The organism is Paenibacillus vortex V453, assembly GCF_000193415.1.
Classification (GTDB): Bacteria; Bacillota; Bacilli; order Paenibacillales; family Paenibacillaceae; genus Paenibacillus_AQ; species Paenibacillus_AQ glucanolyticus.
Map to the genome: position 1 here is coordinate 1 of NZ_ADHJ01000054.1, position 55,020 is coordinate 55,020.

General features: G+C 47.2%; 74 protein-coding genes and 1 other annotated feature (1 of these 75 only partly in view). Of the genes, 3 read left to right on the forward strand and 71 right to left on the reverse strand.

Annotated elements, in window-relative coordinates:
- Positions 1-238: 238 nt before the first annotated feature.
- On the reverse strand, positions 239-469 hold the full coding sequence (locus PVOR_RS27705; protein ID WP_006212879.1) for a hypothetical protein: 231 nt from the start codon (positions 467-469) through the stop codon (positions 239-241).
- A gap of 209 nt (positions 470-678) precedes the next feature.
- Complete coding sequence (locus PVOR_RS27710; protein WP_006212880.1) at positions 679-1,296, reverse strand: stage II sporulation protein M; 618 nt, start codon at positions 1,294-1,296, stop codon at positions 679-681.
- Positions 1,297-1,390: 94 nt separating this feature from the next.
- On the opposite strand from PVOR_RS27710, the gene pdaB reads away from it, so the two are divergent.
- Complete coding sequence (gene pdaB / locus PVOR_RS27715; protein WP_006212881.1) at positions 1,391-2,194, forward strand: polysaccharide deacetylase family sporulation protein PdaB; 804 nt, start codon at positions 1,391-1,393, stop codon at positions 2,192-2,194.
- A gap of 60 nt (positions 2,195-2,254) precedes the next feature.
- Here pdaB and PVOR_RS27720 read toward each other — a convergent pair whose 3' ends face one another.
- The gene (locus tag PVOR_RS27720) at positions 2,255-2,848 is read right to left on the reverse strand and encodes a KinB-signaling pathway activation protein (RefSeq protein ID WP_036638446.1); all 594 of its coding nucleotides are present in this window, start codon (positions 2,846-2,848) and stop codon (positions 2,255-2,257) included.
- Positions 2,849-3,008: 160 nt separating this feature from the next.
- Between PVOR_RS27720 and gerD the strand changes: the two genes are divergently transcribed.
- A complete protein-coding gene (gene gerD, locus PVOR_RS27725) occupies positions 3,009-3,719 on the forward strand; it encodes a spore germination lipoprotein GerD (protein WP_006212883.1) in 711 nt (236 codons plus the stop codon).
- A 65-nt stretch (positions 3,720-3,784) separates the two neighbouring features.
- Here gerD and PVOR_RS27730 read toward each other — a convergent pair whose 3' ends face one another.
- From PVOR_RS27730 to cysE, 65 genes are all read right to left on the reverse strand, one after another.
- Positions 3,785-4,891 carry an Mrp/NBP35 family ATP-binding protein gene (locus tag PVOR_RS27730; RefSeq protein WP_006212885.1) on the reverse strand — a complete coding sequence of 369 codons (1,107 nt, stop codon included), beginning with the start codon at positions 4,889-4,891 and terminating at the stop codon, positions 3,785-3,787.
- A gap of 59 nt (positions 4,892-4,950) precedes the next feature.
- On the reverse strand, positions 4,951-5,724 hold the full coding sequence (cwlD, locus tag PVOR_RS27735) for an N-acetylmuramoyl-L-alanine amidase CwlD (RefSeq protein WP_006212886.1): 774 nt from the start codon (positions 5,722-5,724) through the stop codon (positions 4,951-4,953).
- 71 nt (positions 5,725-5,795) lie between these two features.
- Positions 5,796-6,965: a sulfate adenylyltransferase gene (gene sat, locus PVOR_RS27740; RefSeq protein WP_006212887.1), complete on the reverse strand. Its 1,170-nt coding sequence runs from the start codon at positions 6,963-6,965 to the stop codon at positions 5,796-5,798.
- A 51-nt stretch (positions 6,966-7,016) separates the two neighbouring features.
- Positions 7,017-7,709 (reverse strand): phosphoadenylyl-sulfate reductase, encoded by a 693-nt coding sequence (locus PVOR_RS27745; RefSeq protein ID WP_006212888.1) that lies wholly within the window; start codon positions 7,707-7,709, stop codon positions 7,017-7,019.
- Positions 7,710-7,898: 189 nt separating this feature from the next.
- Positions 7,899-9,548, reverse strand: coding sequence for an MDR family MFS transporter (locus PVOR_RS27750; protein WP_006212889.1), 1,650 nt, complete (start codon positions 9,546-9,548; stop codon positions 7,899-7,901).
- A gap of 9 nt (positions 9,549-9,557) precedes the next feature.
- Positions 9,558-10,001, reverse strand: a complete 444-nt coding sequence (locus tag PVOR_RS27755) for a MarR family winged helix-turn-helix transcriptional regulator (RefSeq protein WP_006212890.1) — start codon at positions 9,999-10,001, stop codon at positions 9,558-9,560.
- Positions 10,002-10,315: 314 nt separating this feature from the next.
- Entirely contained in the window at positions 10,316-10,708 is a 393-nt protein-coding gene (gene rpsI, locus PVOR_RS27760) for a 30S ribosomal protein S9 (protein ID WP_006212891.1), read from the reverse strand.
- A gap of 20 nt (positions 10,709-10,728) precedes the next feature.
- On the reverse strand, positions 10,729-11,166 hold the full coding sequence (rplM, locus tag PVOR_RS27765; RefSeq protein ID WP_006212892.1) for a 50S ribosomal protein L13: 438 nt from the start codon (positions 11,164-11,166) through the stop codon (positions 10,729-10,731).
- A gap of 231 nt (positions 11,167-11,397) precedes the next feature.
- Positions 11,398-12,198 (reverse strand): tRNA pseudouridine(38-40) synthase TruA, encoded by an 801-nt coding sequence (gene truA / locus PVOR_RS27770; protein ID WP_006212893.1) that lies wholly within the window; start codon positions 12,196-12,198, stop codon positions 11,398-11,400.
- A gap of 346 nt (positions 12,199-12,544) precedes the next feature.
- A complete protein-coding gene (rplQ, locus tag PVOR_RS27775) occupies positions 12,545-12,910 on the reverse strand; it encodes a 50S ribosomal protein L17 (protein WP_006212894.1) in 366 nt (121 codons plus the stop codon).
- Between the two features lie 39 nt (positions 12,911-12,949).
- Entirely contained in the window at positions 12,950-13,894 is a 945-nt protein-coding gene (locus PVOR_RS27780; protein ID WP_006212895.1) for a DNA-directed RNA polymerase subunit alpha, read from the reverse strand.
- Between the two features lie 134 nt (positions 13,895-14,028).
- A complete protein-coding gene (gene rpsK, locus PVOR_RS27785; protein ID WP_006212896.1) occupies positions 14,029-14,424 on the reverse strand; it encodes a 30S ribosomal protein S11 in 396 nt (131 codons plus the stop codon).
- Between the two features lie 19 nt (positions 14,425-14,443).
- On the reverse strand, positions 14,444-14,812 hold the full coding sequence (gene rpsM / locus PVOR_RS27790; protein WP_006212897.1) for a 30S ribosomal protein S13: 369 nt from the start codon (positions 14,810-14,812) through the stop codon (positions 14,444-14,446).
- Positions 14,813-14,832: 20 nt separating this feature from the next.
- A complete protein-coding gene (gene rpmJ / locus PVOR_RS27795; protein WP_003333770.1) occupies positions 14,833-14,946 on the reverse strand; it encodes a 50S ribosomal protein L36 in 114 nt (37 codons plus the stop codon).
- Positions 14,947-15,077: 131 nt separating this feature from the next.
- Positions 15,078-15,293: a translation initiation factor IF-1 gene (infA, locus tag PVOR_RS27800; protein WP_006212898.1), complete on the reverse strand. Its 216-nt coding sequence runs from the start codon at positions 15,291-15,293 to the stop codon at positions 15,078-15,080.
- Between the two features lie 2 nt (positions 15,294-15,295).
- Positions 15,296-15,607, reverse strand: a complete 312-nt coding sequence (locus PVOR_RS27805) for a KOW domain-containing RNA-binding protein (protein WP_006212899.1) — start codon at positions 15,605-15,607, stop codon at positions 15,296-15,298.
- A gap of 4 nt (positions 15,608-15,611) precedes the next feature.
- Complete coding sequence (gene map / locus PVOR_RS27810) at positions 15,612-16,364, reverse strand: type I methionyl aminopeptidase (RefSeq protein WP_006212900.1); 753 nt, start codon at positions 16,362-16,364, stop codon at positions 15,612-15,614.
- A 5-nt stretch (positions 16,365-16,369) separates the two neighbouring features.
- Entirely contained in the window at positions 16,370-17,014 is a 645-nt protein-coding gene (locus PVOR_RS27815) for an adenylate kinase (protein ID WP_006212901.1), read from the reverse strand.
- Between the two features lie 88 nt (positions 17,015-17,102).
- Positions 17,103-18,401 (reverse strand): preprotein translocase subunit SecY, encoded by a 1,299-nt coding sequence (gene secY / locus PVOR_RS27820; protein WP_006212902.1) that lies wholly within the window; start codon positions 18,399-18,401, stop codon positions 17,103-17,105.
- Positions 18,401-18,841: a 50S ribosomal protein L15 gene (gene rplO / locus PVOR_RS27825; RefSeq protein ID WP_006212903.1), complete on the reverse strand. Its 441-nt coding sequence runs from the start codon at positions 18,839-18,841 to the stop codon at positions 18,401-18,403. The genes secY and rplO overlap by 1 nt, the downstream gene beginning before the upstream one ends.
- A gap of 45 nt (positions 18,842-18,886) precedes the next feature.
- A complete protein-coding gene (gene rpmD / locus PVOR_RS27830; RefSeq protein ID WP_006212904.1) occupies positions 18,887-19,072 on the reverse strand; it encodes a 50S ribosomal protein L30 in 186 nt (61 codons plus the stop codon).
- A gap of 12 nt (positions 19,073-19,084) precedes the next feature.
- A complete protein-coding gene (rpsE, locus tag PVOR_RS27835; protein ID WP_006212905.1) occupies positions 19,085-19,582 on the reverse strand; it encodes a 30S ribosomal protein S5 in 498 nt (165 codons plus the stop codon).
- 26 nt (positions 19,583-19,608) lie between these two features.
- Entirely contained in the window at positions 19,609-19,977 is a 369-nt protein-coding gene (rplR, locus tag PVOR_RS27840; protein ID WP_006212906.1) for a 50S ribosomal protein L18, read from the reverse strand.
- A 112-nt stretch (positions 19,978-20,089) separates the two neighbouring features.
- A complete protein-coding gene (rplF, locus tag PVOR_RS27845; RefSeq protein WP_006212907.1) occupies positions 20,090-20,632 on the reverse strand; it encodes a 50S ribosomal protein L6 in 543 nt (180 codons plus the stop codon).
- Between the two features lie 29 nt (positions 20,633-20,661).
- Positions 20,662-21,060, reverse strand: a complete 399-nt coding sequence (gene rpsH / locus PVOR_RS27850) for a 30S ribosomal protein S8 (RefSeq protein WP_006212908.1) — start codon at positions 21,058-21,060, stop codon at positions 20,662-20,664.
- A 33-nt stretch (positions 21,061-21,093) separates the two neighbouring features.
- On the reverse strand, positions 21,094-21,279 hold the full coding sequence (locus PVOR_RS29970) for a type Z 30S ribosomal protein S14 (RefSeq protein ID WP_006037933.1): 186 nt from the start codon (positions 21,277-21,279) through the stop codon (positions 21,094-21,096).
- Positions 21,280-21,325: 46 nt separating this feature from the next.
- Complete coding sequence (gene rplE, locus PVOR_RS27855; RefSeq protein WP_006212909.1) at positions 21,326-21,868, reverse strand: 50S ribosomal protein L5; 543 nt, start codon at positions 21,866-21,868, stop codon at positions 21,326-21,328.
- Positions 21,869-21,896: 28 nt separating this feature from the next.
- Positions 21,897-22,253 carry a 50S ribosomal protein L24 gene (gene rplX / locus PVOR_RS27860; RefSeq protein WP_006212910.1) on the reverse strand — a complete coding sequence of 119 codons (357 nt, stop codon included), beginning with the start codon at positions 22,251-22,253 and terminating at the stop codon, positions 21,897-21,899.
- A gap of 79 nt (positions 22,254-22,332) precedes the next feature.
- Positions 22,333-22,701: a 50S ribosomal protein L14 gene (gene rplN / locus PVOR_RS27865; protein ID WP_006212911.1), complete on the reverse strand. Its 369-nt coding sequence runs from the start codon at positions 22,699-22,701 to the stop codon at positions 22,333-22,335.
- Positions 22,702-22,737: 36 nt separating this feature from the next.
- On the reverse strand, positions 22,738-23,004 hold the full coding sequence (rpsQ, locus tag PVOR_RS27870) for a 30S ribosomal protein S17 (RefSeq protein WP_006212912.1): 267 nt from the start codon (positions 23,002-23,004) through the stop codon (positions 22,738-22,740).
- A 44-nt stretch (positions 23,005-23,048) separates the two neighbouring features.
- Positions 23,049-23,246 carry a 50S ribosomal protein L29 gene (gene rpmC, locus PVOR_RS27875; RefSeq protein ID WP_006212913.1) on the reverse strand — a complete coding sequence of 66 codons (198 nt, stop codon included), beginning with the start codon at positions 23,244-23,246 and terminating at the stop codon, positions 23,049-23,051.
- Positions 23,236-23,670, reverse strand: coding sequence for a 50S ribosomal protein L16 (rplP, locus tag PVOR_RS27880; RefSeq protein WP_006212914.1), 435 nt, complete (start codon positions 23,668-23,670; stop codon positions 23,236-23,238). Before rplP ends, rpmC begins: the two co-directional genes overlap by 11 nt.
- Positions 23,671-23,672: 2 nt before the next feature.
- Positions 23,673-24,338, reverse strand: a complete 666-nt coding sequence (rpsC, locus tag PVOR_RS27885; RefSeq protein ID WP_006212915.1) for a 30S ribosomal protein S3 — start codon at positions 24,336-24,338, stop codon at positions 23,673-23,675.
- Positions 24,339-24,351: 13 nt separating this feature from the next.
- The gene (gene rplV / locus PVOR_RS27890; RefSeq protein ID WP_006212916.1) at positions 24,352-24,684 is read right to left on the reverse strand and encodes a 50S ribosomal protein L22; all 333 of its coding nucleotides are present in this window, start codon (positions 24,682-24,684) and stop codon (positions 24,352-24,354) included.
- 36 nt (positions 24,685-24,720) lie between these two features.
- Positions 24,721-24,996: a 30S ribosomal protein S19 gene (gene rpsS, locus PVOR_RS27895; RefSeq protein WP_006212917.1), complete on the reverse strand. Its 276-nt coding sequence runs from the start codon at positions 24,994-24,996 to the stop codon at positions 24,721-24,723.
- 73 nt (positions 24,997-25,069) lie between these two features.
- Positions 25,070-25,900, reverse strand: a complete 831-nt coding sequence (gene rplB / locus PVOR_RS27900) for a 50S ribosomal protein L2 (protein ID WP_006212918.1) — start codon at positions 25,898-25,900, stop codon at positions 25,070-25,072.
- Positions 25,901-25,929: 29 nt separating this feature from the next.
- Positions 25,930-26,223, reverse strand: coding sequence for a 50S ribosomal protein L23 (gene rplW, locus PVOR_RS27905; protein WP_006212919.1), 294 nt, complete (start codon positions 26,221-26,223; stop codon positions 25,930-25,932).
- A complete protein-coding gene (gene rplD / locus PVOR_RS27910; protein ID WP_006212920.1) occupies positions 26,223-26,846 on the reverse strand; it encodes a 50S ribosomal protein L4 in 624 nt (207 codons plus the stop codon). The genes rplW and rplD overlap by 1 nt, the downstream gene beginning before the upstream one ends.
- Before the next feature lie 26 nt (positions 26,847-26,872).
- Positions 26,873-27,496: a 50S ribosomal protein L3 gene (gene rplC, locus PVOR_RS27915; protein WP_006212921.1), complete on the reverse strand. Its 624-nt coding sequence runs from the start codon at positions 27,494-27,496 to the stop codon at positions 26,873-26,875.
- A gap of 41 nt (positions 27,497-27,537) precedes the next feature.
- Positions 27,538-27,846: a 30S ribosomal protein S10 gene (rpsJ, locus tag PVOR_RS27920; RefSeq protein WP_006212922.1), complete on the reverse strand. Its 309-nt coding sequence runs from the start codon at positions 27,844-27,846 to the stop codon at positions 27,538-27,540.
- Positions 27,847-28,173: 327 nt separating this feature from the next.
- Positions 28,174-28,917 (reverse strand): methyl-accepting chemotaxis protein, encoded by a 744-nt coding sequence (locus PVOR_RS29405; protein ID WP_006212924.1) that lies wholly within the window; start codon positions 28,915-28,917, stop codon positions 28,174-28,176.
- Positions 28,895-29,005 (reverse strand): protoglobin domain-containing protein, encoded by a 111-nt coding sequence (locus PVOR_RS33135; protein WP_160164041.1) that lies wholly within the window; start codon positions 29,003-29,005, stop codon positions 28,895-28,897. The genes PVOR_RS29405 and PVOR_RS33135 overlap by 23 nt, the downstream gene beginning before the upstream one ends.
- Positions 28,963-29,196, reverse strand: coding sequence for a protoglobin domain-containing protein (locus PVOR_RS29410; protein WP_268741818.1), 234 nt, complete (start codon positions 29,194-29,196; stop codon positions 28,963-28,965). The genes PVOR_RS33135 and PVOR_RS29410 overlap by 43 nt, the downstream gene beginning before the upstream one ends.
- Entirely contained in the window at positions 29,197-29,319 is a 123-nt protein-coding gene (locus PVOR_RS32710) for a hypothetical protein (RefSeq protein WP_006212926.1), read from the reverse strand. It lies immediately after the preceding gene.
- A 353-nt stretch (positions 29,320-29,672) separates the two neighbouring features.
- On the reverse strand, positions 29,673-30,863 hold the full coding sequence (gene tuf, locus PVOR_RS27930; protein WP_006212927.1) for an elongation factor Tu: 1,191 nt from the start codon (positions 30,861-30,863) through the stop codon (positions 29,673-29,675).
- A gap of 95 nt (positions 30,864-30,958) precedes the next feature.
- On the reverse strand, positions 30,959-33,040 hold the full coding sequence (gene fusA / locus PVOR_RS27935; protein ID WP_006212928.1) for an elongation factor G: 2,082 nt from the start codon (positions 33,038-33,040) through the stop codon (positions 30,959-30,961).
- A 48-nt stretch (positions 33,041-33,088) separates the two neighbouring features.
- Entirely contained in the window at positions 33,089-33,559 is a 471-nt protein-coding gene (rpsG, locus tag PVOR_RS27940; protein WP_006212929.1) for a 30S ribosomal protein S7, read from the reverse strand.
- A gap of 52 nt (positions 33,560-33,611) precedes the next feature.
- Positions 33,612-34,031, reverse strand: coding sequence for a 30S ribosomal protein S12 (gene rpsL / locus PVOR_RS27945; RefSeq protein ID WP_006212930.1), 420 nt, complete (start codon positions 34,029-34,031; stop codon positions 33,612-33,614).
- 139 nt (positions 34,032-34,170) lie between these two features.
- On the reverse strand, positions 34,171-34,422 hold the full coding sequence (locus PVOR_RS27950; protein ID WP_006212931.1) for a ribosomal L7Ae/L30e/S12e/Gadd45 family protein: 252 nt from the start codon (positions 34,420-34,422) through the stop codon (positions 34,171-34,173).
- A 169-nt stretch (positions 34,423-34,591) separates the two neighbouring features.
- Positions 34,592-38,206: a DNA-directed RNA polymerase subunit beta' gene (gene rpoC / locus PVOR_RS27955; protein ID WP_006212932.1), complete on the reverse strand. Its 3,615-nt coding sequence runs from the start codon at positions 38,204-38,206 to the stop codon at positions 34,592-34,594.
- 94 nt (positions 38,207-38,300) lie between these two features.
- The gene (gene rpoB / locus PVOR_RS27960; RefSeq protein WP_006212933.1) at positions 38,301-41,846 is read right to left on the reverse strand and encodes a DNA-directed RNA polymerase subunit beta; all 3,546 of its coding nucleotides are present in this window, start codon (positions 41,844-41,846) and stop codon (positions 38,301-38,303) included.
- Positions 41,847-42,195: 349 nt separating this feature from the next.
- Positions 42,196-42,801 (reverse strand): class I SAM-dependent methyltransferase, encoded by a 606-nt coding sequence (locus tag PVOR_RS27965; RefSeq protein WP_006212934.1) that lies wholly within the window; start codon positions 42,799-42,801, stop codon positions 42,196-42,198.
- 183 nt (positions 42,802-42,984) lie between these two features.
- Positions 42,985-43,347 (reverse strand): 50S ribosomal protein L7/L12, encoded by a 363-nt coding sequence (gene rplL, locus PVOR_RS27970; protein ID WP_006212935.1) that lies wholly within the window; start codon positions 43,345-43,347, stop codon positions 42,985-42,987.
- Positions 43,348-43,415: 68 nt separating this feature from the next.
- Entirely contained in the window at positions 43,416-43,919 is a 504-nt protein-coding gene (gene rplJ / locus PVOR_RS27975; RefSeq protein WP_006212936.1) for a 50S ribosomal protein L10, read from the reverse strand.
- A 58-nt stretch (positions 43,920-43,977) separates the two neighbouring features.
- Positions 43,978-44,135: a sequence feature (ribosomal protein L10 leader region), on the reverse strand.
- A 69-nt stretch (positions 44,136-44,204) separates the two neighbouring features.
- Complete coding sequence (gene rplA, locus PVOR_RS27980; RefSeq protein ID WP_006212937.1) at positions 44,205-44,897, reverse strand: 50S ribosomal protein L1; 693 nt, start codon at positions 44,895-44,897, stop codon at positions 44,205-44,207.
- Positions 44,898-44,977: 80 nt separating this feature from the next.
- A complete protein-coding gene (rplK, locus tag PVOR_RS27985) occupies positions 44,978-45,403 on the reverse strand; it encodes a 50S ribosomal protein L11 (protein ID WP_006212938.1) in 426 nt (141 codons plus the stop codon).
- Positions 45,404-45,474: 71 nt separating this feature from the next.
- Positions 45,475-46,008, reverse strand: a complete 534-nt coding sequence (gene nusG / locus PVOR_RS27990) for a transcription termination/antitermination protein NusG (protein ID WP_006212939.1) — start codon at positions 46,006-46,008, stop codon at positions 45,475-45,477.
- A 21-nt stretch (positions 46,009-46,029) separates the two neighbouring features.
- Entirely contained in the window at positions 46,030-46,221 is a 192-nt protein-coding gene (secE, locus tag PVOR_RS27995; protein WP_006212940.1) for a preprotein translocase subunit SecE, read from the reverse strand.
- A 24-nt stretch (positions 46,222-46,245) separates the two neighbouring features.
- Positions 46,246-46,395 carry a 50S ribosomal protein L33 gene (gene rpmG, locus PVOR_RS29980; protein WP_006212941.1) on the reverse strand — a complete coding sequence of 50 codons (150 nt, stop codon included), beginning with the start codon at positions 46,393-46,395 and terminating at the stop codon, positions 46,246-46,248.
- Positions 46,396-46,955: 560 nt separating this feature from the next.
- The gene (sigH, locus tag PVOR_RS28000; RefSeq protein ID WP_006212942.1) at positions 46,956-47,600 is read right to left on the reverse strand and encodes an RNA polymerase sporulation sigma factor SigH; all 645 of its coding nucleotides are present in this window, start codon (positions 47,598-47,600) and stop codon (positions 46,956-46,958) included.
- Positions 47,601-47,805: 205 nt separating this feature from the next.
- On the reverse strand, positions 47,806-48,324 hold the full coding sequence (locus PVOR_RS28005) for an NYN domain-containing protein (RefSeq protein WP_006212943.1): 519 nt from the start codon (positions 48,322-48,324) through the stop codon (positions 47,806-47,808).
- A gap of 5 nt (positions 48,325-48,329) precedes the next feature.
- Positions 48,330-49,082 (reverse strand): 23S rRNA (guanosine(2251)-2'-O)-methyltransferase RlmB, encoded by a 753-nt coding sequence (gene rlmB / locus PVOR_RS28010; RefSeq protein ID WP_006212944.1) that lies wholly within the window; start codon positions 49,080-49,082, stop codon positions 48,330-48,332.
- Between the two features lie 89 nt (positions 49,083-49,171).
- Positions 49,172-49,615: a Mini-ribonuclease 3 gene (locus PVOR_RS28015; RefSeq protein ID WP_006212945.1), complete on the reverse strand. Its 444-nt coding sequence runs from the start codon at positions 49,613-49,615 to the stop codon at positions 49,172-49,174.
- The gene (cysS, locus tag PVOR_RS28020; RefSeq protein ID WP_006212946.1) at positions 49,612-51,018 is read right to left on the reverse strand and encodes a cysteine--tRNA ligase; all 1,407 of its coding nucleotides are present in this window, start codon (positions 51,016-51,018) and stop codon (positions 49,612-49,614) included. The genes PVOR_RS28015 and cysS overlap by 4 nt, the downstream gene beginning before the upstream one ends.
- A 74-nt stretch (positions 51,019-51,092) precedes the next feature.
- On the reverse strand, positions 51,093-51,782 hold the full coding sequence (cysE, locus tag PVOR_RS28025; protein WP_036638418.1) for a serine O-acetyltransferase: 690 nt from the start codon (positions 51,780-51,782) through the stop codon (positions 51,093-51,095).
- 181 nt (positions 51,783-51,963) lie between these two features.
- Between cysE and PVOR_RS30880 the strand changes: the two genes are divergently transcribed.
- Complete coding sequence (locus tag PVOR_RS30880) at positions 51,964-52,188, forward strand: hypothetical protein (RefSeq protein WP_148246398.1); 225 nt, start codon at positions 51,964-51,966, stop codon at positions 52,186-52,188.
- 286 nt (positions 52,189-52,474) lie between these two features.
- On the opposite strand, the gene gltX is transcribed toward PVOR_RS30880, so the two are convergent.
- From gltX to ispD, 3 genes are all read right to left on the reverse strand, one after another.
- Positions 52,475-53,938 (reverse strand): glutamate--tRNA ligase, encoded by a 1,464-nt coding sequence (gene gltX / locus PVOR_RS28030; RefSeq protein ID WP_006212948.1) that lies wholly within the window; start codon positions 53,936-53,938, stop codon positions 52,475-52,477.
- Between the two features lie 81 nt (positions 53,939-54,019).
- Positions 54,020-54,508 carry a 2-C-methyl-D-erythritol 2,4-cyclodiphosphate synthase gene (gene ispF, locus PVOR_RS28035; RefSeq protein WP_006212949.1) on the reverse strand — a complete coding sequence of 163 codons (489 nt, stop codon included), beginning with the start codon at positions 54,506-54,508 and terminating at the stop codon, positions 54,020-54,022.
- Positions 54,505-55,020 carry the 3' portion of a 2-C-methyl-D-erythritol 4-phosphate cytidylyltransferase gene (ispD, locus tag PVOR_RS28040; RefSeq protein WP_006212950.1) on the reverse strand. 183 nt of this gene lie beyond the right edge of the window, so only the last 516 of its 699 coding nucleotides appear in the window; the start codon falls outside the window, past its right edge; it ends in the stop codon at positions 54,505-54,507. The genes ispF and ispD overlap by 4 nt, the downstream gene beginning before the upstream one ends.

A 55,020-nucleotide genomic window follows, 5' to 3' on the forward strand; every position in this document is an offset into this window, starting at 1 on the left:
CACTCGTTGTTCAGTTTTCAAAGATCAATCTGTGTTTCTTTTTCGTCATCCGCATCTCAGCGGCGACTTTTATAATGTATCACACTTCCTATCAACTTTGCAAGCACTTTTTTTAAAAAAAGTTTTTGAAGTTTGTTTTGAAGTTTGATGGCCGCCGGTTGGCGGCATCACCTTCGAAAAGGAAGCGAAAATTAATTTACCATATACTGAGCAGTTTAGTCAACACTTTTTCTCAATATTAATGTTTGATTTGCGGAAACTTCCCGTTACGTGCATATTTGGAGAGTTCTTTCTGTGGGGCGAATCGGGCATACATGCGGAATACCGTTTTATATCGGTTAGCGATGGCTTGCCTGATGTTGTGGTCCAATCGTTGGTCGCTCAAATCCAGCAGCATTTCATCCAGTTCTTTTCGCAGTACGTAATCAAGCTCTTTGCACTCTTTTTCGTTGAATAGCATTCCCAGCATGATAGGACCTCCTTATATAGTTAGGTGAACAAGTAACGTCTCACTCGGAATAAAGCTGCTCTTGCCTATGTAAAGGTGATTCACCGTTTGGGGCGGAATCTTTAAACCGAATATACGCTGTCTGCACCTGATGAACGTCTTTTGCTCACGCAGCTGATCTCTTCACTCTGTTAAGCTGCTTTATTAGGTATGCACACTTTCCGGGAAAATTATGACATGAGCCACAACGTAATTGTACTTTCTATAATCGCAGCAGCAAGCAGCAATAGAACCACCCACAGAGATGCAGTACCCAGCTTGCGCCAAAAGCCGCGCCACTCCGCGCCTATCCCGCTTCTGCGTTCACTTCCTGCAAAGATGCCACCAAGACTTCTAAGCACCAGCCCGCCAAAAGCAAGACCATATCCGCAAGCGATGACAATGACCGGTATCTCGATAATTCCATGCGGAAGCAGCCCTTTCACGATCAAATCAAACAAACTCTCTCCGCTGGCCTCCACTACTTTAAGTAAAAATCCAATAACCATCCCATTGATGATCAGGAAGAAAAATGGAATAACACCCAGCAGCAGTCCCGAGAACATGACCAGCACGCTCTTAATGCTGTTGTTCAGAAAGATAAAAACAAAAAAGTTCCATTCCGGATTATCGGAAGCGCCCAGTTGCTGGCTGATCTCACCCAATCCTTGCAGCTGGCTTTTGAGGAATTGTTCGAATCCTTCCGAACTCCATCCCGCCGCAATTCCAGCTACAAATAAGACGGTCGATAGCAGCAGCGCCTTCCTGATTGACTTTAAGTCCTTAAGAAAAATGCTAAATCGTAACATTCGCAACCTCCTAAATTGGTATAACTCACAAGTACGAGCATATGTTGAAAGTAAACAAGCTATTGCACACTGAAGGGAGAGGGGCGCACGTATTATGAATTCTTTTTATGTATTCAACGGCAGGAAGATTAAGCGGTTTTTCTTCGTTCTTGCCGCGGCCGTCTTTGCAATCGGCGTTATCTATGTGGAGAGCGATAACATCTCGGTCTTCTCCGAGAACAACCCGTCAGCGATTTACAGCGTGTCTACGGACAAGAAACAAATTGCCTTAACCTTTGACATCAGTTGGGGTGAAAAACGCGCAGAACCCATTTTACAGGCCTTAAAAGACAATGGTGTTCAGAAAGCAACCTTCTTCCTGTCTGCACCATGGAGCAAAACACATCCCGATATTGTTAATACCATTAAGGAAAACGGATATGAAATCGGGAGTCACGGCTTCAAGCACGACAACTACAGCACCCTCACTGATGAGGAGATCCGCAAGCAGATTACCTCGGCACATACTATTTTAACCGCAATGACGGGACAAGAACCCAAATTAATACGAATGCCGAATGGAGATTTTGACAAGAGAGTTCTCAGCATCGCGCAAAGCCTGAACTATACGGTTATTCAATGGGATACGGATTCCAGAGACTGGAAGAACATCGGCGTAGATAAAATTGTGGAGCGCGTGACCTCCAAAGCACATCCGGGCGATATTGTGCTGATGCATGCCAGCGACTCCGTAAAGCAGACGCATGAGGCACTGCCTCTGATCATTAAAGAGCTCCGCAACCAGGGGTATGAGTTCGTTACAGTAACGGACTTGCTTCAACAAGGAAGCACCCAAGGCACGGAGGTTCGAGATCAGGCTTCATTGCAGAAGAGCATTGAAGATGCTGGCGGACTATAAGATTAATGCTTCGTATCCCCCTGTAACCTCATATTGATTAACAAAAAAAGAGCTATGGCATTAGCTCTTTTTTTCGTCTTGTGTAACTTTATGAAGCGTCAGAATCTGGTATGCATTACAGATCAGCAAGGGTACCACCATAAATATGGTCGCGTTGCTTACTCCGATCTGGAGTACCCCGATAATCTCAACAATGGAAATCGCCATCATAAAGAAGAGAGTTGGAATCCACGCATTAGCATTCGTGCTCTTCACTTTTAGATAAGCAACCATAACTGCGATAATCAGAATTGCGATTCCCAAAATCAAATCCTGCTGTAAGCTTGTTGAACCCCCGACGAAAGTACGGAAGAACATCAGCTCCAGTAATGCAAGAACAGCGAGCACAATCTGAATGTATTGCCAGGTCTTCCTGCGGAATATGCCTATCCCCATATAATTCAGAGTCAGGTATGCAAAAAAGCCCATCTGGGAATACACACTCACGAGCGCCCCCGAGCCTAACAAAATCAACGGGTATATTAATACATCGGCCCATCCTGTGAATTCGATCGCACCATTAAACAGCTGCAGTATCAGACCTACAATTAATGCAGCAACTGCTCCAACGAGCAGCGTTTTCAAAAATAATTTAGACCACTTTCGTAAGCTCAAGTAACTTCCACCCCCACAGATCATTATTTTACCAACGTTCACAATAAAAAACCATTCTGAATCCGACATATTTCCGCAAAACCATCGCATACTATCCGTAGAACCGTAAGAAAACATGTATCGATGTACTTATACAGAAGACAAAAGGAGGACAACGGTAATGAAGTGGCCGTTATTTCGTTTATGTTTTATCGTCTTCGTTGCTGCCATGGTGCTTACCGCTTGTGGTGCAGAACAAAGCTCGTCCCCGCAGCTTGGATATAAAGAAATCAAATCCATGGTGGTCGACATTCTGAAAACTGACGAAGGAAAAAAGGCAGTCGAAGAGGCGCTTGGCAGTGGATCTGGAGGTACCTCCAGCAGTGGGTCGATGGGAATGCGGATGATTTCCGCTCAATCGGGTGAACAGATTCGTACGGCTGTTAAGGATACACTAGTGTCGGACGAGTATAAAAAAGAAATCGAAAAGATTATGACCGACCCTAAATTTGCCGGTGATTTTGCCAAAGCGATCAATTCCGAAAGCAAACAGCTCCATATGCAGCTGATTAAAGATCCAACGTATCAAAAGGCCATTCAGGATATGCTGAAATCGCCGGATGTCATGAAATCGTTTCTTGAACTGACCAATACGCCGGACTATCGCAAACAGTCCATGACCGTAATGCAGGAAGCCATGCAAAATCCGCTCTTCCGTATGGAGGTTCTGGAGCTGCTCAAGTCGGTGGTGAAGGAAGAGCTTCAGCCTAAGGTAGAGAAAAAGAAACAGGGTGAAGGTCAAGCGCAGGGCGAGCAGGGCAGCGGTGGCGGAAGCAGTGAGAATGGCGGCGAAGGTGGAGAAGAGAGCGGTGAAAGCGGTGGCGGAGGTTAGACACATAGCTTCAAACAACAACAAGCTCCCTGTATGGGAGCTTGTTGTTTATATACATTAGTAATTTAATTACGTTCGTTGTTGTCTTCAAGCTTGGACGTAATTCTTCTGGCTACTTCATCATAAATGACTGCACTCTCTGTTCCCGATTTATAAACGGATGGAGAGAAATCCGGCTCGGAAGGGTGATTGTCCGGTCCTCCTAACGGAAGCTGCGCGAGCAGTTCGGTATGAAGTGTCTCGGCCAGCTTTCCGCCGCCTCCACGGCCAAATACATAATCCTTCTCCCCACCGTGCGCGCATACATAGTATGACATATTCTCCACAACACCCAGTATTTCATGATCAGTCTGCAATGCCATTGCGCCTGCTCTGGCTGCAACAAAAGCGGCGGTTGCATGCGGAGTCGTTACGATAATCTCTTTACTCTGTGGAATCATCTGATGCACATCAAGAGCGACATCACCTGTGCCTGGAGGGAGATCCAGCAGCATGTAATCCAATTCGCCCCACGCGACATCACTGAAGAACTGACGAAGCATTTTGCCAAGCATCGGTCCACGCCAAATCACAGGACTGTTCTCGCGGATGAAGAAACCCATCGACATGACTTTGACACCAAAACGCTCAACCGGAATAATCACGCCGTCTTCGGTCACGGTTGGCCCTTCTTCAATCCCCATCATGTCTGGCACGCTGAACCCATAAATATCAGCATCAATCAATCCTACCTTCTTGCCTTGACGAGCCAAGGCAGCAGCCAAATTCACAGTAACGGTGGATTTGCCTACCCCGCCTTTACCGCTGGCTACCGCAATAAAATGGATCCCTGACTGCTCGCTCAGGAGAGTGTTATCCTCCATGCCGGCAGCATGTCCCTTCGTCAACTTGTCCTCATTGCTTGGCTCTTTAGCACGCGCAGGTCCACCTGCATTACTGTCAAGAGGGCGCATTCGGATATGAATATCTTCCGCCCCCATGGCTTCAAGGATTTCTCGGATCTGCGCTTCCAGGGAAGCGCGTACATCTTCGCTGCTGTAAATCACAGATAACCGCACCGTGCTTTCCTTTACAACAATATCACGAATACGCTGGAGCTCCATCAAGCTCTTCCCAGTTTCGGGATCACGTAAAGGCTGGAGTATCTCCTGTACCGTTTCTCTAGTCAGCATATAAGCACCTCTGCTCTATGTAATGGAATAGATGTTTCAATATCGCGTCTATTATACCATTACTCTGCAGCTTGTGACGACTCGCTGATGGAATCGCCGGAGGAATAACGCAAAATTCCTTTGTAGACGGAAGCTGCGACCATTCTCTGATATTTCTCATCCCTGAGCAGTTCGGATTCCTGTGGATGGGACAAGAAACCTACCTCCACCAGTGCAGACGGCATGCGCAGAGCTTGCAGCAAAAATATTTTATCGTCCGTTTTTGCCAGACGCTGCGTGTTCTCCAGATTGTTCCTGATCTCATCCTGGATTAATTCAGCCAGCTTTTTGCTGTCCCCATTATTCGGAGGAAAAAACGTCTGTGCCCCTCTCCAGCGATTGGACGGAATGCTGTTCAGATGCATGCTGATAAACATATCCGCCTTGCTGTCTTCAATCTTCCGCACACGCTGCTTGAGATCCTCTGTTTTCCGTTTGGAATACCCCTTCGTGCTTTCTGCAGCGAGGTCGTAGTCTCCTTCTCTTGTCAGGATGACAAGAGCTCCGGCTTGCTGCAAGTAATCACGTAAATAGAGGGTTATGGCCAAGTTCACATCCTTCTCGATGACACCCTGCCGGCTTACCGCCCCACCATCAGGCCCACCATGTCCTGCATCGAGTGCGATGACTTTGCCGGAAAGCGGCAAACTCCAGGTATTGGACGTTTTGGCAGTTGGGATTTCGTACGTCACCACGATAATGAGCAGTGCCAGCAGCGCGATCCCTATTATGGTTTGCTTGATTCTCTTCAACGATATCCACACCGTAACCTTGTCCGATCTCCGCCTGGACATAACAAAACCACCTCGTCCCATGAGTTGTTCTACTCCATCATATGGGACAAGGTGGCTATTTATACCTTCTGTTATACCGTGATCTGTTCTTTCATACCCTCTATCAGCACTTGAGCAACTTCCGGACGTGTGAATTCCGGCGGCGGACAGAGACCTTCCCGGAGCAAACCACGCACCTTGGTTCCGGACAAGGTCAGATGGTTCTCTTTTGGATGCGGGCATGTTTTGCTTGAGGCCATGTTTCCACAGGTTGTGCAGAAGAAGCTGTGTTCGAAGAAAAGAGGTGTAATATCAAGCTCTTCCGCCGTGAAGTTTCTGAAAATTTCCTGCGCTTCATAGGTACCGTAATAATCGCCAACCCCCGCGTGATCCCGGCCGACGATAAAGTGGGTACATCCATAGTTTTTCCGAACGATCGCATGAAAAATAGCTTCTCTAGGCCCTGCGTAACGCATCGCAGCCGGGAATACACCCAAAAAGGTACGATCCTCAGGATAGTAATTCTCCAGCAATGTCAGATAACTCTTCATTCGTACATTAGCAGGGACATCATCTGATTTGGTTTCCCCCACAAGCGGGTTTAAAAAAAGTGCATCCACAATTTCCATTGCACTCTTCTGGATGTACTCATGTGCACGATGAACCGGGTTACGTGTTTGAAAACCGACAACCGTATTCCAGCCCTTGGCTCTGAATTGTTCACGGGTTTCTGCCGGATCAAAATAAAATTCCCCAAACCTTGCCGGCTGCGGGCGGTTCAAAACTTGAATGGGGCCTCCTACGTAGATTGCCGATCGTTCAAAAAGTTTCTTTACACCAGGGTGCTCCGGATCGTCTGTCTTAAATACTTGAACAGCCTCGACTTGCTGATCTACCTGATAGATGCTCTCTACATCGATAACGCCGTAGATCACACCGTCCTCTTCTCCTACCAGCGCAGCTTTCTCGCCTACAACGAGGCTAGCCGCTGTATCCTCATCAACAGCCAGTGTGACTGGAATGCTCCACACCGTGCCATTAGATAAACGCATCGTGGATATGACTGACTTATAGTCCAACTCGTTAAGAAACCCTTGCAATGGCGAAAATGCCCCGACTCCAATGAGATCCAGGTCCGATATGCTCCAGGCGTTAACAGATATCTTAGACAAAGTGTCTGCCTGCTTCAATATAACGTCACGCTCTTCTCCGTGGGCTACCCGCTGTACCAGCGTACCTCCATGAGGGAGTATGGCTGTCATGAATGATTCCTCCTCTGTTGCTATGAATGAATTAACATCATTAATGGATTCTTATTTATGAAGTCCGCATTCCGTCTTCTCATGTCCTGACCAGCGTCCTGCACGCGGATCTTCCCCAGGAAAGACCTGCCGAGTGCAATACTCACAGCCAATGCTCGGATAATTCTGATCATGAAGCGGATTGTAGATAATATCGTTAGCACGGATATAATTCCACACGTCTTCACTTGTCCAAGCTGCAATGGGGTTGAATTTGACCAAACCAAACTTCGTATCGTATTCGATCTTCTTCGAATTGGCACGAGTCGGAGCTTGATCCCTGCGGATTCCTGTAATCCACGCTTCATACTGGGACAGAATCCGAGTGAGCGGCTCTACCTTACGAATGTTACAGCACTCGTTCGGGCTAACCCTCCACAGTTCTTCCCCAAACTGAGCTGCCTGTTCTTCCGGCGTAATGAGAGGAGATACCTTTACAAACTCCAAGCTGTAGTGCTCTGCCATCCGGTCCCGAGTTTCATAGGTCTCCTTAAAATGAAAATCGGTATCCAGATAGAAAATATCTGTTGATGGGCTGATCTTCTGAATCATATCCACCAATACCACATCTTCTGCTCCAAAGCTGCAAGCAAACGTTATATTGGGAAATGTCTTGATCGCAAATGCTATGACTTCCTCAGCCGTTGCATGCTCAAGCTCTTCTGCCTGCACTCTGATTAAATCTTCTTTCTCCAGCAAATTCATGATTATGCCTCCCCCGTTATTAATCCCGATAATCCTACTGAAATAATATGAATTAAATACAGTATAAAACAATCCTAATAAATGTCAACCATCAAATCGACACCTTTAAAAACGAAAAAACCTTTCCTGCACTAGCAGGAAAGGTCTTCATGTTACCCCAATTTCCAAACATTTTGACAAATAGCAAACTTAGTCTACTGCCACGGTTGCCTCTGCAGCTTTGGCGGCAACAGGACTGGAACCTTTTCCATCCGTGTCCTCGGATTTTGGAGCAGGTGCCTGATTTGTCGTTCGCAGCGGAATTTCCTTCAAGAAGAAGACAAGCAGCAGTGCTACTGCCAGAACTACCGTACCTGTCAGGAACACCATGGACAATGTATTCCCAAGCGCATCACGGATCGTGTCGATCATTTGTACGAATAAAGGCTGTACATCAGCAGGAAGATTTGCCTGTGTCTGCTCGATGAGCGGCTTATTCATCAGTGTCTGCGGATTGGCGAAGGACAGCAACTGCTGCGCTAGCTGCGGATCCACAGAGCTAAAATCCGGCGCATTAGCCGATTGAAGTGATTCCTTCAGGTTCTTCGTCAGATTATTCGACATAACTGTACCCATAACCGCGATACCAATTGTACCTCCAAGATTACGGAACAATTGAGACGAAGCCGTTGCCACGCCAAGCTCCTGGTGAGATACCGCATTCTGAGTTGCTAAAGAGAAGACCGGCATGCCCAGACCCAAACCGATACCGAAAATCACGGTACTGATCACAGTAAGCCAGATATTGTCCATGAACACCATAATGCCCATGCCCACCATCATAATTGGAACTCCAATAAGTGCATAACGTTTATACTTACCGCTCTTAGCAATAAGCTGGCCTGCTATCGCACTCATACCCATCATGAAAATCGACATAGGTATGGTTACATAACCCGCATATGTTGGTGAGATACCAAGTACGCCCTGAACATAGAAGGATATATAAATCATGGCACCCATCAAACCAAAGTTCATAAAGAATCCAATCAGATTGGATACCGTAACTACGCTGTTCTTAAACAAACTGAGGGGCAGAATCGGCTCTTTGGCTTTCATCTCGATAAAAATAAAGATGAGGGCCGATACAACCGAGCCTGCTATAAGACCGATAATTTCCGGTGACCCCCAAGGGTACTCCGTGCCCGCCCAAGAGAAAGCAAGCAGCAAGGGAACGATGGAAGTTGTAAGAAACAAGGAGCCCAGATAGTCAACGGACTGTCCTGTCTTGCGCTCAACCTTCGGAAATAACGACCAGATCATGATAAAGGCTACCACGCCCAGCGGCAGGAAGATCCAGAATAACCAGCGCCACTCAATGTTATCTACCAGGTATCCGCCAAGAGTTGGTCCAAGGACACTGGAGAAGCCGAATACGGCTGTCATGAGTCCCATCCACTTACCACGTTCTCGAGGTGGGAATAAGTCACCGACAGACATAAATGCTGTCGATTGGATTATACCGGCACCAATACCCTGAATACCGCGGTATATGATGAATTGGTACACATCTGTTGATGTACCCGTTAGAAAGGCCCCCAACATAAAAAATAATATACCTATTAAGATGAACGGTTTACGTCCAAACATATCAGACAGCTTACCAACCAGTATGGTTGCTATGGTTGATGTCAGCAAATAAATGTTGATGGTCCATGTATAATAATCCATGCCATCGAGAATAGCGATAATTCGCGGCATTGCCGTGCTTGTTATCGTCTGGTTAATGGCCGCGAAGAACATTGCGGCCATAATGGCTACCATAATTGAAACTTTACGTTTAAGCGTTAAATGCTCCATGCTCCACCTCTACCCATTTTGATTATCTATGTTTGACAGCATCAAGGAAAAAATCCGATTTAGATGCTCTATGTCTTCTTCAGAGAGATTGTCAAAGAACCCCTGAATCACTTCTTTTTGATCTCTTTTCACACTTCTAATGATCTCAAGCCCGGACTCCATAATCGTGATATTCACGACTCTGCGGTCATCCTCAGCACGCTCTTTCTGCAGATATCCTTCTGCGACCAATTTATCCGTCAGCCCCGTAATTGCCGGTGGGGTCAAGGACAAGGCCTCTGCAAGATCAGATACCTTTTGCGGCCCCCGCAATTTTAAAACATACAACACTTGAAATTGTGGGTATGTGACATTGTACTTTCCGGCACCGGATTTCTTCCATTCCTGCGATATGTTCTTTAGCAGGGCACGAAACATAGATGATACTTTGAAAATCTGTTCACTTTTATCCAACAATATCCCCCTTACCACATTCAAAATCATTTAACCAATTAATGATTAAATATTAATTATTTAAGTACTTAATTAATTTGCATTTATTAATATATCTCTATTTACATATCAAGTCAAGTGGTGATCGATGTCATTTTCAGCGGGATGGAGGTGCAATCGGTTCCTATATCCTCAGGTTGTGCACATCATGTGCACAACCTGCTTTATTTGATGTGATATCACATGTTTCACCTGCGGTTATGTGCATATCATTGTGGACAAACATAAAAAAGCTCTTGACCATAATTGGCCAAGAGCTTGGTAGATCGAGAATATTAACGTTTCGAGAACTGAGGTGCGCGACGAGCTGCTTTAAGACCGTATTTTTTACGTTCTTTCATACGTGGGTCGCGAGTCAGGAATCCAGCTCTTTTCAGAGAAGGACGGAATTCAGGATCTGCTTTCAGAAGAGCACGGGAGATACCGTGACGGATTGCTCCAGCTTGACCGGAGATGCCGCCACCGTGTGCGATGACAAGCACGTCATATTTGCCCAGTGTTTCTGTCAGATTCAAAGGTTGTTTAACGATCAGTTTGAGTGTTTCCAAACCGAAGTACTCATTAATATCACGTTTATTGATGACAATTCGTCCTTCACCCGGTACGAGGCGTACACGTGCTACCGAATGTTTACGACGACCTGTCCCATAGTATTGTACTTGTGCCATGAAACTGTCCTCCTTTTTAATTAACCGCGAAGTTCGTAAGCTTCTGGTTTTTGTGCTTCATGTGGATGCGCTGCGCCTGCATATGCTTTCAGTCTCAGCTTCATTTTTTCGCCCATGCGAGTTTTAGGAAGCATGCCGTGAACCGCACTTTCGATTACACGCTCTGGGTATTTAGCAATCAGGTCTTGAGCAACAGTTACTTTCAATCCACCTGGGTGCAGGGAGTGACGATAGTATTTCTTGTTCTCCATCTTTTTGCCAGTGAGGTGGATCTTCTCGGAATTGATAACAACCACGAAATCCCCTGTGTCAACATGTGGAGTGAATTGAGGCTTATGTTTGCCGCGGATCAAAGCCGCAACTTCACTTGCTAAACGGCCAAGCGTCTTGCCTTCGGCATCAACGATGTACCATTTGCGCTCAACTTCATTTGGCTTCGCCATATAGGTGGTACGCATGTATAGTTCCTCCTTGTATTCGTCCGAAAATCATCATTAATTTTCATCATTTATCTTCGTTCATGTGTAAAGCATTGTCATGGTGTTGCAGTCTTGCAATCGGCATTTTCTTAACCGGGGCTGTGGGAGAGCCGTTAAGAAAACACAACTTATATAATACAGGATTACGCCCACTTACGCAAGTGTTTTTTAGGTTTACTACCTGAAACCTTGCGCATTACCGCCGGAACATCAGAATTCCTGAAGCGGATTCTCATTCCCGGTGATATCGTATTCCACTTCCCACAACATCAGGCCCTTGCCCATGGCTGTAGGCCCGGCTGCTGCCCGGTTCTTGGCCTCCAGTATGATCTTCATATCATCCGGATGACGCTTGCCTTCCCCGACCTCAATCAGCGTGCCCATGATAATTCGAACCATATGCTGCAGAAACCCATTCCCGGATAAGTACGTATGAATGACCCCCTGATCTCTAGTGCCGGGGCGGCACATCGAGGTATCCCTCTCAAACCAGGCATCAAATATAGTTCGTACATGGGACGATTTCGTCGACTTCCGCGACGCAAACGTTGTATAGTCATACGTTCCGATCAGATGACGAAGTCCCTGCTCCATCGCTGGGATATCTAGTTGTCCATAATGATGGATCTGATAGCGGCGATTGAATAAGTCCGGATGCTGATTCGCATTGATCGTATAGCGGTAGGTTTTGCGTTTGGCTGCATGGCGGGAATGAAATTCCATAGGTACCTCCATCGCATCCGAAACTACGATATCTTCCGGCAACCAGGTGTTTAATGCCATACACCAACGCTCCAAGGGAATTGGAGAAGCTGTGTAGAAATTGAATACTTGGGCGCGTGCATGCACCCCAGCATCCGTCCGGCCAGAAGCAATAATCTTGAGCTGTTCTCCGGACAAGCGATGAATTGCGTCCTCCAAATAATCCTGAATCGTGTGGCCACCGGGCTGGGTCTGAAAGCCGTTATAATCGGTACCGTCGTAACTGACCCTCATCAGAAGATTACGCATTGCTGGCCTCCTGAGTGCTTTTTAGCTCAGTATTTCCAAGGCTCGTTCTACTGAGGCGTTTTGACGCCTTCACTTATTCGGAGCTATTGGGATACCAGCCTAAAGCCAATACACATTATCAAAAAAAGAGCCCCATAGGAGCTCCTTTTCATCATGTTAAGCCGAACCCTTCGAGTCAGCCACATGACTAGAAGGTCCCCGTTATTACTGCCCATGGAGTAGTCGAGACGAGTCGAACCAGATGATCGACTATATCTCGCACCACTTCCCGTTCATGGCTCTAAGAATAAACCTCTACAGAGCCGGGCATACATAACTACAGTCACTTCAATGGAACAAAGCTAAATTACGCGCGATCCACCAGTTCCAAGAAAACCATTGGAGCTGCGTCACCACGACGAGGACCCAGCTTCAGGATACGAGTGTATCCGCCTGGACGCTCGGAGTAACGTGGAGCGATTTCGGAGAACAATTTTTGAATTGCATCTTGTTCGCCATCTACTGTTTCACGACGCACGAATGCAGCTACTTGACGACGAGCGTGCAGATCACCTTTTTTTGCTTTTGTGATCAGTTTCTCAGCGATCGAACGAACTTCTTTCGCTTTGGCTTCTGTCGTTTGAATGCGTTCATATAAGAAAAGGTCGGTTACCAGGTCACGGAACAACGCTTTACGCGCACTGGAATCGCGGCCCAACTTTTGGTATGCCATGTGTTTTTCCCTCCTTTGCTAAGCTAAGCCGAATCTATGCTATTCTTCCGTACGAAGTCCCAGGCCCAACTCTTCAAGCTTCTCTTGAACTTCCTCCAGGGATTTGCGTCCGAGGTTCCGGACTTTCATCATATCCTCTTCGGTTTTCGTAGTCAGCTCTTGTACCGTATTAATGCCGGCACGTTTCAAGCAGTTGTAGGAACGAACGGAAAGATCCAGCTCTTCGATCGTCATTTCAAGCACTTTTTCTTTCTTGTCTTCTTCTTTCTCAACCATGATCTCTGCATCCTTGGCTTCGTCGGTCAGACCCACGAAGAGGAACAGATGCTCGGTCAAGATTTTCGCGCCGAGACTAACGGCTTCTTCTGGGCGAATGCTGCCATCCGTCCAAATTTCAAGCGTCAGTTTGTCGTAGTTAGTCACTTGACCAACACGCGTATTTTCCACGCCGTAGTTCACACGGCTAATCGGAGTGTAGATCGAATCGACGGGAATGACGCCGATAGGCTGGTCATCGCGTTTGTTCCGATCCGCCTGGACATAGCCACGACCGCGACTGGCAAAAATACGCATATGAAGTCTTGCACCAGGGCCGAGCGTTGCAATATGAAGATCTGGATTCAGAATCTCCACATCACTATCCGCACGGATATCACCAGCAGTAACAACCCCTTCACCTTCCGCATCAATCTCGAACACTTTCTCTTCATCGGAATGAATTTTCAGAGACAAAGCTTTCAGGTTCAGGATGACTTCGGTCACGTCTTCCATGACACCCGGAATCGTGGAAAATTCATGAAGTACGCCATCGATTTGAATCGATGTAACTGCAGCGCCCGGGAGTGAGGACAGCAGGATGCGGCGAAGCGAGTTCCCCAGCGTCGTGCCGTATCCTCTCTCTAGAGGCTCAACAACGAATTTCCCATAGGTTCCTTCTTCATTGACATCAACGGTCTCAATTTTCGGCTTTTCGATTTCAATCACGCAAGTACCCCTCCTTCAAACGTCGCTCCTATATGAAACTGTCATCTTATCCAGTAATCCATGTAGTAGTATGCCTAAACAACCATTATTAGCAGATTGCAACGGATTTATACCACATTAACAGGATGACTTCATTATACGCGACGACGTTTTGGTGGGCGGCATCCGTTATGTGGAATTGGTGTAACGTCTTTGATCAGGTTTACTTCGAGACCTGCTGCTTGCAGAGAACGAATTGCTGCTTCACGACCAGCACCAGGACCTTTAACCATTACTTCCACCGCTTTCATACCGTGTTCCATAGCCGCTTTGGCAGCTGATTCAGCAGCCATTTGCGCAGCGAACGGGGTCGACTTACGGGAACCTTTAAATCCAAGGCCGCCGGAGCTTGCCCAAGAAATCGCGTTTCCGTGAGGATCCGTAATCGTTACGATTGTATTGTTGAATGTGGAGCGAATATGAGCCACGCCACTTTCAATATTTTTGCGGTCACGACGTTTAGTACGTACGACTTTTTTTGGTTTAGCCATTGTCTATTATCCCCCTTTCTTATTTCTTCTTGTTCGCTACGGTACGACGAGGACCTTTACGTGTACGAGCATTCGTTTTAGTACGTTGACCACGAACAGGCAATCCACGACGGTGACGAATACCGCGGTAGCAGCCGATCTCCGTGAGACGTTTAATATTCAAGGAAATTTCACGACGCAGGTCACCTTCAACCTTAACCATACCGTCGATCGTTTCGCGCAATTTGCTGACTTCATCTTCTGTCAAATCACGGACACGAGTGTCCGCATTGATTCCAGTTTCTTTCAATACTTTCTGGGAAGTCGTTTTACCGATTCCGAAAATGTAAGTCAAGGCGATCTCAACGCGTTTGTCACGTGGCAAATCCACACCAGCTATACGAGCCATTTTACGCTACACCCCCTTCTTTAACCTTGTTTTTGTTTGTGTTTCGGATTTTCACAGATAACCATTACGTTCCCTTTGCGGCGAATGACTTTGCATTTTTCGCAAATAGGCTTTACAGAAGGTCTTACCTTCATGCTAATTACCTCCTCGTAGTTTTACGTTGTAAAACCAGCTTCGAAACTAAAGTAGTTTGTAACCGCTGCTGAGTTTTACGTCAGTAAAACCGCTTCGCAGCTTTCCTTGATTCCCCAGGGGAACCTTGAATCTATTTACGGTACGTGATACGACCTTTGGTTAAATCATACGGCGAGAGTTGAACAACCACTTTGTCTCCTGTAAGGATACGGATAAAGTGCATCCGCAGCTTCCCGGATACATGAGCGAGAATCTGATGACCATTCTCCAGCTCGACTTTAAAGGTAGCATTCGGCAACGGCTCAATAACCGTCCCTTCGACTTCAATGACATCTTCTTTAGCCACAGTTAGTCTCCTTTCTGATTTGCCTTGGATTTATCGGATACAAACCGGCTCAGTGCAAAACGCAGCTTACCGTTTGTGACCCGACCGCTTTCTTGCAAACTGTTTACCACTTCACTGCTGATGATGGATAGGGGCTCCAGATGAAGAACATTCTTCTTCTTCGCTCCGTCAAACTTGCGTTTGTCTCCATCCGCGATCCACACGAACCTGCTGTCCTCAATTGAGACGATAACGGCATACTGACCGGCATCTCTGCCTTTCAGTATCTTAACGATCTGTCCGGTCTGAAACGTGATTTCGTTATTCAAGTCCATCACCCTATTCCGGCAGCTTCGTCAAAATTTCCATGCCATCCGGAGTGACTGCCACCGTGTGCTCGAAGTGAGCACATAGCGAGCCGTCTACCGTTACAACCGTCCAGTTGTCTTCCAGCGTCTTCACATTCCGTTTACCCGCGTTGACCATCGGCTCAATCGCGAGCACCATGCCCGGTTTGAGTCTTGGACCGCGGTCAGGTATGCCATAGTTCGGAATTTGCGGATCCTCATGCAGATCGGTACCCACACCATGACCAACGTATTCCCGGACAACAGAGAAACCTGCATCCTCGATATGACGCTGTATGGCATGAGAAATCGTAAACAAGCGGACATCAGGTTTGATTAGCGCAAGTCCAGCATAGAGCGATCCTTCCGTTACGTCCAGCAGACGCTGGGCTTCTTCGGAAATCTCTCCTACAGCGTAGGTCCATGCCGAGTCACCGTGGTAACCCTGGTACTGTGCACCGATATCAAACGTAACGATATCGCCCTCGATTAATTTGCGTTTGCCTGGAAATCCATGCACCAATTCTTCGTTGACTGATGCGCAAATGCTGGAAGGAAATCCGTTGTAGCCTTTAAAAGATGGCACAGCGCCTTGGCTTCGAATGAACTTGTCGGCCATTAGGTCCAGTTCCCCGGTTGTAATGCCCGGTTCAACATGAGCGGCAAGGAGTTTGTGGCATTCCGCCACGATCCTTCCTGCTTCTCTCATCAAGCTCAGTTCCGTTTCGGATTTACAAATGATCATTATGCTTAACCTCTCAGTATAGACGCAATTTGTGCGGAAACCGCGTCGATTTCCTGATCACCGTCGATTTGACGCAAAAGACCTTTGTTCTCATAAAACGTGAGGAGTGGTGCTGTTTTGTTGATATATTCGTCTAAACGAATGCCGACGCTCTCTTCGTTATCATCGGAGCGTTGGTACAATTCGCCGCCGCATTTATCACAAATGCCTTCCTGTTTAGGAGGATTAAAGATCACATGATAAGTCGAACCGCAGTTTTTGCAAATCCGGCGACCAGTAAGGCGAGCCAGAAGCTTTTCACGATCAACTTTCAGGTTGATGACGTGATTGAGACCTGTATTCAAGCGGGCGAGAATGTCATCCAGCGCTTCCGCTTGCGAAAGGGTTCTTGGAAAACCGTCCAATAAAAAACCTTTTTCGCAATCGGACTGCTGCAGACGTTCTTCCACAATACCGATCGTTACGTCATCCGGTACCAGCAGACCCTGATCCATGAATTCCTTCGCTTTAATCCCGATGGGAGTTCCTTGTTTAATCGCCAGACGAAATGCATCGCCTGTTGAGATATGAGGAATTCCGAATTCATTCACGATGTTTTCTGCTTGTGTTCCTTTTCCTGCCCCAGGAGGACCCATGAATAAGATGTTCACCTTACGTCACTCCCTCCCCTTGATTGACTAGCAAGAACAACACAATAGGCGCCGGGAAGCAGACTGACCACTCGCCGGAACCTATCGCCTATTTATTGATAAAACCTTTGTAATGACGTTTGATCAATTGGCTTTCGATCTGCTTCATCGTGTCCAGTGCAACACCAACAACGATCAAGAGTGATGTACCGCCGATCTGAACCGTACGTGGAAGACCTGCAAGTGATCCGAAGAATACCGGAAGTACAGAGATCACGGCCAGGAACAGGGCTCCTGTCATGGTCAAACGGGTCATAACCCGAGTCAGGTACTTCTCGGTAGCTTTACCAGGACGAATGCCTGGAACATAGCCGCCGTTCTTCTTCATATTGTCAGCCATTTGGTTAGGGTTCATCTGCACGAAGGTGTAGAAGAACGTGAAACCAATGATCATGAGCACATACAGCACCATTCCAAGCGGACTGTCATAAGCCAGGTTCGCCGTAATCCATTTCGCCCAACTCATGTGTCCCCAGAAGCTGGCGAGAATGACCGGGAACTGCAGCAGTGACATCGCAAAGATTACCGGAATAACGCCTGCTCCGTTAATCTTAAGTGGAATGTGAGTATTCTGTCCGCCGTACATTTTGTTTCCTACAACACGCTTGGCGTATTGAACCGGAATTTTACGGATACCTTGCTGAATGAATACAACACCGGTAATGATCAGAATCAAAATCAGAAGGATAATAAGACCTTTCAAAGTGTTCATGAACACTTGACCATCCTGAATGAAGTTCGATTCAATCGTTGTCCGAATGTGCATCGGAATACCAGCAGCGATACCAGCAAAGATAATGATCGAAATACCGTTACCGATTCCGCGTTCCGTTATCTGTTCACCGAGCCACATCAAGAATGATGTACCTGCGGTAAGCACGACCGCAATTACAACGTAGTCGATAAACGTTGCTCCAGGAACCATTTCTGCGCCGTACATACGGTTAAAACCGACGGACATTGCGAAGGCCTGAATCAATCCCAATATTACCGTACCATAACGAGTAATTTGAGCCAACTGCTTCTTCCCGTGTTCCCCTTGTTTGTTCCATTCCGCAAACTTTGGAATGACGTCCATCGACAGCAACTGTACGATAATGGACGAAGTAATATATGGAAATATCGAAAGGGCGAAAATCGAAAACTGCGATAGCGCGCCCCCCGAGAACGTGTTAAGAAGACCAAACAACTCGTTACCTGCCTGATTCGTCTGTGTAAAGACATCTTTGTTAACACCGGGAACCGGAACAAAGGATCCAATACGGAAAATAATCAGAACGAACAAGGTGAATATAATCCGTTTGCGAAGCTCCTCGACACGCCATATATTTTTCAGGGTCTTAAACATTAGATCACCTCGGTTTTACCGCCGGCAGCCTCGATCTTCTCTACCGCAGATTGAGAAAACTTATTAGCTTTTACAGTCAAAGAAACGGTAACTTCACCGTTGCCAAGAATTTTGATTCCGCTCTTTGTATTGTTAACAATACCGCTCTCAACCAAAACTTCTGGAGTCACTTCAGTACCTGCTGCAAAGCTGTTAAGTTCTTCGATGTTCACAATCGCGTACTCTTTCCGAGTTGGGTTTACGAAACCGCGCTTCGGAAGACGACGATACAATGGGTTCTGTCCACCTTCGAAGCCTGGACGCACACCACCGCCGGAACGAGAGTTTTGTCCTTTGTGACCGCGACCCGACGTTTTGCCCGTACCACTACTAGTACCGCGTCCAACGCGCTTGCGTTCTTTGCGGGATCCAGGTGCTGGGCTCAGCTCATGTAACTTCATCGTTCGTTGCACCTCCTTAATATGTCCGGGAAAAACAACCCGGGATTAACCTTCGATTTCTTTAACAGAAACCAGGTGATTTACTTTCTTGATCATTCCGCGAATTGCAGCGTTGTCGCTTTGAACAACGGAATGGTTGATTTTGCGAAGACCAAGTGTTTTCACGGTTGCACGCTGATCTTCTGGACGACCAATCACGCTGCGTACGAGGGTGATTTCAAGTTTAGCCATGAGATTCCCTCCTTAACCCAACAGCTCTTCGACGGATTTGCCGCGAAGCTTGGCAACATCTTCAGCACGCTTCAGGCGGGATAACCCTTCCAAAGTCGCATTGACCATGTTCATGGAGTTCGAAGAACCTAGAGATTTTGTCAAAATGTCGCCTACACCAGCCAGTTCGAGTACTGCACGAACAGGACCGCCAGCGATAACTCCAGTACCTTCAGATGCTGGCTTCAATAATACTCGGCCTGCTCCGAAGTGACCTGTTACGAGGTGAGGAATAGTGGTTCCAACAAGTGGAATGTGAATCAGGTTTTTCTTAGCATCTTCAATACCTTTGCGGATTGCATCTGGTACTTCGCCTGCTTTACCGATACCTGCTCCTACCCAACCTTTGCCATCACCGACAACTACCAGTGCACTAAAGCTAAAGCGACGTCCGCCTTTTACAACTTTAGCAACGCGGTTAATGTTTACTACTCTTTCAGTCAGTTCTAAAGTGTTAGGATCTACACGCAAGTCGTTTACCTCCTTTTGAAAATATCTTAGAATTCAAGGCCTGCCTCGCGAGCTGCCTCTGCAAGAGCTTGAATACGTCCATGGTACAAATATCCACCACGATCGAATACGATCGATTTATGACCTTTGTCTGCAGCACGTTTTGCAACGAGTTCGCCGACTTTACGTGCGGATTCAACGCTTCCGCCGTTCTTAATGTCGCCAGCCAATTCTTTATCAAGCGTAGAAGCTGATGCCAAAGTCACGCCAGCCACGTCGTCAATCAGTTGAGCATAGATGTGTTTCGAAGAACGGAACACGTTCAGACGTGGACGTTCAGCTGTGCCCTGGATTTTCTTACGGACACGCAGGTGTCTTTTCAAGCGAGCTTTGTTCTTGTCTTGTTTCGTAATCATGCTTCCATTTCCTCCCTTCAGTTTTGCCTTAAGAGCTTCACTTTTAGACGCATCGGGTAAGTATGGGAGAAGAGGCTAGTTACCCACCAGGCGAATCCCCGGTTAGCTAACCTTACTTCTTCTTACCAGCTTTACCTTCCTTACGGATAATGCGTTCACCTTCGTATTTAATCCCTTTACCTTTATAAGGCTCAGGCTCGCGTACGGAACGGATCTTAGCAGCGTAAGCACCTACGCGCTCTTTATCGATACCGCGAACAGTGATTTTTGTATTTACCGGCACATCAAATTCGATACCAGCTTCCGGTGTGATTTCAACTGGGTGGGAGTAGCCCACGTTCAGAACGATTTTATCTCCGGATTTGCTTGCACGGTATCCAACACCGACCAACTCAAGGTTTTTCGAGAATCCTTCAGTTACACCGTTGACCATGTTTGAGACAACGCTGCGGGTCGTGCCGTGAAGAGAGCGATGTGTTTTGTTGTCGGAAGGACGAACAACATTGATCTCGTTGTTTTCTACTGTAATTTGCATGTCTTTATGCAGTTCACGAGTCAAGGTTCCTTTAGGCCCCTTAACAGTAATTACAGTGTTATCCAGTGTGACTTCCACACCATTTGGAATAGCAATTGGTTTACGACCAATACGGGACATTCATTACACCTCCTATCTTGTGACGTTGATTACCATACGTAGCAGAGAACTTCTCCGCCAGCTTTGGATTGACGAGCTTCTTTGTCGGTCATAACTCCCTTAGACGTGGAGATGATCGCAATACCCAAACCACCAAGTACACGAGGTACTTCGTTGCTCTTCGTGTAAACGCGAAGACCTGGTTTGCTAATTCTTTTCAGACCTGTGATTACGCGTTCGTTGTTAGAACCATATTTCAGGAATACACGAATGATCCCTTGTTTATTGTCTTCTACAAACTCCGCATCACGGATGAAGCCTTCACGCTTCAAAATGTCAGCGATTTGTTTCTTAATTGTCGAAGCAGGCATTTCTACCGTTTCGTGGCGAACCGTGTTCGCGTTACGAATACGAGTTAGCATATCTGCAATTGGATCGGACATAGTCATGTAGGATAAACCTCCTTCCCGTTTATAAACTTCTTACCAGCTTGCTTTTTTCACGCCAGGAATCTGGCCTTTATAAGCTAATTCACGGAAACAAATTCTGCAAACTTTAAACTTCTGCAGTACCGAATGTGGGCGACCACAACGTTCACAACGGGTATATGCCCGTACTTTGAATTTCGGTGTACGTTGTTGTTTAACTTTCATCGAAGTTTTTGCCACTTAGCCTGACACCTCCTAAATAGTTTCGGAGAAAAGGACAACCGTCTTATTTTGCGAAAGGCATGCCCAGTTGAGCAAGCAGTTCACGGGATTCTTCGTCGGTTTTAGCAGTCGTTACGATAACGATATCCATACCGCGAACCTTATCCACTTTGTCATACTCAATTTCAGGGAAAATGAGTTGCTCTTTCAGACCGAGCGTATAGTTACCGCGTCCGTCAAATGCTTTGGTGGACACGCCTTGAAAGTCACGTACACGTGGAAGTGTAACGTTGAACAGCTTGTCGAGGAAGTAGTACATACGCTCACCGCGCAGTGTTACTTTCACACCGATTGGCATGTTCTCACGGAGTTTGAATCCCGCGATGGATTTCTTCGCACGGGTGATAACCGGTTTTTGACCAGCAATCAGCTGCATGTCGTTCACAGCGGAATCAAGTACTTTCGAGTTAGATACTGCGTCACCAACACCCATGTTGACAACCACTTTCTCGATTTTTGGTACTTGCATTACTGTCTTATAGCTAAACTTCTGCATCAGAGCAGGAGTTACTTCGTTCAAAAAACGTTCTTTCATTCTTGCTGCCATGATTCAAGGACCTCCTTTCTCAACCGTCTTATTTATCAATAACTTCTCCGGATCTTTTTGCTACGCGAACTTTTTTGCCGTTGTCCAGTACTTTGTAACCGATACGGGTTACTTTTCCGCTCTTCGGATCAACGTGCATAACGTTCGATACATGGATCGGAGCTTCCTTCTCGATGATACCGCCTTGTGGGTTCATTTGGTTTGGCTTTTGGTGTTTTTTGATCATGTTCACACCTTCAACCAAAACGCGATTTTCACGAGGGTACGCTGCGATGACACGGCCTTTTTTGCCTTTGTCTTTACCGCTGATGACGATAACTGTATCATCTTTTTTCACGTGCAGTTTGTTGCTATGGGATTCCAGAACTTTTTTCACTTTAGGCATTCGTTACACCTCCTATGACTAGCCAGTTCAACTATTTATCGGGTTCCCGAAAAGTTACGTCACTTTTTGGGGTGTTATATTAGATTACTTCCGGAGCCAAGGAAACGATTTTCATGTAGTCTCTTTCGCGAAGTTCGCGAGCAACTGGTCCGAAAATACGAGTTCCGCGTGGGCTTCTGTCGTCTTTAACAACAACAGCTGCATTCTCGTCAAATGAGATGTAAGATCCGTCTTTACGACGAACAGAACGTTTCGTACGAACGACTACCGCTCTTACTACATCACCCTTTTTGACAACGCCGCCTGGTGTTGCTTGTTTGACGGAACATACGATCAAATCACCGATTTGAGCTGTACGACGACCAGTACCACCCAATACGCGGATACACATCAGTTCCTTCGCACCGGAGTTGTCAGCAACAGCTAAACGTGTAAATGGTTGAATCATTTAAATTTCCTCCTTCCATCGAAAACTGATCATATCTTAGATGATAACCGCTTTTTCAACCACTTCTACCAGTCTCCAACGTTTGTCTTTGGATAGAGGGCGAGTTTCCATGATTTTAACGGTATCTCCGATTTGAGCTTCATTGTTTTCATCATGCGCTTTAAATTTCTTCGTGTATTTAATGCGCTTGTGATACAAGTCATGCTTCTTATAAGTTTCAACAGCTACAACAACGGTTTTATCCATTTTATCGCTGACAACCTTACCGATTTGCACTTTACGAGCATTACGTTCTTCGCTCATTTGTTAGCCTCCTTCCTGAATACAGAACAATCGTTTCTGTTTCATTAACTAATCCCAAGTTCTCTTTCATGGATAACGGTTTTAGCACGAGCTATTTCTTTGCGAACATCACGAATCCGAGTTGGGTTATCAAGTTGGCCAGTAGCCAACTGAAAACGGAGGTTAAAGAGTTCCTCTTTAAATCCGGAGATTTTTTGCTCGATTTCTGCAGTGGTTAAGTTGCGCAGTTCATTAGCTTTCATTTGCTTCACCACCCACTTCTTCACGTTTCACAAACTTCGTTTTAACAGGCAGCTTGTGAGCGGCGAGACGCATCGCTTCGCGGGCGATCTCCTCAGACACGCCTCCAAGTTCAAACATGATTTTGCCTGGTTTTACAACGGCAACCCATTTCTCAACGTTACCTTTACCGCTACCCATCCGCACCTCGAGAGGCTTTTGAGTAATCGGCTTATCTGGGAAAATCTTAATCCATACTTTACCGCCACGGCGAATATAACGAGTCATCGCGATACGCGCAGCTTCGATCTGACGGTTAGTAATCCAACCTGGTTCAGTAGCTTGCAAGCCAAATTCGCCGAAGCTTACTTCCGTACCGCCTTTAGCTTGGCCTCTCATATGGCCGCGCTGTTGTTTGCGGTGTTTTACACGTTTTGGTACCAACATGATTAGTTGCCTCCTTCCTGAGCAGCTTGTTTCTTAGCCGTAGGAAGAACCTCTCCACGATAGATCCATACTTTCACGCCGATACGGCCGTAAGTCGTATGCGCTTCTGCTGTACCGTAGTCGATGTCTGCACGAAGCGTATGAAGTGGAACAGTTCCTTCACTGTAGCCTTCCGTACGAGCAATCTCGGCTCCGCCAAGACGTCCGCTGACTGATGTTTTAATCCCTTTTGCTCCAGAGCGCATCGTTCTTTGGATTGCTTGCTTCAGCGCACGACGGAAAGATACACGACGTTCCAGCTGTTGTGCAATGCTTTCAGCAACAAGAATTGCGTCCAGTTCAGGGTTTTTGATTTCAGAAATGTTGATATGAACTTTTTTACCGCCGGCAATTTTAGTCACTTGTCCGCGCAGTACTTCTACTTCGGAACCACCTTTACCGATAACCATACCTGGTTTCGCAGTGTGGATCGTCACGTTCACACGATTTGCCGCTCTCTCGATTTCAATACGGGATACAGCGGAGTCTTTCAATTTATTTTTCAGGTATTCACGGATTTTCACGTCTTCCAGCAAAAGATCACCGAAGTCTTTGCCTGCATACCATTTGGATTCCCAATCACGGATAATACCGATACGGAGTCCTACTGGATTTACCTTTTGGCCCACACGTTTTCCCTCCTTATTTTTCAGCTACCACCAAAGTAATGTGGCTGGTGCGTTTATTGATCCGGCTTGCACGTCCCATTGCACGCGGGCGGAAACGTTTCATAGTCGGTCCCTGGTTGACATAAGCTTGCGTCACAACCAATTTAGTTACATCCAGTGAGTAGTTATGCTCAGCGTTTGCGATAGCCGAGTTCAAAAGCTTCTCAAGAACTGGAGATGCAGCTTTAGGAGTGTGACGAAGAATTGCGATCGCTTCGCCGACTTGCTTACCGCGAATCAAGTCAACAACGAGTTGAGCTTTACGAGGAGCAATACGAATCGATCTTGCATGTGCTTTTGCTTCCATATGTTTAACCTCCTCTCAAACAAAGAGCTTCATTAATTATCTTCTCGTTTTCTTGTCGTCTTCATGACCTTTGTAAGTACGAGTTGGAGCAAACTCACCCAACTTATGTCCTACCATATCTTCTGTTACATATACAGGTACATGTTTACGGCCATCATATACACCGAACGTGTGACCGATAAATTGCGGGAAAATAGTGGAACGGCGGGACCACGTTTTGATTACAGCTTTTTTGCTTGCTGCGTTCATGTCCTCCACTTTTTTGAGCAGATATCCGTCAATAAAAGGTCCTTTTTTCAAACTACGGCTCATATTGAAATCCTCCCTTCACCAAATTGTCTCGTTACCTTCGAGCCTGTCACGAAGTTATGCACTTAAACGCGCATTACTTCGTGCGGCGGCGAACGATATATTTGTCAGAAGCTTTTCCTTTTTTACGTGTTTTGTAACCAAGGGTTGGTTTGCCCCATGGAGACATAGGCGATTTACGTCCGATTGGAGCGCGGCCTTCACCACCACCGTGAGGGTGATCGTTAGGGTTCATTACCACACCACGTACTTCAGGACGTTGTCCAAGCCAACGGCTACGACCAGCTTTACCGATTTTGATCAACTCATGGTCTTGGTTACCCACAGAACCGATGGTTGCACGGCAAACTTTCAGGATGCGGCGAACTTCACCGGAAGAAAGACGAACAGTTACGTACTTATCTTCTTTACCGAGAAGTTGAGCTTCTGTACCAGCAGCACGAACCAATTGTCCGCCTTTGCCTGGTTTCAATTCGATGTTGTGGATAACTGTACCTACTGGAATGTTTTCCAGTGGAAGTGCGTTACCGATCTTGATGTCAGCACCTACTCCAGATACTACTTGGTCTCCAACTTTCAGACCTTTAGGAGCGATGATATAACGCTTCTCACCATCTACATAGTGAATCAGAGCGATGTTGGAAGTACGGTTCGGGTCGTATTCGATTGTAGCAACGCGACCTGGAATGCCGTCTTTGTTCCGTTTGAAGTCGATAATACGGTATTTACGCTTGTGTCCGCCGCCATGGTGACGAACCGTAATTTTACCTTGGTTGTTGCGGCCAGCTGTTTTGCTCAGTGGAGCCAGCAACGATTTTTCCGGCTGATTCGTGGTGATTTCTTCAAAAGTCGACACGGACATGTTGCGTCGAGCCGGGGATGTCGGTTTATACTTTTTAATAGGCACTGAGTTTTCCCTCCTTACTTAAGAAATTCTTATTCAACCGATTCAAAGAACTCGAGCGGTTTGCTGTCTGGAGCCAAAGTTACGATTGCCTTTTTCCACTCGGTTGTGTAACCGGAATAACGGCCGTAACGCTTTGGTTTCGCAGGAACACGCATCGTATTCACGTTCGATACTTTAACTTTAAAAATAGATTCGACAGCTTGCTTGATCTCGGTCTTGTTAGCACGGATATCCACTTCAAAAGCGTATTTCAGCTCTGCCATGTAGTCAGCCGTACGTTCCGTGATCACCGGGCGCTTGATTATATCGCGTGGGTCTTTCATTACGCGAGCACCTCCTCTACCTTCTGAACTGCTTCCTTCGTAATGATCAGTTGATCGTACGACAGTACGTCAAGAACATTAATGCCGTCAGCCGCTACGAATTTCACACCAGGAATATTACGTGCGGAAAGGGCTACATTATCATCATAGCTTGGAGCAACAATCAGAGCTTTACGGCCTACTTTCAGGTTGCTAAGAATGTTAGCAAACTCTTTTGTTTTCGGCGTATTCAGCGTCAGTTGATCCAATACGATAATTGCGTTGTCAATCACTTTGGAAGACAATGCGGATTTAATAGCCAAACGACGGACTTTCTTAGGAAGTTTAAATGTGTAGCTGCGCGGAGTTGGTCCAAATACCACACCGCCGCCTTTCCATTGTGGTGAACGGATCGATCCTTGACGAGCACGGCCAGTACCTTTTTGTTTCCAAGGCTTACGTCCGCCGCCGCGTACTTCAGAACGTCCTTTTACTTTGTGGGTACCACGACGAAGGGAAGCGCGCTGCAACAATACTGCGCTGTGCAGTACGTGCGTGTTCGGCTCGATGCCGAATACAGCTTCATTCAATTCTACTTCGCCAACTTGGCTACCGCTGACATTATAAAGTGCTACTTTAGGCATTGTTTGTTCCTCCTTTCTTTAGGCGATTATTTCTTCACCGTTTCTTTAATTTGAACGAAACCTTTTTTAGGTCCTGGAATGGATCCTTTAACAAGGATTACGTTACGCTCTGCATCGACTCTAACAACTTCGAGCTTTTGGATCGTAACTGTTTCATTGCCCATGTGACCTGGCAGACGTTTTCCTTTAGGAACACGGTTTGCCTGGATCGAACCCATGGAACCCGGTCTACGGTGATAACGGGAACCGTGAGACATTGGTCCGCGGCTTTGTCCCCAACGCTTGATTACACCTTGGAAACCTTTACCCTTGGAAATACCCGTTACGTCAACAAATTCGCCTTCTGCGAAGACATCAGCCTTCAGCTCTTGTCCAACCTCGACACTCGCGAGGTCAACACCGCGAATTTCGCGAACGTAGCGCTTAGGCGCAGTGTTTGCTTTTTTCGCATGGCCTGCTTCTGGTTTGTTAGATCTGTTCTCTTTCTTGTCAGAGAAACCGACTTGAATCGCTTCGTATCCGTCGTTTTCCAGATCTTTCTTTTGAAGAACAACACAAGGACCTGCTTCGATAACCGTTACAGGAATTACAATACCTTCAGGGGTAAATACTTGAGTCATTCCGAGCTTTCTACCTAAGATACCTTTCATGTTGACACCTCTTTTCTCTTCTCTAATTCGTTATGCTGGTCTTACAGTTTGATTTCGATATCTACACCGGACGGCAGGTCCAAGCGCATCAAGGCATCCACAGTTTGTGGAGTCGGGTTCACGATGTCGATCAAGCGTTTATGAGTACGCATTTCGAACTGTTCCCGAGAATCCTTATACTTGTGCACCGCACGGAGAATGGTAATTATTTGTTTCTCAGTTGGAAGCGGAATCGGACCGGATACACCAGCACCCGAACGTTTTGCTGTCTCAACAATTTTCTCAGCGGATTGATCAAGAACTCTGTGGTCGTATGCTTTCAAGCGAATACGAATTTTTTGCTTTGCCATTTTATTCCCTCCTTCTATCGCCCAATTTGGTATCGGACATACTCCGTGAAAATTTTCCAACCACCTGCCTCATGGCAAAGGGGCCGGGTGTGTCGGTAACCTCTCACATCATCGCAACGTCGCAGAACAACATTTACTATTATATATAAAAGATAGGCGCATTGCAAGCACTAATTCATATTTCATGCGTTTTTACATTTGCTCCGTGTTTTTCTTGAAATTTTCAGCTGAAATCGCTGCTTCTGATGTAGCTTCCCGTATGCTGCCAATCGTCATGGACAGCAATTTCATTTGCTTTTCTGCTGTGATCATCTGATCCGCACTGGATTATACAGATAACAGAATATCGGTGAACAATTGGCTAGTCTCTTCTGATTGGTTCTTCCCTTTCCCCGTAAGCAGCTGTACATGGTTAATAGATTCTAACACTTCGGATGTGATGGATCTGGATTTCGTTACGATATCAGTTATACGGTTCACTGTCGTTCTTGTATCCTCGGAGAGACGACTGACCTCCTGAGCCACAACAGCAAAGCCTTTTCCATGTTCCCCAGCACGCGCCGCTTCTATAGTAGCATTGAGCGAGAGCAGTTTGATCTGTGCCGCTATTTCCTGCACGCTTACCGCTATCAGGGCAATCTGTCTGGAGGAATCATGAAGTTCTTGTACAGCATGCTGCATATCCGAGGTGCTCTCATCTATTGCATTCATCTGTACTGCCAAATCCGCTATCTTAGCCTCTCCAGCCAGAGCATAAGAAATAGATCCTTGGGTAGTGGCCGAAGTCGTCTGAAACGCAGTAGTCACCTCGCCGCTGCTTGACATCAAGCGTTCTACAGCTTCATTTATGTCCAGTGTCAGATCGGATATCTCACCGACAAAAGCAGCAATGCTCTGCTTTAATTCTTTTCGGACTATTTCATATTGCAGTTGTTTCTCGTTCATGTTCTCCTTCTCGTAAGCTTCCAGTACAAGCTGTTGCTCCAAGCTGAGCAGCTTGGTGATCGTCGACACGATCCGAATTTGCTGTTCCTCTTCTTTCACTTCTTTATATAATCTTGAAGAATTCATTCTGCAGATTCTGAAAAGCCGATAAGTACCATTTAGGCTCCAGTCCTACCCGTTTGTGGTCTTCGGCAATACGGAATCTTTTCCCCACGTAGGCTTCATTGTGATCTCGCCGTTTAATATTTGAAAAAGATGATCCCTTAAGGTCTGTTTCAACCTTTCAATTGTACTATGCTGCACAATGATATTCCTCAACTTATCCACATCCACAACAGATTGGTAAAAAGCATCGGTGATCGCTTCCAACTTCTGCTCCATCTGCGGGCGTAACTGCTTTAGCAGTTACAAATCTCCCACTGTCAGACCGATCATTCTCATCTGTTCATTCAGTTCACCCAACTTCTCCTGGTATATTGTAACTCTCTTCGAGGGGATCACGCTGTACTTCTGCAGACGAAACGACATGGGCCATATTCTTCTTCATAAAAGCAAACGGGCACTTCATAATGAACTGTGCTCTCCATTCTATATATTAGGTAGTTTCTTATCTGTGAAGCAGACTTCAAACAGAGATTGTAATCATGTTAGGCGCAAATATAGAATGAATCCTTCAATATATGGCATATTCTGTGTAGTAAGCTTGACTTTTTTTCTACAAATATTCGAAATAATGCAGTTCCCTTGTTTTACGCTGCTCAAGCTTTTGTACAACAGAAAAAGAGCCCAATCCCAAGGGATCGGACTCTTTTATCAGGACATCACATTGTTGCTTGTTACAATACACTGTTGCTATATGCAAGGCTGTTTGTAGGCCTTAATTATTTAATGATGGTAGCAACGGAACCAGCACCTACGGTACGGCCGCCTTCACGAATGGAGAACTTAGTTCCTTCTTCAATCGCGATTGGGTTGATCAGGTTAACCGTAACGGTGATGTTATCACCAGGCATAACCATTTCAGAACCTTCTGGCAGGTTGATCACACCAGTTACATCCGTAGTACGGAAGTAGAACTGTGGACGGTAGCCAGTGAAGAAAGGCTTATGACGTCCGCCTTCTTCTTTGCTCAGTACGTATACTTGAGCAGTGAACTCTGTGTGTGGTTTAACGGAAGCAGGCTTAGCAAGTACTTGACCACGCTCGATTTGAGTACGGTCTACACCACGAAGCAATGCGCCGATGTTGTCACCAGCTTGAGCGGAATCCAGCAATTTACGGAACATTTCAACGCCCGTAACAACGGATTTCTTAGTTTCTTCAGCGATACCAACGATTTCGATTTCTTCACCAACTTTGATCGTACCACGCTCTACACGACCTGTAGCAACGGTACCACGACCAGTGATGGAGAATACGTCCTCGACAGGCATCAAGAAAGGCTTGTCAGTGTCGCGCTCTGGCAATGGGATGTACTCGTCGATTGTTTTGAACATTTCAACGATTTTTTGTGCCCATTCGCCATCTGGGTTTTGCAGAGCTTCACGAGCGGAACCACGAGTAATCGGAGTGTCGTCGCCTGGGAAGTCATACTCGCTCAGAAGGTCGCGAACTTCCATTTCAACCAATTCCAAGAGCTCTTCGTCATCAACCATGTCGCATTTGTTCAAGAATACAACGATGTAAGGTACGCCTACTTGGCGGGACAACAGGATGTGCTCGCGAGTTTGCGGCATTGGGCCGTCAGCTGCGGATACAACCAGGATCGCTCCGTCCATTTGAGCTGCGCCAGTGATCATGTTTTTAACATAGTCAGCGTGACCTGGGCAGTCAACGTGTGCATAGTGACGAGCGTCAGTTTCGTACTCTACGTGGGAAGTAGAGATTGTGATACCGCGTTCGCGCTCTTCTGGAGCTTTGTCGATTTGATCGAAAGACATTGCTGCGCCACCATAAGTTTTGGACAATACACTTGTGATTGCAGCAGTCAGAGTAGTTTTACCATGGTCAACGTGACCGATAGTACCGATGTTAACATGGGGTTTCGTACGTTCGTATTTAGCCTTTGCCATTTGAACAATTCCTCCTTAAGGGGATATATATGTTGGGCCGGAAGCGGAGTTAACGGGATATACGTCCCGCCTCCTATCCAGCAGGTAAAACGTTATTACTCTCCGCCTTTGATCTTGGACACAATTTCATCGGAGATACTCTTAGGAACTTCTTCATAATGGGAGAGTTCCATGGAGAACACACCGCGTCCTTGTGTACCGGAGCGAAGGGTAGTGGAGTAACCGAACATTTCGGAAAGAGGTACTTTCGCACGGATAATTTGAGTACCACCACGGGAGTCCATACCTTCGATACGTCCACGGCGGGAGTTCAGCATACCCATTACGTCGCCCATGTATTCCTCAGGCACGGTAACTTCTACTTTCATGATTGGCTCAAGCAGGACAGGCTTACACTTTTCTTTTGCTGCTTTCAGAGCCATGGAGCCGGCGATTTTAAACGCCATTTCATTGGAGTCAACATCATGGTATGAACCGTCAACGATGGTTGCTTTAACGTCAACAAGCGGGAAGCCGGCAAGTACACCGTTCTTCATTTGCTCTTCAATACCTTGTTGTGCAGGACCAATATATTCTCTTGGTACGGAACCACCGACAACCTTGCTCTCGAACTGGTTACCGCTACCTGCTTCCAATGGTTCGAACTCAACCCAAACGTGACCGTATTGACCACGACCACCGGACTGACGAACGAATTTACCTTCAACACGTGCAGGTGCACGGAAGGTTTCACGGTAAGCTACCTGTGGTTTACCCACATTGGTTTCTACTTTGAACTCACGACGCATACGGTCGATGATGATGTCCAAATGAAGCTCACCCATACCAGCCAAGATCGTTTGGCCTGTTTCTTCATCAGTATGCGCACGAAGAGTTGGATCCTCTTCAGTCAACTTACCGAGAGCAACACCCATTTTATCTTGGTCAGCTTTTGTTTTAGGCTCAACTGCGATTTCGATAACCGGATCAGGGAAGTTCATGGACTCCAGGATAACCGGGTTTTTCTCATCACATAGTGTATCACCTGTGCCCGTATCTTTCAAACCTACAGCAGCTGCGATATCTCCGGCAAATACTTCGGAAATTTCTTGGCGGCTGTTCGCATGCATTTGAAGGATACGACCAATGCGCTCACGCTTGCCTTTAGTTGCATTCAGTACGTAAGAGCCGGATTGCAGAACACCGGAATATACGCGGAAGAATGTCAGCTTACCAACATAAGGGTCCGTAGCGATTTTGAATGCCAAAGCCGAGAACGGCTCTTCATCAGAAGAATGCCGAATTGCTTCAGTTCCGTCTTCAAGGGAACCCTTGATATCTGGAACGTCAGTTGGAGCCGGCAAATAATCGATTACGGCATCAAGCATCAACTGAACGCCTTTGTTACGGTAAGAAGATCCACAGATAACAGGGAAGATCTTAACTTCGACAACACCTTTACGCAGAGCGGCTTTCAACTCAGCAATGGTGATTTCTTCACCTTCAAGGTATTTCATTGTCAAGTCTTCGTCAAGTTCTGCTACCTTCTCAACTAACTCGTTGCGAAGCTCTTCCACTTGATCCTTGAACTCTGCTGGAATTTCGGTTTCTTCGATATTTTGACCAAGGTCATCTTTATACATGAAAGCTTTTTCCTCGACAATATCGATGATGCCAATGAAATCGTTCTCTGCACCGATCGGAAGCTGAATCGCTACCGCGTTCGCTTGCAGACGCTCTCTCATGTCTTTAACTACGTTCAAGTAGTCGGCACCGATAATATCCATTTTGTTTACGTATGCGATCCGCGGAACTCCGTAACGGTCTGCTTGTCTCCAAACAGTCTCCGACTGAGGTTCAACGCCCTCTTTCGCACTGAATACACCTACTGCCCCATCCAATACACGAAGGGAACGTTCAACTTCTACTGTGAAGTCAACGTGCCCCGGGGTGTCGATAATATTAACGCGATGACCCTTCCAAGAAGCGGTAGTCGCAGCGGATGTAATCGTGATCCCGCGCTCCTGTTCCTGCTCCATCCAGTCCATTGTAGCAGCACCTTCGTGAACTTCCCCGATTTTGTGCGTACGGCCTGTATAGAACAAAATCCGCTCTGTAGTGGTCGTTTTACCAGCGTCAATATGCGCCATGATCCCGATATTACGTGTATTTTTCAAGGAGAACTCTCTTGTCGCCATGCGAATAGTCTCCCTTCAAAATTTGAAGTATAAAATAGTTGCCGAATCCTACCAGCGGTAGTGAGCAAACGCTTTGTTCGCTTCAGCCATTTTGTGTGTATCTTCGCGTTTCTTAACAGAAGCACCTGTGTTGTTGGAAGCATCGATGATCTCTGCCGCCAAACGCTCTTCCATTGTTTTCTCACCGCGGTTGCGGGAGTAGTTTACGAGCCAACGTAATCCAAGGGATGTACGTCTCTCTGGTTTAACTTCGATAGGAACCTGGTAGTTAGCACCGCCGACACGACGAGCTTTAACTTCCAATACTGGCATGATATTTTTGATAGCTGCTTCAAACACTTCCATCGGATCATTACCAGTACGTTCCTTGATGATGTTGAATGAATTGTAAAGGATGCTTTGAGCAACACCTCTTTTACCATCCAACATGATGCGGTTGATCAGACGAGTTACCAGCTTGCTGTTGTACACTGGATCTGGAAGCACGTCTCTTTTGGTTACTGGACCTTTGCGTGGCATGGATATCCCCCTTTCTTCAGTCGTGAGTCATGTTAGAAAACATGAACATCAATTAGCTTTTTGCTTTAGGACGCTTCGTGCCGTATTTGGAACGAGCTTGCATCCGGTTGTTTACACCAGCGGTATCAAGTGCGCCGCGAACGATATGGTAACGTACACCCGGAAGGTCTTTTACCCGTCCACCGCGAACCAATACAACACTGTGCTCTTGCAAGTTGTGTCCGATACCCGGAATGTAAGCTGTCACCTCAATGCGGTTCGTCAAGCGAACACGAGCATATTTACGAAGTGCGGAGTTCGGTTTTTTCGGCGTCATTGTGCCTACACGAGTGCATACACCGCGTTTTTGCGGAGCGCTCAAGTCGGTCTCCTCACGTTTCAAAGCGTTAAAACCTTTTTGAAGAGCTGGAGATTTCGATTTGTAAACTTTGGCTTGACGGCCCTTGCGAACCAGTTGGTTAATTGTTGGCATGCTAGCCACCCCCTTCCCGTATTTATCATCCTATTACAAACCCGTTTAAGTCCACAGACCCAGGCGGTTCATAAAAGAACAAATGAAAAGTTTTTGCCGAGAGAAGTAACGCCTTCTCCAACAAAAACGATTTCTCAAATCATGATTTCAAGACAGCTACCATAGCTGCACCGACTTCAATACCGCATGCTTCTCCAAGCTCTATCATCGTGGGCACATAATTTATATGTACTCCATTCTTATCACACTCGGATACGACTTTTGAAATCAAACGCTGGTCGCAATCTTCAGCTACATAAACCTCTGCAGCCAGACCGGATTCAACGGCCTTCATCGTTTGTTTGGTGCCAATCTTGATGTGTGCATCCTGTAATCCTTTATCATTAGACACAGTCATTCCTCCAAAAGAACAGGGAACAAAGAAACTATTCACGCACCTTTGCTATATTAGCATCTGCCCTAAGCGATGTCAAGCTATTAAATCAGAAAAAAAGAAACTTAGGGACGGGAGAGAGTTCAGCATTCAACATGCCGTTTCCTCCCGTCACCCGACTTTCTTCTTAATCTATAGAAGCCGTTTCGAGCTCCTGACTTTCGTCATTCACGTCGTTCTGTCCCGCAAACTTCACACTGCGATAACGGTTCATACCCGTTCCCGCAGGGATCAGCTTACCAATGATAACATTCTCTTTCAGGCCAAGGAGTTGATCGACTTTACCTTTAATGGCAGCATCAGTCAACACGCGAGTCGTCTCCTGGAAGGAGGCCGCTGACAAGAACGAATCTGTTTCAAGGGAAGCTTTCGTAATCCCGAGAAGAACCGGTTTAGCAACTGCTGGTTCTTTTCCAGACAGAATAGCGTCTTTATTGGCTGTCTCGTATTCATGCATATCCACGAAGGAGCCTGGCAGCAGATTGGTATCGCCCGCATCAACGATACGGAATTTACGCAGCATCTGTCTGATCATTACTTCAACGTGTTTATCGTTAATTTCTACACCCTGGTTACGGTATACGCGTTGTACTTCCTGAAGGATGTAGTTCTGCACACCACGGATACCTTTGATGCGAAGCATTTCCTTCGGATCAATGGAACCATCCGTCAGTTCATCCCCGGCTTCGATGTGCTTGCCTTCGCTTACGCGCAGACGGGAGCCATAGGTAACCGCGTAAACTTTCGTTTCGGCTTCACCTTGAATTTCAATTTCACGACGGTCTTTCGTTTCGCGGATCTCTTTAACCACACCGTCGATCTCACTAATGGTCGCTTGACCTTTAGGATTACGGGCTTCAAAGAGCTCTTGGATACGCGGAAGACCTTGCGTGATATCGTCTCCGGCAACACCGCCTGTGTGGAATGTACGCATCGTAAGCTGTGTTCCCGGCTCACCGATGGATTGAGCTGCGATGATACCAACCGCTTCACCAATCTCAACATGCTTACCAGTAGCCAGGTTACGACCATAACATTTTTTGCAGACGCCATAACGTGCACGGCAGCTCAAGATGGAACGAATTTGAAGTTTTTCAACACCAGCTGCCACGATCTCTTCAGCTTTGTCGGAATCAATCAATTCGTTGCGATTTACGATAATCTCTTTGGTTTCCGGATGACGAACGGTTTCAAATGCGTAACGTCCTTCAATACGGTCATAGAGATCCTCAATAACTTCCTTGCCGTCCTGGATACGGCTAACGGTGAAGCCTTTGTCCGTGCTGCACTCATCTTCGCGAACGATAACATCCTGGGCCACGTCAACAAGTCGACGAGTCAAGTAACCGGAGTCAGCGGTACGAAGCGCTGTATCGGCAAGACCTTTACGTGCACCGTGAGTGGACAGGAAGTACTCGAGTACCGTCAGACCTTCACGGAAGTTCGATTTGATTGGGAGTTCGATGATACGACCGGACGGGTTCGCCATCAGACCCCGCATACCACCAAGCTGGGTGATCTGCGATTTGTTACCCCGTGCCTTGGAGTCCACCATGAGCATAATGGAGTTAAAGCGATCCATTGATTTCATGAGTACTTCCGTAATGTCATCCTTGGTCTTGGACCATATGTCGATAACACGGTCATAGCGTTCTTCATTCGTAATCAAGCCGCGACGATATTGGTTTGTTACTACTTTAACCTTCTCATCGGACTCTTTCAGAATTTCATTCTTCTCGTCAGGTACAATAACGTCAGAAACCGCAACGGTTACGCCTGCACGAGTAGAGTAGGTGAAACCGATCTGCTTGATTTTATCCAAAATCACAGAGGTTTCGGTTGTATGGTACGTTTCGAAACAGCGTGCAATGATGGAACCCAGATATTCCTTGCCTACAGCTCCGCTGATCGGCAATTCCTGAATTACTTTTTGAATATCTGCACCCTTCTCGTATACGAAATACTTCTCAGGCGTACCATGCAGCAGGTTCGTACGAGTCGCTTCATTAATGTATGGGAAGCTGGCAGGGAAAATCTCGTTAAAGATAATCCGGCCAATCGTCGTAACCAAAATAGCATTCTGCTGTTCTTCGGTAAAGTTGGTTTTGCCAAGCGCTTTAACCGGAATCGCTACGCGTGCATGCAGTCCTGCTGCTTCACGCTGATATGCGGATACCGCTTCGTTCACGCTGCCCAGAATCATACCGGTACCTTTCTCTTCCTTGTTATCCATCGTGAGATAGAAGGAACCGAGTACCATATCCTGAGATGGCGTAACAACCGGTTTGCCGTCTTTCGGGTTCAGAATGTTACCCGATGCCAGCATCAAGAGCCGTGCTTCAGCTTGAGCTTCAGCAGACAAAGGAACGTGAACCGCCATTTGGTCACCGTCAAAGTCAGCGTTATAAGCTGTACATACGAGTGGGTGAAGACGGATGGCATGACCTTCAACAAGGATCGGTTCAAATGCTTGAATACCGAGTCTGTGAAGCGTCGGTGCACGGTTCAGAAGAACCGGATGCTCTTTAATGACTTCTTCGAGCACATCCCATACTTCTGGACTTACGCGTTCTACTTTGCGTTTAGCGCTCTTGATATTATGTGCAAGGCCTTTGTTGACCAATTCCTTCATAACGAACGGCTTGAAGAGCTCAAGTGCCATTTTCTTAGGCAGACCGCACTGGTACATTTTCAGGTAAGGACCTACAACGATAACGGAACGACCAGAGTAGTCAACCCGTTTACCGAGCAAGTTCTGACGGAAACGTCCTTGTTTACCTTTCAGCATGTGGCTGAGAGATTTAAGCGGACGGTTACCAGGACCTGTTACTGGACGGCCGCGACGACCGTTATCGATCAGAGCATCGACAGCTTCCTGCAGCATGCGTTTCTCGTTCTGTACGATAATATCCGGCGCGCCGAGATCCAGCAGTCTTTTCAGACGGTTGTTCCGGTTAATAACGCGACGGTACAGATCGTTCAAGTCGGAGGTCGCAAAGCGTCCACCATCCAGTTGAACCATCGGACGAAGCTCCGGTGGAATGACCGGCAGCACATCCATGATCATCCACTCCGGATTGTTGCCGGAGTTACGGAACGCCTCAATAACTTCCAGGCGTTTGATCGCCCGGTTGCGGCGCTGACCTTGTGCTGTACGCAATTCTTCCTTCAGGAACTCCAACTCTTTATCAACGTCGATGTCTTGAAGAAGCTTCTTGACAGCTTCCGCACCCATGCCTGCCTGGAACCCGTAGCCATACTTCTCACGATAGCTGCGATATTCCTTCTCGGACAGCAGTTGTTTCTTCTCCAGCGGCGTATCTCCTGGATCTGTTACAACATAAGATGCGAAATAAATGATCTCCTCAAGAGATCTTGGGGACATATCCAAAGCCAGACCCATGCGGCTAGGAATCCCTTTGAAATACCAAATGTGCGATACAGGAGCCGCAAGCTCGATATGGCCCATCCGTTCACGACGGACTTTGGCGCGCGTAACTTCAACGCCACAGCGATCACAGACTACTCCTTTATAACGGACACGCTTATACTTACCGCAATGACATTCCCAGTCCTTCTGCGGGCCAAAAATCCGCTCACAGAACAGGCCTTCTTTCTCCGGCTTCAATGTACGGTAGTTAATCGTTTCCGGCTTCTTCACCTCTCCGCGAGACCAAGAGCGAATTTTTTCCGGTGAAGCAAGACCGATTTTCATGTACTCAAAATTGTTAACGTCCAACAAGGAGCAACCCTCCTCAACCTAGTCCTATTTATGTGCTATACGACCATAACACCACCGCCGACTTATAAAGCCGACGGGGGTGAATGATTGACCGTTATTCCACTCCGACTTCAGTGCCTTCCAAGTTAAGGCTCAGTTTATCACCTTGAGCATCGTCTTCGTCATCGAGTTCTTTCATCTCGATTTCCTCTTCATTCTCGCTCAGGATTTTGACATCCATACCGAGAGACTGAAGCTCTTTTATCAATACCTTGAACGACTCAGGAACACCCGGCTCCGGAACGTTCTCGCCCTTGACGATGGATTCGTAGGTTTTCACCCGGCCAACCACGTCATCAGACTTAACGGTAAGAATTTCTTGCAGTGTATAAGCGGCACCGTAAGCTTCAAGTGCCCACACTTCCATCTCACCAAAGCGCTGTCCACCAAACTGAGCTTTACCACCCAGCGGCTGCTGCGTAACGAGTGAGTATGGTCCCGTAGAACGGGCGTGAATTTTATCGTCAACCATGTGCGCAAGTTTGATCATATGCATGACGCCGACGGTAACTTCACGTTCAAAACGCTCACCCGTCCGGCCATCGTACAATACGGTCTTACCGTTACGCTGCATACCTGCTTCTTCCATCGTATCAAACACGTCGTACTCGCTTGCACCGTCAAATACCGGTGAAGCCACGTGAATGCCGAGCTGGAGTGCAGCCATACCCAAGTGAACCTCGAGCACCTGACCGATATTCATCCGTGATGGTACCCCCAGTGGGTTCAGTACGACTTGAACCGGCGTGCCATCCGGCAGGAACGGCATATCTTCCTCAGGCAAAATACGGGCAACGACACCTTTGTTACCGTGACGTCCGGCCATTTTGTCACCTTCCGAGATTTTACGCTTCTGCGCGATGTAGACACGAACCAATTGGTTCACGCCCGGCGGCAATTCGTCGCCGTTCTCACGTGTAAATACCTTCACATCTACGATGATACCGTCACTACCGTGAGGAACACGCAGCGAGGTATCACGCACTTCGCGAGCCTTCTCGCCGAAGATCGCATGCAGGAGACGCTCTTCTGCCGTCAGTTCAGTTACGCCCTTAGGCGTTACTTTACCAACGAGAATGTCTCCGGCGCTGATTTCGGCACCGATGCGGATGATACCGCGCTCATCGAGGTTCTTCAGTGCTTCTTCCCCAACGTTCGGAATATCACGCGTAATTTCCTCTGGTCCAAGCTTCGTATCACGAGCTTCGGATTCATACTCCTCGATATGGATCGAAGTGTACACGTCCTCTTTGACAAGCTTCTCGGAGAGAAGAATCGCATCCTCGTAGTTGTAACCTTCCCAAGTCATGAACGCAACGACCACGTTGCGGCCCAGTGCCAATTCACCCATCTCCGTGGATGGACCGTCTGCGAGGATGTCACCTTTTTTGATAACTTCCCCACGTTTCACGATTGGACGCTGGTTGATGCATGTTCCTTGGTTCGAACGCATAAATTTGTGTAATTTATGTTTAACGATATCGCCTTTGACTTCTTGTCCGTCCACATTCTCTACGCGGCGGAGCCAGATCTCATTAGCAGATGAACGTTCAATAATCCCGTCATATTTGGATACAATACATACACCGGAGTCTTTAGCAGACTTGTGCTCCATTCCAGTTCCGACAAGCGGCGCCTTCGGAATAAGGAGTGGTACAGCCTGCCGCTGCATGTTGGATCCCATCAGCGCGCGGTTGGAGTCATCGTTCTCAAGGAACGGAATGAGCGCCGTTGCTACCGATACAACCTGCTTAGGCGAAACGTCCATGTAGTCTACACGATCGCTTGGCATAGGAAGGATATTATCGGATTGCTTGTTATAACGAACGATTACCATTTCATCAGTAAAGGTACCATCTTCGTTAAGCTCGGCATTCGCCTGGGCAACGATGTAGTTATCCTCTTCGTCTGCAGTCAGATAATCGATTTGTTCCGTTACTTTGCCGGTCTTCGGATCAACCCAACGATACGGGGCTTCAATGAAGCCATATTCGTTGATGCGTGCGAATGTGGACAAGGAGTTGATCAAACCGATGTTTGGTCCCTCCGGTGTCTCAATCGGACACATACGGCCATAGTGACTGTGGTGAACGTCCCGTACTTCAAAGCCTGCGCGCTCACGCGTCAGACCGCCTGGTCCGAGTGCAGACAAACGACGTTTATGCGTCAATTCCGCAAGCGGGTTTGTCTGATCCATGAACTGGGACAGCTGGGAGCTACCAAAGAACTCTTTAATTGATGCGATAACTGGACGAATGTTGATTAACGCTTGTGGCGTAATGACATTTGCGTCCTGAATCGACATTCTCTCACGAACAACACGTTCCATCCGGGACAAACCGATACGGAACTGGTTCTGAAGCAATTCGCCTACGGAACGCAGACGACGGTTACCCAGGTGGTCAATATCATCTGTATTACCGATTCCATGCAGCAAGTTGATGAAATAACTGATGGAAGAAATGATATCAGCCTGAGTAATATGCTTCACGGATTTATCAATGTTTGCGTTCGCGATGACTTTCACAACTTTTGCATCCTCAGTAGGAGAGAACACATCGATTGTTTGCAGCGGGATATCCTCGCTGTCCATCACACCGCCAGCAACATGATAATTCTTAAAGCCAACACTCTTCTCCAAGTAAGGCATAATCTCGTCCAAAAGACGACGGTCTACGGTTTGACCAGCTTCAGCAACGATCTCACCTGTATCCGTGTCTATCAAACTCTCTGCCAAACGTTGATTAAAGAGACGGTTCTTAATATGAAGTTTCTTGTTGATCTTGTAGCGGCCAACGTTAGCCAGATCATAACGCTTTGGATCAAAGAAACGAGCAACGAGAAGGCTCTTCGCGTTCTCCAGTGTTGGCGGCTCGCCCGGACGAAGGCGTTCATAAATTTCGATGAGCGCTTTTTCCGTAGAGTCCGTGTTGTCTTTATCCAGCGTGTTTTGAATATATTCATCATTGCCCAGAAGATCCAGAATCTCGGCATCTGTACCAAAACCAAGTGCACGTAAAAGCACCGTTACAGGGATTTTACGGGTGCGGTCGATCCGGACATAAATAATGTCCTTCGCGTCCATCTCCAGTTCCAGCCAAGCGCCGCGGTTAGGGATAACTGTTGCAGTATACGTCGTCTTACCGTTTTTATCCACTTTTGTGCTGAAATAGACGCTGGGAGAGCGAACCAACTGGCTGACAATAACCCGTTCGGCACCATTGATAATGAATGTTCCGGTTTCCGTCATTAACGGGAAGTCTCCCATGAACACTTCCTGCTCCTTGACCTCTCCGGTCTCCTTGTTAATGAGCCGGACTTTCACGCGGAGCGGCGCCGCATAAGTAACGTCGCGTTCTTTCGCGTCATCGACGGTGTATTTCGGTTCTCCAAGGCTGTAGTCAATGAACTCTAGTACCAAATTACCTGTGAAATCCTGAATCGGCGAGATGTCCTGGAACATTTCGCGGAGTCCTTCCTCCAAAAACCATTCATAAGATTTTTGTTGGATTTCAATCAGGTTCGGAACTTCGAGTACCTCGTTAATACGAGCATAACTTCGCCGAGTGCGTCGACCATATTGAACAAGATGTCCTGCCAACTTAAACTCACCCCTCATGTCTACTCACTTTAAAAATATTTCATTGCGAACCTCTGTTTGTAACACTATAATGGTACATACAGAGGACAATCCATAAATAGAGAAAAGCCCTTATCGAATACCTTTTCGAAAAAAGAGCAGCTTATCCATGGTTATGATAATCATCTCATATCCTGTAGATTTGCCCAAAACGTACATATTATACGTCAATATGACGGACTTTATGCATCTTTCCACACATTAAGTCTTGACATTTCAGCAAACTAAAGACAAAGAGACCATCCTAATACTGACATTTTATAATAATACCATACCAGCATACCCAAGTCAACAGCCTAGTTAAACTATTTCAAGAAGATTTGGTCGCTTTAAATATCCGGTACCCTTTATCCTTCGTTACTTCTTCTACCTGGTGAAACAAACTCTCCAGTTTAGCTTTTGCCGAAGGTGCACCTTGCTTCTTCTGAATTACAACCCACAGCTGCCCACCCTCACGCAAATGACTCAACGACTCTTCAAATATAGCATGCACTGTTTCTTTCCCGGCACGTATAGGCGGATTGGTCAGAATCACATCGAACTGCTGATCCTTAACCACGGCAAATAAGTCGCTCTCCAGGATCGTTACATTCGAGATTCCGTTACGCCTCGCGTTCTCTTTAGCCAATTCGACAGCTCGGCTATTAATGTCAATCATTGTCACATGACCATCCACGACCATCTTTGCCGCCGTTAGACCGATCGGACCATAACCGCAACCCACATCCAGAACGGAGGCATTCTGTTGAAATTCCATTGCATCTATCAAAACTTTGCTGCCAAAATCCACGCCGCTCTTTGAGAATACACCCGCATCACTAATGAAATTGAACGTCTGTCCTCTCAGCTCTGTCTTTAACTCTTTGCGGTCATGAGCAATGTCTGGCTGATTCGAGTAATAATGTTGATTCGGCATCATTTCCTCCGTATTGAACCAAAGTTTACCCGCCTGGACTTATGGTCCATAGGGGCTCCATTATCCCAGTATAACCGTTCTCACTGAAATCAGTACGCGCAAGAATTCTCCGCCACAATAACAAACCCCTTGAACAAATATTCAAGGGGTTTGTTTCTTGCTGACGATAATCTGGAGAAGTTATTACTTAACTTCTACGGATGCGCCTGCTTCTTCCAATTTAGCTTTAACAGCTTCAGCTTCTTCTTTAGCTACTTTTTCTTTCAAAGCTTTTGGTGCGTTGTCAACCAGTTCTTTTGCTTCTTTCAAGCCAAGACCTGTGATTTCACGAACCACTTTGATTACGTTGATTTTGGACGCGCCTGCGCTAGTCAGGATTACGTCAAATTCGGATTGCTCAGCAGCTTCAGCTGCACCAGCGCCACCAACAACAGCTACTGGAGCTGCAGCAGTTACACCAAATTCTTCTTCGATTGCTTTTACAAGATCGTTCAGTTCCAGAACGGACATGCCTTTGATTGCTTCCAAGATTTGCTCTTTGCTCATTTAAGTTGAACCTCCATTTATTATTAAGATTTTATAGTTGTTGTTACACAGCTCGGAAAAAACAAAACTTATGCGCCTTGTTCTTCCTTCTCTGCAACTGCTTTAACTGCAAGCGCGAAGTTGCGCACTGGAGCTTGAAGCACGCTGAGGAGCATGGAGAGGAGACCTTCGCGGGACGGAAGTTCTGCCAGAGCTTTGATTTCGCTTTCTCCGATTACACGACCTTCTACTACTGCGCCTTTCAATTTCAACGCGTCGTTTTTCTTAGCAAAATCGTTAAGAACTTTTGCTGGAGCGACAGCGTCATTGGTGCCAAATGCAACAGCTGTAGGACCAGTCAGGACTTCGTCCAGCTCAGTCAAATCTGCAGCTGCAGTCGCACGGCGAAGCAGCGTGTTTTTCAGTACTTGGAACTCGACGCCAGCTTCACGAAGCTGTTTACGAAGTTCAGTTACTTGTGCAACGTTCAATCCACGATAGTCAGCAACTACTGTCGATACGCTTTCGCGCAGCTTAGCAGCAACTACATCAACCGCTTCTTGTTTCGCTTGAATCACTTTTGCGTTTGCCAATGATTACACCTCCTGGTTGTATTAGTAGCGTAAGAGCACCAGGCTCTCCGCTCTTCCTACGGGCACTAAAAAAGCCTCCGTAGAATTACGAAGGCCTGATGAATCATCATTTGGCCGGATAACCGGACAAATTGTTGACGTTCTATCATAACACCTCGGTAGGAAATTAAGCCTGCTTAGGGCACCTACTGTCTACGGTAAGCATATTCAACTTTAAAGGTCAGTCTCGAAGACTCACAACTGTTACATAATATCAAATATCACTAACCGAAGTCAATGGTAATATTATTTGTAAGTCGTTGTGTTCACGCGAGCGCTAGGTCCCATAGTCGAGGAAACAGCAATACCTTTCAGGTATACACCTTTAGCAGCAGCTGGTTTCGCACGATTCAATGCATCGATGAGAGCTTTGAGGTTCTCATTCAATTGAGCTGCATCGAAAGACACTTTGCCAATTGGAGCGTGGATTTGACCTGCTTTGTCCAGACGGTACTCGATTTTACCGGCTTTGATTTCTTGAACAGCCTTAGCAACATCGAACGTAACCGTACCAGCTTTAGGGTTAGGCATCAGGCCTTTACCACCGAGCAGACGGCCAAGTTTACCGACTTCACTCATCATATCAGGTGTCGCTACGCAGACATCGAACTCGAACCAGCCTTGTTGAATTTTGTTGATCATGTCTTGATCGCCAACAAAATCAGCGCCAGCCGCTTCCGCTTCTTTCGCTTTGTCACCTTTCGCAAATACCAGAACGCGTTGTGTTTTACCTGTGCCGTGAGGCAAGACAACAACACCACGAACAGCCTGGTCTTGTTTACGTGGGTCTACACCCAAACGTACAGCCGCTTCAACAGTTTCGTCGAATTTGGCAGTTGCAGCCTTCTTCACAAGCTCTACAGCTTCCAAAGGCTCGTAAGTTGCTTCGCTGTCAATCAGCTTCGCAGCTTCAACGTATTTCTTACCGTGTTTAGCCATGTTTGTTTTCCTCCTTTGTGGTGTTAGCGGAAATTCCTCCCACATAATCCGAACCTAGTCCGGTTTCAATCGAGAGACCATTAGTCTTCGATTGTGATACCCATACTACGGGCAGTACCTTCCACCATCTTCATTGCAGCTTCAACAGATGCAGCGTTCAGGTCAGGCATTTTTTGCTCAGCGATTTGACGCACAGCGTCACGCTTAACCGTTGCAACTTTCTTCTTGTTAGGCTCGCCAGATCCTTTTTCGATCTTAGCAGCTACGCGAAGCAGTACAGCAGCCGGTGGAGTTTTCGTGATGAACGTAAAGGAACGATCCTCAAACACCGAAATTTCAACCGGAATGATCAGACCAGCTTGATCAGCAGTACGAGCGTTGAATTCTTTACAGAATGCCATGATGTTGACACCCGCTTGACCCAATGCTGGACCTACTGGAGGAGCCGGATTCGCTTTACCTGCAGGAATTTGCAGTTTCACAATCTTGATAACTTTCTTAGCCATGGTTGACACCTCCTTGCATCAATAGTGGTAGCGGACGCCATAATACGCCCTCCCACAAGAAACCTGAAGAATTAAATCTTCTCCACTTGAGTATAATCCAACTCCAGCGGGGTTTCCCGTCCAAACATGTTGACGTGAACTTTCAACTTGCTCTTTTCAGCCAAAATCTCTTCCACGGAGCCCACGAAATTCGCAAAAGGACCAACCTTGATACGAACGGATTCCTTGATGTCGAATTCGATCTTCGGTTTCGGCTCTTCCATGCCCATATGCTTCAGAATCTGTTCAACTTCTTCTGGAAGCAAAGGCGTCGGTTTAGAACCGGACCCTGTCGAACCAACAAAACCGGTCACTCCTGGTGTATTGCGGACAACATACCAAGAATCATCGGTCTGAATCATTTCGACCAAGACATATCCCGGGTAAACTTTACGCATGACGGTTTTTTTCTTGCCGTCTTTGTTTACAATTTCTTCTTCCATCGGAACAAGAACGCGGAATATTTTGTCCTCCATGCCCATAGACTCGACACGTTTTTCCAAATTGGCTTTGACTTTATTCTCATACCCAGAATAGGTATGAACTACGTACCATCTTTTTTCCATATCAAGCCACCTGGGACCCTTCTAAATTATCGCTTCGATCACAGCGGAAATACCGATGTCTACAACCCAAAAATAAATCGTGACAAACACAATGGTGCCGAGAACAATTAAAGTATAGTTCGTCAGTTCTTTACGATTGGGCCAGCGAACTTTTTTAAGTTCCGCCCAGCTTTCAGAGAAAAAGGAAAACAGAGACTTGAAACCACGTTTCACGCCGACTACACCTCCAAAAGAAAACTATCTGGTTTCGCGATGAGGAGTTTGCTCGTTACAGAACTTGCAAAATTTCTTCATCTCCATGCGGTCGGGGTGATTTCGCTTGTTTTTGGTGGTTGTGTAGTTTCTTTGTTTGCAGCTTGTACAAGCCAAAGTGATAATTACCCGCATGATGTGCACCTCCCGAAGACGTCCTTCTTTTCAGAAGAATCGATATTGATCCTAGTAGAAACAACCTTGTTCTCATCGAAACTCGGTTATTTCTGCGAGATGAATAAAACCGTTGTTCCAAAAACTGTAACAACGATCCATTCATAAAACACGCGAATTTAGGCCTACCTAAAACACTTTATCACAAGGGTAGCGCCATTTCAAGCCTTTTTCTCTCTGATTGCGGGCTGCAATTAATGCCATTGCCAGCTAAGCCAGGGAATAGGTCCCCGGTTTATTGTAAACATCTCACTGTAAAAAACTGTGGCGTTTCACAGTCTTTGTCCATTCTGCACAGCATTTATTCTATATCCAGTATGTTCAATCTTCTAACAGATGAAACACCAAATATTACACATTTTGCAGAATGAAGATCTTTGACATTATCATAACATGATATCACCCGTCAAAAGACTAATGGCTGCAGAGTATACGGAGATTCCCAGCTGGCCATCATGAATACTGTAATACAATTAAAAAAAGGCTCTACTTGAGCCTTCTGCTTCTTATCCGACGTTGTTTCAGTTATCCCTGACCTCCAAATAGCGTTCAAGCTTTCGCTTTACCCGCTGGAGGGCATTGTCAATCGATTTCACATGACGCCTTAAATCCACCGCAATCTCTTGATAGGATCGACCGTCCAGATAAAGCATCAGGACTTTCCGTTCCAGATCGCTTAAGATCTCTGACATCTTGTCTTCCAGGCCGACAAACTCCTCTTGATTGATGATTAGTTCCTCCGGATCGCTTACCGCTGTGCCGCAAATGACATCCAGCAGCGTACGGTCGGAGTCCTCATCGTAAATAGGCTTGTCCAATGAGACATACGAATTGAGCGGAATATGCTTCTGTCTCGTAGCGGTCTTAATAGCCGTAATAATCTGTCTGGTAATGCAGAGCTCGGCAAAGGCCTTGAACGAGGACAGCTTATCCCCTTTAAAATCACGAATTGCCTTGTACAGCCCGATCATGCCTTCCTGGACAATATCTTCCCGGTCAGCACCAATCAGAAAATAAGAACGGGCTTTAGCACGTACAAAATTCCGGTATTTATTGATCAAATACTCCAGCGCCCCGCTGTCACCCTCACGGACCGCCTCGACAATGTCTTCATCGCTTATCACATCATACCCTGACAACATGACTTCCTTGAGGTCCACACTCAATAGAATCCCTCCGGCCCGGAACGCACGGTAGCCCGTCACTCGCTTGAAATATATGACAAGTATATATGATGTCTACTAGACCGTCAACCACGTTCTAGCCAATATAGGCCGATAATAACATTTAATGTAAACTATTTCGTAGATTCATATACTCTTCCATTCTTCAGACGAGCCTGCATTTTCGTCCCCATTGTGTAAAACAGTCCTATTCCCTTCGCCAGCGCTCAAACATCTGTCTCACATCCGGCGGCAGATTCCCGTCAAGTGTATTCCTGCTCTTGGTCTGCTCCTTCGTAATTTTCTGCTTCACTTCGCGCTCACTCTGCTCCACTTCATTCAGCAGCTCACGGGCAGATAACCGAAGCGCTCCCCGGGCAAAAATGACATGCTGCTCAATCAGATCACTGGTCGCCACATAAATTTTACGCCGGCGGTGGCTAAACTCTCCAACAAGCCGTTCAATGCACTCATCGGCCGTTTCCTTCTCTTTCGTAAAAAACACCTGTACCTTACCCTGGATGTATGATTTCCCAAGGCCCGGAACCCGGTAAGCATCAAAAATCGCCACGATTCTGAGGCCTGAATACGCTTGATATTCCGCTAATTTCTCAAGCAGCACATCCCGGGCTTCCTGCATGCTGCTATTGGCGAGTTCCGCAAGAAAAGGCCAGCCGCCGATCATGTTGTAGCCATCGACCAGCAGCACATCCCGCCAATCGGCCATCATTGCTAACCCTGAAGGCGGCGACGGCGAAGAACTTCGTACATAACGACACCTGCGGCAACCGAAGCGTTAAGCGAATTGATCTTTCCAGCCATCGGCAGCTTCACAAGCACATCGCATTTTTCGCGGATCAGACGCCCCATTCCTTTACTTTCATTCCCGATTACGATTGCGACCGGTCCGTCAAATACTTCAGTATCGTACAATTCCTGAACAGCATCAACCACGGTGCCAACCACCCAGACACCCATTTCTTTCAGCTGGTCAATCGTCTGACCCAGATTGGTCACCCTGGCTACAGGTACGTATTCTACCGCACCAGCCGATGTTTTGGATACGGTGGCCGTCACCTGAGCGGATCGGCGCTTAGGCAGTACAACGCCGTGAGCCCCCGTGCAGTCTGCCGTTCTCAAAATCGAGCCCAGGTTATGAGGATCCTCGATTTCATCGAGAAGCAGCAGGAAAGGCGGTTCCCCTTTTTCCTCCGCAACCTTGAGCAGATCCTCCACTTCCACATAAGCATAAGGGGCCGCTTGGGCAACCACGCCCTGATGCTGAACCCCCGGAACCATCTGATCCAGCTTGCGCTTGTCTACGTGCTGAATGACAATGCCCAGTTTTTTGGCTTCCGCAATAATGGGCAGCGTCAAATGCTTCTGCGCATTCTCGGCAATCCATATTTTATTGATCGTACGTCCTGATTTGAGCGCTTCCGTTACGGAATGCTTACCAGCCACTACTTCCTCTTCTTGCAACATATATGTCTCCTCCTGCATATCAGCCAGCTGCCCAATTTCGGGAAATACCGGCTGTATCGTTTCATTGCTGGTATCTGATGTCTTTCGATCTATTTAGCAGACCCCTCGATAAACTCTATGCTCTTTCCAATGAGCTCACGCAGACGGTCTTGCTCTCCCGTATAATATAAATACCCAACAAGCGTCTCAAATGCCGTTGCATGCCGATATTCCAGCACATCGGCATTTTTCGGTATGCTGCCCGATTTGGCATTGCGTCCCTGCCGGACCACATCGCGCTCCTCCTCCGTCAGCTCCGGATCAAGAAATGCCAATATCCGGCTCTGAGCTTTCGCCGACACGAATCCTGTCGCTGTGCGGTGCAGGTGATGAGGCCGAAGATTCGCCTTCGATATCAAGAACTGCCGGACAGCCACCTCGTAAATGGCATCTCCGATGTAGGCAAGCACGATCGGCGGAATCAGACGTGCCGGCTTCGACGGCGGAAAGTCAAACCAACCGGCTGCGGGGTCATGAAACTCGGCCCCGCTCATTTACGCCGCCAGCGCATGCCTTGCGCCGTATCTTCTAGCACGATGCCTTCGTCCGCCAGCTTGTCGCGAATTTCATCGGCTCTCGCCCAGTTTTTATTTTTCCGGGCTTCAATACGTTCAGCAATCAAGGCTTCAATCTCCTCGTCCAGCAAATCGCCCGTACCGGTATTGACAATGCGAAGAACGCCGTTCATTTCGTTGAAAGCACGCAGCACTTCATGTAGGTCGGCTGCAGGAATCGAAGCTTCCTTCAGCAGCTGATTCGCCTCGCTAGCCCACTGGAACATCGCTGTGATTGCATCCGGCGTATTGAAATCATCTTGCATTTTTTGATGAAATTCGCCAAGAACCGCAGATATTTTACCCGCAACCTCCTGGCTCACTTCGTCGTCTTTGGAACCGATGGCCGTGCTCAAGCGATGTTCAATATTAGCTGCCGCATTAGCCAGACGCTCTACGCTGTTCTGTGCCTGGTCCATCACTTCATCGCTATAATTCAGCGGGTTTCGGTAATGGGTAGACAGCATGAAATAACGCACAGCTTCCTTCGTATATTGTTCGCGAAGCTCCTTAACCAATACGCCATTACCCAGCGACTTCGACATTTTTTCGTTATTGATACGGATATATCCATTATGCATCCAATAGTTCGCGAGCGGTTTACCCGTCAATGCCTCGGACTGCGCAACTTCGCATTCATGATGCGGGAACTGCAAATCCTGCCCACCGCCATGAATATCCAGCGTATCCCCAAGATAACGGCGTGCCATCGCCGAGCACTCAATATGCCAGCCTGGACGACCGTCTCCCCATGGGCTGCTCCAGTAGATTTCTCCCGGCTTGGCTGCTTTCCATAGAACAAAATCCTCGGGGTTTTCTTTCCGCTTATCGACCTCAATCCGAATACCGAACTGCAGCTCATCCAGATTTTGCTGGGACAACTTGCCGTAATCATCAAACTTGCGAGTGCGATAGAATACGTCTCCCCCGTTCTCATACGCAAAATCGCGATCCACAAGCTCCTGGATAAATTCGATTATATTCTCCATATTGTCCGTTACCCGCGGATTTAACGTGGCTCTCGGTATGCCAAGACCGTCCAAATCCTCGTAATACGCCTGGATAAACTTATCCGCTACCTCCGGAACGGTGGTGCCGGTCTGTTCGGCTTTGCGGATCATTTTGTCATCTACGTCCGTAAAGTTCACCACATAACTCACGTCATTGCCCTGATTCTCGAAGTAAGCGCGAACCACGTCGAAAAAAATCATCGGGCGCGCATTCCCAATATGGATATAATCGTACACGGTAGGACCACACACATAGATCTTGACCTTCCCAGATTCCTGAGCGACAAACGTTTCTTTCATACGGGTTAGCGTGTTATAGATTTGCAGTGCCATATTATATCATCCCAGTCCTTTCATTCCATCACTTATTGTTCCTTCACGTACATTGCTGCTTATTCCAAAAAAACTCATTCCTCTTTGACCGACGAGATTACGGCCTCGGAGACCCTGGTTTTGTTGTTATTCTGTTTGCCCTCATTCAATTCCGCCCGAAGCTGATCGATCTCCATCTGCATCGAACGCAGTGTATCCACAATCGGATCCGGAAGATTGGTGTGATCGAGCCGGTCACGCACACGCTCACCATTCTGCTTCACGACTTTACCCGGATTGCCCACAACGGTGCTGTTCGGCGGAACCGGTCGTAATACGACTGCATTGGAACCAATATTACAGTTATCTCCAATCGTAAAGGAACCTAGCACTTTCGCTCCTGATCCGATGACCACATTGTTGCCGATGGTCGGATGACGCTTGCCCTTTTCCTTCCCGGTGCCGCCGAGGGTAACCCCTTGATAGATCACCACGTCATCCCCGATCTCGCAGGTCTCTCCGATGACAACCCCCATGCCATGGTCTATAAACAGTCTATTCCCGATGCGGGCTCCCGGGTGAATCTCGATCCCTGTCATGAACCGGCTGATCTGAGATATGATCCGGGCCAGCGTATACCATCGCCGCTTGAATAATGCATGAGCTACCCGATGAGACCACAAGGCGTGAAGTCCCGAGTAGGTGAATACCACTTCAAAAAGTCCCCGGGCAGCCGGGTCATTCTCGAACACTGTCCGAATATCCGATTTCATCTGTTTAAACATGAACGCTCCCTCTTTCCCCTCTTCCAATCGCGCATGCAACTTGCTCTCCATCGTTATTCCTGAAAATAAAAAACGCCCCTGCAGCTTATCGCTGCAGAGGCGCTAGACCGCGGTTCCACTCTGCTTAGAACCGGCACAAGCATCCTCCCTTCGTCCGGGACGGATTCTACCGATTCACTTCATGTCATTAACGGCAGACGACCGGCATGATCTAACGATTGTGTTCGCTTCAACCATGCAGCTCACAGGTGCATTTCCGCTGCAGGCAACGGGACAACTCTCAGCCGGCAGATTCAAGTGGTCCTTGTCTTCTGCCGATTGTCCTCTCTGGAACGTGCCTGTTTTACGCGTACTTCTCCTGATCGTAGCTTTTATACGTTTATCTTTGTTGATCAATGCTTCATAAATGACCGCGTTGCTCACTAGTGACGCTGCGCTGACGGATCGTGCTTCCGATCGCTGCTGTTTTCAGATTTCTTGAACGTAAATCTACATAGTTGAAATCCGAAAACAAAGGCGAACGCTTCGCTTCTACAACACGATTCCGTCCTCTCCGCTACTTCCCTGTATGAGTAAATGCCCCATTTAATAAAACCCTAGATCAAAGAATATTTCACTTATAGTTTGGTGTAATTATAACTGATGAGATACAGGCTGACAAGGAACGTTTATCAAGAATGCCGTACCCTGGGTTATGCGCCCTTGATTTGGGAGCGCAGCCGGTCAAGCACACGATCCTTGCCAAGAAGCCAGATCGTCTGGTTCAGATCGCGGCCATGGGTTTGTCCAGTCAGAGCAACGCGGATCGGCATGAAGAGCTGCTTGCCCTTAAATCCCGTCTCCTTCTGTACTTCCTTAATCAGAGCAGCAATCTTCGCAGCGTTAAACTCATCGGATTGCTCGATCTTCGCAAGGAATGCGGACAATACGGCAGGCACCTGCTCGCCGCCCATCACTTCGATGCCCTCTGCATCGAGCTCCAGATGCGTCCGGAAGAACACTTCCGACAGATCCACGATGTCTGAGGCCGCGTTCATCTGCTCCTGATACAGCGCCACGAGCGCGCGTGCCCATTCCTCCTGCTCGGAGTTAAGCTCGAACGGCAAGCGGCTCGCTTTCTGCAGATGCGGAATGGCCAAATCAGCAATCCGATCAGGATCCGCATTCTTGATGTAGGTGTTGTTCATATGAGCCAACTTGTTGGTGTCGAATACCGCAGGGCTCTTGGACAACCGATGCTCATCAAAGATCGAGATCAACTGCTCTTGCGAGTATACTTCCTCTTCCCCTTCCGGAGACCAGCCGAGCAGCGAGATGAAGTTAAACAGTGCTTCAGGCAAATAGCCGAGCTGATCGTACTGCTCAATGAATTGAATGATCGATTCGTTACGCTTGCTCAGCTTCTTGTGATCGTCGCCCACAATCAGGGTCATATGCCCGAATTGCGGCGGCTCCCAGCCGAAGGCTTCATAGATCATCAACTGACGCGGCGTGTTGGAGATATGATCCTCTCCGCGGAGCACGTGACTGATCTTCATCAGGTGATCGTCGAGTGCTACCGCGAAATTGTAGGTAGGAATGCCATCCTTTTTGACAATGACGAAGTCGCCCGTCTCTTTGCTGTTAAAAGAAATCGTACCCTTCACCATATCATCGAAGGTGTAGATACGTTCCTCTGGAACGCGAAAACGAATGCTTGCTACACGCCCTTCAGCCTCAAGCGCCTGACGCTGCTCTTCCGTCAAATCCCGGTGTTTTCCAGAGTAACGAGGCGTTTCCCCACGAGCCATCTGCTCTTCCCGCTCCTGCTCAAGTTCTTCCTCTGTGCAGTAGCAGCGGTAAGCTAGCCCACGATCCAAAAGGTCCTGCCAATATTCCTTATAAATATCAAGACGTTCGGTTTGGCGATACGGTCCGTACTCGCCTCCGACATCCACGCTTTCATCCCAATCCATGCCCAGCCACTTCAAATATTTCAACTGACTTTGCTCTCCGCCTTCTACGTTGCGCTTTACGTCTGTATCCTCGATGCGAATAATAAATTTCCCGTTATTCTTGCGGGCGAATAAATAATTGAATAATGCCGTTCTGGCATTGCCGATATGTAAATGTCCCGTTGGACTCGGTGCATAACGCACGCGGACTTCTCCGGTCATTGTAACCCCTCCGCTTCCCTATTTCTTCAAAGATTTCCTTCAGGCATTCGTTCCATATCTGCTCTGATTTGAACGCGTCCTTTAAGAGGATAGCATACCTTTCACAAGGCAGACAACCGATTGTGCCGCGATTCCCTCACCCCTGCCGGTAAACCCGAGCTGCTCGGTTGTGGTGGCCTTCACATTTACCTGATCCACCTCAGCATCCAGCGCTTTGGCGATCACTTCCGCCATTTGTGGGATGTAAGGTGCCATCTTCGGCTTCTGGGCAATAATCGTGGAATCGATATTTCCCAGCGTATAACCGCGCTCTTTGGCCATGGCCCATACCTGCTCCAAAAGCTTCAGGCTGTCCGCGTCTTTAAAAGCCGGATCATTATCGGGAAAATGGCGCCCAATGTCGCCAAGCCCAAGCGCTCCCAAAATCGCGTCCGTCACCGCATGCAGCAGTACGTCTGCGTCGGAGTGTCCCAGCAGCCCTTTCTCATAAGGAATGGTGACCCCCCCGATAATACACGGTCTTCCTTCCACCAGTTGATGCACGTCAAACCCCTGTCCTACTCGAATCATTCCTTGTCCTCTCCCTTGCGTTTCTGTAAATAAGCCGCATACTCCAGATCCTCCGGTGTGGTGATCTTGATATTGCTGTATTTCCCCTCTACCACGATGACCGAATGTCCTGCACGCTCCATCAGCATGGCGTCGTCGGTCCCTGTAAACCCTTCCTTGGCTGCAGCCTCATGGGCTGACAGCAGGTCGGAAAGACGAAAAGCCTGTGGGGTCTGGACGGCCCACAGACTTTGACGGTCCGGGGTACCTGTTATCAGCCCCTGACCGTTCACCTGCTTAATCGTATCCTTCACAGGCACCCCAAGTACCGAGGCGCCTTCACGGATTGCCGCATCGCGGCAGGATTCAATTTCCTCTAGTGTTACAAACGGCCTGACGCCGTCATGTATCATTACCCACTCTGACGAGATTTGCTTGATACCTTGGTATACCGATTGCTGCCTCTCGCTACCGCCAGGAATTACAGCGGACACCTTGTCCAGTCCGTACTCATGAACCCAGGATTGGCAGCG

What these genes read in the sequence shown, in the direction of transcription:
- sat (WP_006212887.1), bottom strand. Translation starts at nt 6,965, where the DNA reads ATGACAGCCATACTCCCTCATGGAGGTACGCTGGTACAGCGGGTAGCC.
- rpsS (WP_006212917.1), bottom strand. Translation starts at nt 24,996, where the DNA reads ATGAGCCGTAGTTTGAAAAAAGGACCTTTTATTGACGGATATCTGCTC.
- rplA (WP_006212937.1), bottom strand. Translation starts at nt 44,897, where the DNA reads ATGGCTAAACACGGTAAGAAATACGTTGAAGCTGCGAAGCTGATTGAC.
- rpsL (WP_006212930.1), bottom strand. Translation starts at nt 34,031, where the DNA reads ATGCCAACAATTAACCAACTGGTTCGCAAGGGCCGTCAAGCCAAAGTT.
- PVOR_RS27745 (WP_006212888.1), bottom strand. Translation starts at nt 7,709, where the DNA reads ATGAATTTGCTGGAGAAAGAAGATTTAATCAGAGTGCAGGCAGAAGAG.
- rplN (WP_006212911.1), bottom strand. Translation starts at nt 22,701, where the DNA reads ATGATTCAACCATTTACACGTTTAGCTGTTGCTGACAACTCCGGTGCG.
- rplC (WP_006212921.1), bottom strand. Translation starts at nt 27,496, where the DNA reads ATGAAAGGTATCTTAGGTAGAAAGCTCGGAATGACTCAAGTATTTACC.
- rpmJ (WP_003333770.1), bottom strand. Translation starts at nt 14,946, where the DNA reads ATGAAGGTAAGACCTTCTGTAAAGCCTATTTGCGAAAAATGCAAAGTC.
- cysS (WP_006212946.1), bottom strand. Translation starts at nt 51,018, where the DNA reads ATGGCACTGCAAATCTATAACACGCTAACCCGTATGAAAGAAACGTTT.
- rplL (WP_006212935.1), bottom strand. Translation starts at nt 43,347, where the DNA reads ATGAGCAAAGAGCAAATCTTGGAAGCAATCAAAGGCATGTCCGTTCTG.
- rpsI (WP_006212891.1), bottom strand. Translation starts at nt 10,708, where the DNA reads ATGGCACAAGTACAATACTATGGGACAGGTCGTCGTAAACATTCGGTA.
- rpsJ (WP_006212922.1), bottom strand. Translation starts at nt 27,846, where the DNA reads ATGGCAAAGCAAAAAATTCGTATTCGCTTGAAAGCATACGACCACAGA.
- PVOR_RS27710 (WP_006212880.1), bottom strand. Translation starts at nt 1,296, where the DNA reads ATGTTACGATTTAGCATTTTTCTTAAGGACTTAAAGTCAATCAGGAAG.
- secY (WP_006212902.1), bottom strand. Translation starts at nt 18,401, where the DNA reads ATGTTTAAGACCCTGAAAAATATATGGCGTGTCGAGGAGCTTCGCAAA.
- cwlD (WP_006212886.1), bottom strand. Translation starts at nt 5,724, where the DNA reads ATGTCCAGGCGGAGATCGGACAAGGTTACGGTGTGGATATCGTTGAAG.
- rplW (WP_006212919.1), bottom strand. Translation starts at nt 26,223, where the DNA reads ATGAAAGACCCACGCGATATAATCAAGCGCCCGGTGATCACGGAACGT.
- PVOR_RS30880 (WP_148246398.1), top strand. Translation starts at nt 51,964, where the DNA reads ATGTCATTAACGGCAGACGACCGGCATGATCTAACGATTGTGTTCGCT.
- cysE (WP_036638418.1), bottom strand. Translation starts at nt 51,782, where the DNA reads ATGTTTAAACAGATGAAATCGGATATTCGGACAGTGTTCGAGAATGAC.
- rpmG (WP_006212941.1), bottom strand. Translation starts at nt 46,395, where the DNA reads ATGCGGGTAATTATCACTTTGGCTTGTACAAGCTGCAAACAAAGAAAC.
- fusA (WP_006212928.1), bottom strand. Translation starts at nt 33,040, where the DNA reads ATGGCGACAAGAGAGTTCTCCTTGAAAAATACACGTAATATCGGGATC.
- PVOR_RS32710 (WP_006212926.1), bottom strand. Translation starts at nt 29,319, where the DNA reads ATGTCGTTTCGTCTGCAGAAGTACAGCGTGATCCCCTCGAAGAGAGTT.
- rplF (WP_006212907.1), bottom strand. Translation starts at nt 20,632, where the DNA reads ATGTCCCGTATTGGTCGTAAACCAATTGCTATTCCAAATGGTGTGGAA.
- rplD (WP_006212920.1), bottom strand. Translation starts at nt 26,846, where the DNA reads ATGCCTAAAGTAGCACTTTATAATGTCAGCGGTAGCCAAGTTGGCGAA.
- pdaB (WP_006212881.1), top strand. Translation starts at nt 1,391, where the DNA reads ATGAATTCTTTTTATGTATTCAACGGCAGGAAGATTAAGCGGTTTTTC.
- PVOR_RS27730 (WP_006212885.1), bottom strand. Translation starts at nt 4,891, where the DNA reads ATGCTGACTAGAGAAACGGTACAGGAGATACTCCAGCCTTTACGTGAT.
- rplE (WP_006212909.1), bottom strand. Translation starts at nt 21,868, where the DNA reads ATGGCAGCAAGAATGAAAGAACGTTTTTTGAACGAAGTAACTCCTGCT.
- rpsQ (WP_006212912.1), bottom strand. Translation starts at nt 23,004, where the DNA reads ATGAGCGAAGAACGTAATGCTCGTAAAGTGCAAATCGGTAAGGTTGTC.
- truA (WP_006212893.1), bottom strand. Translation starts at nt 12,198, where the DNA reads ATGCGTAATCTTCTGATGAGGGTCAGTTACGACGGTACCGATTATAAC.
- rplK (WP_006212938.1), bottom strand. Translation starts at nt 45,403, where the DNA reads ATGGCTAAGAAAGTTATCAAGATTGTGAAACTGCAAATTCCTGCAGGT.
- PVOR_RS27805 (WP_006212899.1), bottom strand. Translation starts at nt 15,607, where the DNA reads ATGGACTTGAATAACGAAATCACGTTTCAGACCGGACAGATCGTTAAG.
- rpsM (WP_006212897.1), bottom strand. Translation starts at nt 14,812, where the DNA reads ATGGCTCGTATAGCTGGTGTGGATTTGCCACGTGACAAACGCGTTGAG.
- rpmD (WP_006212904.1), bottom strand. Translation starts at nt 19,072, where the DNA reads ATGGCTAAACTTGAAATCACCCTCGTACGCAGCGTGATTGGTCGTCCA.
- rplQ (WP_006212894.1), bottom strand. Translation starts at nt 12,910, where the DNA reads ATGGCATACCAAAAGTTGGGCCGCGATTCCAGTGCGCGTAAAGCGTTG.
- rplP (WP_006212914.1), bottom strand. Translation starts at nt 23,670, where the DNA reads ATGTTGGTACCAAAACGTGTAAAACACCGCAAACAACAGCGCGGCCAT.
- rplX (WP_006212910.1), bottom strand. Translation starts at nt 22,253, where the DNA reads ATGCCTAAAGTGAAAAAAGTTCTGGAATCCCATAGCAACAAACTGCAC.
- rpsG (WP_006212929.1), bottom strand. Translation starts at nt 33,559, where the DNA reads ATGCCACGCAAAGGTCCAGTAACCAAAAGAGACGTGCTTCCAGATCCA.
- PVOR_RS27705 (WP_006212879.1), bottom strand. Translation starts at nt 469, where the DNA reads ATGCTGGGAATGCTATTCAACGAAAAAGAGTGCAAAGAGCTTGATTAC.
- ispF (WP_006212949.1), bottom strand. Translation starts at nt 54,508, where the DNA reads ATGATTCGAGTAGGACAGGGGTTTGACGTGCATCAACTGGTGGAAGGA.
- tuf (WP_006212927.1), bottom strand. Translation starts at nt 30,863, where the DNA reads ATGGCAAAGGCTAAATACGAACGTACGAAACCCCATGTTAACATCGGT.
- map (WP_006212900.1), bottom strand. Translation starts at nt 16,364, where the DNA reads ATGATCATTTGTAAATCCGAAACGGAACTGAGCTTGATGAGAGAAGCA.
- rplR (WP_006212906.1), bottom strand. Translation starts at nt 19,977, where the DNA reads ATGATTACGAAACAAGACAAGAACAAAGCTCGCTTGAAAAGACACCTG.
- gltX (WP_006212948.1), bottom strand. Translation starts at nt 53,938, where the DNA reads ATGACCGGAGAAGTCCGCGTGCGTTATGCACCGAGTCCAACGGGACAT.
- rpsH (WP_006212908.1), bottom strand. Translation starts at nt 21,060, where the DNA reads ATGACTATGTCCGATCCAATTGCAGATATGCTAACTCGTATTCGTAAC.
- PVOR_RS27750 (WP_006212889.1), bottom strand. Translation starts at nt 9,548, where the DNA reads ATGGAGCATTTAACGCTTAAACGTAAAGTTTCAATTATGGTAGCCATT.
- PVOR_RS28015 (WP_006212945.1), bottom strand. Translation starts at nt 49,615, where the DNA reads ATGAGCGGGGCCGAGTTTCATGACCCCGCAGCCGGTTGGTTTGACTTT.
- PVOR_RS29405 (WP_006212924.1), bottom strand. Translation starts at nt 28,917, where the DNA reads ATGAATTCTTCAAGATTATATAAAGAAGTGAAAGAAGAGGAACAGCAA.
- PVOR_RS27965 (WP_006212934.1), bottom strand. Translation starts at nt 42,801, where the DNA reads ATGCCGAATCAACATTATTACTCGAATCAGCCAGACATTGCTCATGAC.
- gerD (WP_006212883.1), top strand. Translation starts at nt 3,009, where the DNA reads ATGAAGTGGCCGTTATTTCGTTTATGTTTTATCGTCTTCGTTGCTGCC.
- nusG (WP_006212939.1), bottom strand. Translation starts at nt 46,008, where the DNA reads ATGGAAAAAAGATGGTACGTAGTTCATACCTATTCTGGGTATGAGAAT.
- rplM (WP_006212892.1), bottom strand. Translation starts at nt 11,166, where the DNA reads ATGCGTACCACCTATATGGCGAAGCCAAATGAAGTTGAGCGCAAATGG.
- rpsK (WP_006212896.1), bottom strand. Translation starts at nt 14,424, where the DNA reads ATGGCTAAACCAAAAAAAGTCGTACGTACTAAACGTCGTGACCGCAAA.
- rpmC (WP_006212913.1), bottom strand. Translation starts at nt 23,246, where the DNA reads ATGAAAGCTAATGAACTGCGCAACTTAACCACTGCAGAAATCGAGCAA.
- PVOR_RS28005 (WP_006212943.1), bottom strand. Translation starts at nt 48,324, where the DNA reads ATGGCCGATTGGCGGGATGTGCTGCTGGTCGATGGCTACAACATGATC.
- rplV (WP_006212916.1), bottom strand. Translation starts at nt 24,684, where the DNA reads ATGGAAGCAAAAGCACATGCAAGATCGATTCGTATTGCTCCTCGTAAA.
- rlmB (WP_006212944.1), bottom strand. Translation starts at nt 49,082, where the DNA reads ATGTTGCAAGAAGAGGAAGTAGTGGCTGGTAAGCATTCCGTAACGGAA.
- rplO (WP_006212903.1), bottom strand. Translation starts at nt 18,841, where the DNA reads ATGAAGTTACATGAGCTGAGCCCAGCACCTGGATCCCGCAAAGAACGC.